Origin of the sequence: Herminiimonas aquatilis (assembly GCF_042665175.1) — a bacterium.
Lineage (GTDB): Bacteria > Pseudomonadota > Gammaproteobacteria > Burkholderiales > Burkholderiaceae_D > Oxalicibacterium > Oxalicibacterium aquatilis.
The window spans coordinates 1,441,019-1,497,192 of sequence record NZ_JBHTCC010000001.1; the positions used below are offsets into that span (position 1 = coordinate 1,441,019).

The 56,174-nt window shown below is 52.3% G+C and carries 58 protein-coding genes (2 of these 58 running past the window's edge); 35 read left to right on the forward strand and 23 right to left on the reverse strand.

Annotated features, from left to right (window positions below):
- On the forward strand, positions 1–192 hold the 3' portion of the coding sequence (locus ACFQO0_RS06620) for an L-asparaginase (RefSeq protein WP_382233226.1). Its footprint begins 582 nt before the window's first position; the window shows 192 of its 774 coding nt (coding positions 583–774); its start codon lies beyond the left edge, outside the window; its stop codon occupies positions 190–192.
- Positions 193–231: 39 nt separating this feature from the next.
- Here ACFQO0_RS06620 and ACFQO0_RS06625 read toward each other — a convergent pair whose 3' ends face one another.
- Complete coding sequence (locus ACFQO0_RS06625) at positions 232–825, reverse strand: MOSC domain-containing protein (protein WP_382233227.1); 594 nt, start codon at positions 823–825, stop codon at positions 232–234.
- Positions 826–829: 4 nt separating this feature from the next.
- Positions 830–1,810 (reverse strand): D-2-hydroxyacid dehydrogenase family protein, encoded by a 981-nt coding sequence (locus ACFQO0_RS06630; protein ID WP_382233228.1) that lies wholly within the window; start codon positions 1,808–1,810, stop codon positions 830–832.
- On the opposite strand from ACFQO0_RS06630, the gene ACFQO0_RS06635 reads away from it, so the two are divergent.
- Complete coding sequence (locus tag ACFQO0_RS06635) at positions 1,809–1,988, forward strand: hypothetical protein (RefSeq protein ID WP_382233229.1); 180 nt, start codon at positions 1,809–1,811, stop codon at positions 1,986–1,988. The two genes, ACFQO0_RS06630 and ACFQO0_RS06635, sit on opposite strands and share 2 nt — an antisense overlap.
- Positions 1,989–2,038: 50 nt before the next feature.
- Here ACFQO0_RS06635 and ACFQO0_RS06640 read toward each other — a convergent pair whose 3' ends face one another.
- Positions 2,039–2,296 carry a DUF2061 domain-containing protein gene (locus ACFQO0_RS06640; RefSeq protein WP_382233230.1) on the reverse strand — a complete coding sequence of 86 codons (258 nt, stop codon included), beginning with the start codon at positions 2,294–2,296 and terminating at the stop codon, positions 2,039–2,041.
- Positions 2,297–2,495: 199 nt separating this feature from the next.
- Between ACFQO0_RS06640 and ACFQO0_RS06645 the strand changes: the two genes are divergently transcribed.
- Positions 2,496–2,855, forward strand: coding sequence for a DUF1428 domain-containing protein (locus ACFQO0_RS06645; protein WP_382233231.1), 360 nt, complete (start codon positions 2,496–2,498; stop codon positions 2,853–2,855).
- Positions 2,856–2,962: 107 nt separating this feature from the next.
- Positions 2,963–3,328: a hypothetical protein gene (locus tag ACFQO0_RS06650; RefSeq protein ID WP_382233232.1), complete on the forward strand. Its 366-nt coding sequence runs from the start codon at positions 2,963–2,965 to the stop codon at positions 3,326–3,328.
- Between the two features lie 58 nt (positions 3,329–3,386).
- Here ACFQO0_RS06650 and ACFQO0_RS06655 read toward each other — a convergent pair whose 3' ends face one another.
- From ACFQO0_RS06655 to ACFQO0_RS06665, 3 genes are all read right to left on the reverse strand, one after another.
- On the reverse strand, positions 3,387–4,091 hold the full coding sequence (locus ACFQO0_RS06655) for a phosphatase PAP2 family protein (RefSeq protein WP_382233233.1): 705 nt from the start codon (positions 4,089–4,091) through the stop codon (positions 3,387–3,389).
- Complete coding sequence (locus ACFQO0_RS06660; RefSeq protein ID WP_382233234.1) at positions 4,088–4,951, reverse strand: acyl-CoA thioesterase; 864 nt, start codon at positions 4,949–4,951, stop codon at positions 4,088–4,090. Before ACFQO0_RS06660 ends, ACFQO0_RS06655 begins: the two co-directional genes overlap by 4 nt.
- 75 nt (positions 4,952–5,026) lie before the next feature.
- Positions 5,027–6,028 (reverse strand): LLM class flavin-dependent oxidoreductase, encoded by a 1,002-nt coding sequence (locus ACFQO0_RS06665; protein ID WP_382233235.1) that lies wholly within the window; start codon positions 6,026–6,028, stop codon positions 5,027–5,029.
- 344 nt (positions 6,029–6,372) lie between these two features.
- On the opposite strand from ACFQO0_RS06665, the gene ACFQO0_RS06670 reads away from it, so the two are divergent.
- Both ACFQO0_RS06670 and ACFQO0_RS06675 read left to right on the forward strand, forming a co-directional pair.
- Positions 6,373–6,678 carry a hypothetical protein gene (locus ACFQO0_RS06670; RefSeq protein ID WP_382233236.1) on the forward strand — a complete coding sequence of 102 codons (306 nt, stop codon included), beginning with the start codon at positions 6,373–6,375 and terminating at the stop codon, positions 6,676–6,678.
- Between the two features lie 163 nt (positions 6,679–6,841).
- Positions 6,842–7,354: an MgtC/SapB family protein gene (locus ACFQO0_RS06675; protein WP_382233237.1), complete on the forward strand. Its 513-nt coding sequence runs from the start codon at positions 6,842–6,844 to the stop codon at positions 7,352–7,354.
- 180 nt (positions 7,355–7,534) lie between these two features.
- On the opposite strand, the gene ACFQO0_RS06680 is transcribed toward ACFQO0_RS06675, so the two are convergent.
- The 6 genes from ACFQO0_RS06680 to ACFQO0_RS06705 all read right to left on the reverse strand — a co-directional run bounded on the left by ACFQO0_RS06680 (position 7,535) and on the right by ACFQO0_RS06705 (position 14,510).
- The gene (locus ACFQO0_RS06680) at positions 7,535–8,347 is read right to left on the reverse strand and encodes an ABC transporter substrate-binding protein (RefSeq protein ID WP_382233238.1); all 813 of its coding nucleotides are present in this window, start codon (positions 8,345–8,347) and stop codon (positions 7,535–7,537) included.
- 111 nt (positions 8,348–8,458) lie between these two features.
- Positions 8,459–8,683: a formate dehydrogenase subunit delta gene (locus ACFQO0_RS06685; protein ID WP_382233239.1), complete on the reverse strand. Its 225-nt coding sequence runs from the start codon at positions 8,681–8,683 to the stop codon at positions 8,459–8,461.
- 11 nt (positions 8,684–8,694) lie between these two features.
- Entirely contained in the window at positions 8,695–9,525 is an 831-nt protein-coding gene (gene fdhD, locus ACFQO0_RS06690; protein ID WP_382233240.1) for a formate dehydrogenase accessory sulfurtransferase FdhD, read from the reverse strand.
- 27 nt (positions 9,526–9,552) lie between these two features.
- Complete coding sequence (gene fdhF, locus ACFQO0_RS06695) at positions 9,553–12,420, reverse strand: formate dehydrogenase subunit alpha (protein WP_382233241.1); 2,868 nt, start codon at positions 12,418–12,420, stop codon at positions 9,553–9,555.
- Between the two features lie 45 nt (positions 12,421–12,465).
- A complete protein-coding gene (locus ACFQO0_RS06700; RefSeq protein WP_382233242.1) occupies positions 12,466–14,034 on the reverse strand; it encodes a formate dehydrogenase beta subunit in 1,569 nt (522 codons plus the stop codon).
- A complete protein-coding gene (locus ACFQO0_RS06705; RefSeq protein ID WP_382233243.1) occupies positions 14,031–14,510 on the reverse strand; it encodes a formate dehydrogenase subunit gamma in 480 nt (159 codons plus the stop codon). Before ACFQO0_RS06705 ends, ACFQO0_RS06700 begins: the two co-directional genes overlap by 4 nt.
- A gap of 241 nt (positions 14,511–14,751) precedes the next feature.
- On the opposite strand from ACFQO0_RS06705, the gene ACFQO0_RS06710 reads away from it, so the two are divergent.
- Positions 14,752–15,840, forward strand: coding sequence for a substrate-binding domain-containing protein (locus ACFQO0_RS06710; protein WP_382233244.1), 1,089 nt, complete (start codon positions 14,752–14,754; stop codon positions 15,838–15,840).
- A gap of 85 nt (positions 15,841–15,925) precedes the next feature.
- Here ACFQO0_RS06710 and modC read toward each other — a convergent pair whose 3' ends face one another.
- Genes modC through ACFQO0_RS06730 form a run of 4 tightly spaced genes read right to left on the reverse strand, consistent with a single transcriptional unit; the run spans position 15,926 to position 19,291 of the window.
- On the reverse strand, positions 15,926–17,017 hold the full coding sequence (gene modC / locus ACFQO0_RS06715; RefSeq protein ID WP_382233245.1) for a molybdenum ABC transporter ATP-binding protein: 1,092 nt from the start codon (positions 17,015–17,017) through the stop codon (positions 15,926–15,928).
- Positions 17,014–17,688, reverse strand: coding sequence for a molybdate ABC transporter permease subunit (gene modB / locus ACFQO0_RS06720; protein ID WP_382233246.1), 675 nt, complete (start codon positions 17,686–17,688; stop codon positions 17,014–17,016). Before modB ends, modC begins: the two co-directional genes overlap by 4 nt.
- A gap of 12 nt (positions 17,689–17,700) precedes the next feature.
- Complete coding sequence (gene modA, locus ACFQO0_RS06725) at positions 17,701–18,456, reverse strand: molybdate ABC transporter substrate-binding protein (protein WP_382233247.1); 756 nt, start codon at positions 18,454–18,456, stop codon at positions 17,701–17,703.
- Between the two features lie 40 nt (positions 18,457–18,496).
- Positions 18,497–19,291: a TOBE domain-containing protein gene (locus ACFQO0_RS06730; RefSeq protein WP_382233248.1), complete on the reverse strand. Its 795-nt coding sequence runs from the start codon at positions 19,289–19,291 to the stop codon at positions 18,497–18,499.
- A 260-nt stretch (positions 19,292–19,551) separates the two neighbouring features.
- Here ACFQO0_RS06730 and ACFQO0_RS06735 point away from each other — a divergent pair, with 260 nt between their 5' ends.
- Both ACFQO0_RS06735 and ACFQO0_RS06740 read left to right on the forward strand, forming a co-directional pair.
- On the forward strand, positions 19,552–20,490 hold the full coding sequence (locus ACFQO0_RS06735) for a LysR family transcriptional regulator (protein ID WP_382233249.1): 939 nt from the start codon (positions 19,552–19,554) through the stop codon (positions 20,488–20,490).
- A 139-nt stretch (positions 20,491–20,629) separates the two neighbouring features.
- Positions 20,630–21,832 carry an NAD-dependent formate dehydrogenase gene (locus ACFQO0_RS06740; protein WP_382233250.1) on the forward strand — a complete coding sequence of 401 codons (1,203 nt, stop codon included), beginning with the start codon at positions 20,630–20,632 and terminating at the stop codon, positions 21,830–21,832.
- Between the two features lie 140 nt (positions 21,833–21,972).
- Here the strand turns inward: ACFQO0_RS06740 and ACFQO0_RS06745 are convergent, their stop codons facing one another.
- The 4 genes from ACFQO0_RS06745 to ACFQO0_RS06760 form a co-directional block, all read right to left on the reverse strand.
- The gene (locus ACFQO0_RS06745; RefSeq protein ID WP_382233251.1) at positions 21,973–22,173 is read right to left on the reverse strand and encodes a hypothetical protein; all 201 of its coding nucleotides are present in this window, start codon (positions 22,171–22,173) and stop codon (positions 21,973–21,975) included.
- 220 nt (positions 22,174–22,393) lie between these two features.
- Positions 22,394–22,576, reverse strand: a complete 183-nt coding sequence (locus ACFQO0_RS06750; protein ID WP_382234105.1) for a hypothetical protein — start codon at positions 22,574–22,576, stop codon at positions 22,394–22,396.
- A gap of 255 nt (positions 22,577–22,831) precedes the next feature.
- On the reverse strand, positions 22,832–23,044 hold the full coding sequence (locus ACFQO0_RS06755; protein WP_382233252.1) for a hypothetical protein: 213 nt from the start codon (positions 23,042–23,044) through the stop codon (positions 22,832–22,834).
- 54 nt (positions 23,045–23,098) lie between these two features.
- Entirely contained in the window at positions 23,099–23,422 is a 324-nt protein-coding gene (locus ACFQO0_RS06760) for a hypothetical protein (RefSeq protein WP_382233253.1), read from the reverse strand.
- A 68-nt stretch (positions 23,423–23,490) separates the two neighbouring features.
- Here ACFQO0_RS06760 and ACFQO0_RS06765 point away from each other — a divergent pair, with 68 nt between their 5' ends.
- Positions 23,491–24,453 carry a LysR family transcriptional regulator gene (locus ACFQO0_RS06765; RefSeq protein WP_382233254.1) on the forward strand — a complete coding sequence of 321 codons (963 nt, stop codon included), beginning with the start codon at positions 23,491–23,493 and terminating at the stop codon, positions 24,451–24,453.
- A gap of 217 nt (positions 24,454–24,670) precedes the next feature.
- Positions 24,671–26,692, forward strand: coding sequence for an AsmA family protein (locus tag ACFQO0_RS06770; RefSeq protein ID WP_382233255.1), 2,022 nt, complete (start codon positions 24,671–24,673; stop codon positions 26,690–26,692).
- A 77-nt stretch (positions 26,693–26,769) separates the two neighbouring features.
- On the opposite strand, the gene ACFQO0_RS06775 is transcribed toward ACFQO0_RS06770, so the two are convergent.
- The gene (locus tag ACFQO0_RS06775; protein ID WP_382233257.1) at positions 26,770–27,561 is read right to left on the reverse strand and encodes a 5'-methylthioadenosine/adenosylhomocysteine nucleosidase; all 792 of its coding nucleotides are present in this window, start codon (positions 27,559–27,561) and stop codon (positions 26,770–26,772) included.
- A gap of 416 nt (positions 27,562–27,977) precedes the next feature.
- Between ACFQO0_RS06775 and ACFQO0_RS06780 the strand changes: the two genes are divergently transcribed.
- From ACFQO0_RS06780 to ACFQO0_RS06875, 20 genes are all read left to right on the forward strand, one after another.
- Complete coding sequence (locus tag ACFQO0_RS06780) at positions 27,978–29,498, forward strand: CoA-acylating methylmalonate-semialdehyde dehydrogenase (protein WP_382233258.1); 1,521 nt, start codon at positions 27,978–27,980, stop codon at positions 29,496–29,498.
- Between the two features lie 106 nt (positions 29,499–29,604).
- On the forward strand, positions 29,605–31,215 hold the full coding sequence (locus tag ACFQO0_RS06785) for a GMC family oxidoreductase (protein WP_382233259.1): 1,611 nt from the start codon (positions 29,605–29,607) through the stop codon (positions 31,213–31,215).
- A gap of 143 nt (positions 31,216–31,358) precedes the next feature.
- A complete protein-coding gene (locus ACFQO0_RS06790; RefSeq protein ID WP_382233260.1) occupies positions 31,359–32,120 on the forward strand; it encodes a TSUP family transporter in 762 nt (253 codons plus the stop codon).
- A 129-nt stretch (positions 32,121–32,249) separates the two neighbouring features.
- On the forward strand, positions 32,250–34,187 hold the full coding sequence (mnmG, locus tag ACFQO0_RS06795) for a tRNA uridine-5-carboxymethylaminomethyl(34) synthesis enzyme MnmG (protein WP_382233261.1): 1,938 nt from the start codon (positions 32,250–32,252) through the stop codon (positions 34,185–34,187).
- A complete protein-coding gene (gene rsmG / locus ACFQO0_RS06800) occupies positions 34,184–34,846 on the forward strand; it encodes a 16S rRNA (guanine(527)-N(7))-methyltransferase RsmG (RefSeq protein ID WP_382233262.1) in 663 nt (220 codons plus the stop codon). Before mnmG ends, rsmG begins: the two co-directional genes overlap by 4 nt.
- Positions 34,843–35,391: a lipocalin family protein gene (locus ACFQO0_RS06805; RefSeq protein ID WP_382233263.1), complete on the forward strand. Its 549-nt coding sequence runs from the start codon at positions 34,843–34,845 to the stop codon at positions 35,389–35,391. Before rsmG ends, ACFQO0_RS06805 begins: the two co-directional genes overlap by 4 nt.
- A gap of 111 nt (positions 35,392–35,502) precedes the next feature.
- Positions 35,503–36,273, forward strand: coding sequence for a ParA family protein (locus ACFQO0_RS06810; RefSeq protein ID WP_382233264.1), 771 nt, complete (start codon positions 35,503–35,505; stop codon positions 36,271–36,273).
- A gap of 63 nt (positions 36,274–36,336) precedes the next feature.
- Positions 36,337–37,236, forward strand: coding sequence for a ParB/RepB/Spo0J family partition protein (locus ACFQO0_RS06815; RefSeq protein WP_382233265.1), 900 nt, complete (start codon positions 36,337–36,339; stop codon positions 37,234–37,236).
- 37 nt (positions 37,237–37,273) lie between these two features.
- Positions 37,274–37,870, forward strand: a complete 597-nt coding sequence (locus ACFQO0_RS06820) for an RBBP9/YdeN family alpha/beta hydrolase (RefSeq protein ID WP_382233266.1) — start codon at positions 37,274–37,276, stop codon at positions 37,868–37,870.
- A gap of 199 nt (positions 37,871–38,069) precedes the next feature.
- Entirely contained in the window at positions 38,070–38,408 is a 339-nt protein-coding gene (locus ACFQO0_RS06825; RefSeq protein WP_382233267.1) for an ATP synthase subunit I, read from the forward strand.
- A 13-nt stretch (positions 38,409–38,421) separates the two neighbouring features.
- A complete protein-coding gene (gene atpB, locus ACFQO0_RS06830; protein WP_382233268.1) occupies positions 38,422–39,255 on the forward strand; it encodes a F0F1 ATP synthase subunit A in 834 nt (277 codons plus the stop codon).
- Between the two features lie 94 nt (positions 39,256–39,349).
- Complete coding sequence (gene atpE / locus ACFQO0_RS06835) at positions 39,350–39,595, forward strand: F0F1 ATP synthase subunit C (protein WP_011872763.1); 246 nt, start codon at positions 39,350–39,352, stop codon at positions 39,593–39,595.
- 65 nt (positions 39,596–39,660) lie between these two features.
- The gene (locus tag ACFQO0_RS06840; protein ID WP_382233269.1) at positions 39,661–40,131 is read left to right on the forward strand and encodes a F0F1 ATP synthase subunit B; all 471 of its coding nucleotides are present in this window, start codon (positions 39,661–39,663) and stop codon (positions 40,129–40,131) included.
- 2 nt (positions 40,132–40,133) lie between these two features.
- Positions 40,134–40,667, forward strand: a complete 534-nt coding sequence (locus tag ACFQO0_RS06845) for a F0F1 ATP synthase subunit delta (RefSeq protein ID WP_382233270.1) — start codon at positions 40,134–40,136, stop codon at positions 40,665–40,667.
- A gap of 50 nt (positions 40,668–40,717) precedes the next feature.
- Positions 40,718–42,253, forward strand: a complete 1,536-nt coding sequence (gene atpA, locus ACFQO0_RS06850; RefSeq protein WP_382233271.1) for a F0F1 ATP synthase subunit alpha — start codon at positions 40,718–40,720, stop codon at positions 42,251–42,253.
- 27 nt (positions 42,254–42,280) lie between these two features.
- On the forward strand, positions 42,281–43,150 hold the full coding sequence (atpG, locus tag ACFQO0_RS06855) for a F0F1 ATP synthase subunit gamma (protein WP_382233272.1): 870 nt from the start codon (positions 42,281–42,283) through the stop codon (positions 43,148–43,150).
- Positions 43,151–43,220: 70 nt separating this feature from the next.
- Positions 43,221–44,621, forward strand: coding sequence for a F0F1 ATP synthase subunit beta (gene atpD / locus ACFQO0_RS06860; RefSeq protein ID WP_382233273.1), 1,401 nt, complete (start codon positions 43,221–43,223; stop codon positions 44,619–44,621).
- A 95-nt stretch (positions 44,622–44,716) separates the two neighbouring features.
- Positions 44,717–45,139 (forward strand): F0F1 ATP synthase subunit epsilon, encoded by a 423-nt coding sequence (locus tag ACFQO0_RS06865; protein ID WP_382233274.1) that lies wholly within the window; start codon positions 44,717–44,719, stop codon positions 45,137–45,139.
- 65 nt (positions 45,140–45,204) lie between these two features.
- The gene (locus tag ACFQO0_RS06870) at positions 45,205–45,657 is read left to right on the forward strand and encodes a CoA-binding protein (RefSeq protein WP_382233275.1); all 453 of its coding nucleotides are present in this window, start codon (positions 45,205–45,207) and stop codon (positions 45,655–45,657) included.
- 2 nt (positions 45,658–45,659) lie between these two features.
- Positions 45,660–46,469, forward strand: a complete 810-nt coding sequence (locus ACFQO0_RS06875; RefSeq protein WP_382233276.1) for a PPK2 family polyphosphate kinase — start codon at positions 45,660–45,662, stop codon at positions 46,467–46,469.
- A gap of 94 nt (positions 46,470–46,563) precedes the next feature.
- Here ACFQO0_RS06875 and ACFQO0_RS06880 read toward each other — a convergent pair whose 3' ends face one another.
- Complete coding sequence (locus tag ACFQO0_RS06880; RefSeq protein ID WP_382233277.1) at positions 46,564–48,777, reverse strand: hybrid sensor histidine kinase/response regulator; 2,214 nt, start codon at positions 48,775–48,777, stop codon at positions 46,564–46,566.
- A 342-nt stretch (positions 48,778–49,119) separates the two neighbouring features.
- Here ACFQO0_RS06880 and ACFQO0_RS06885 point away from each other — a divergent pair, with 342 nt between their 5' ends.
- From ACFQO0_RS06885 to ACFQO0_RS06900, 4 genes are all read left to right on the forward strand, one after another.
- Positions 49,120–51,429, forward strand: a complete 2,310-nt coding sequence (locus ACFQO0_RS06885) for a catecholate siderophore receptor Fiu (RefSeq protein WP_382233278.1) — start codon at positions 49,120–49,122, stop codon at positions 51,427–51,429.
- 66 nt (positions 51,430–51,495) lie between these two features.
- A complete protein-coding gene (locus ACFQO0_RS06890; protein WP_382234051.1) occupies positions 51,496–52,176 on the forward strand; it encodes a Fe2+-dependent dioxygenase in 681 nt (226 codons plus the stop codon).
- Between the two features lie 367 nt (positions 52,177–52,543).
- Positions 52,544–54,784 (forward strand): catecholate siderophore receptor Fiu, encoded by a 2,241-nt coding sequence (locus tag ACFQO0_RS06895; RefSeq protein ID WP_382233279.1) that lies wholly within the window; start codon positions 52,544–52,546, stop codon positions 54,782–54,784.
- Positions 54,785–54,864: 80 nt separating this feature from the next.
- On the forward strand, positions 54,865–55,545 hold the full coding sequence (locus ACFQO0_RS06900) for a Fe2+-dependent dioxygenase (RefSeq protein WP_382233280.1): 681 nt from the start codon (positions 54,865–54,867) through the stop codon (positions 55,543–55,545).
- 30 nt (positions 55,546–55,575) lie between these two features.
- On the opposite strand, the gene ACFQO0_RS06905 is transcribed toward ACFQO0_RS06900, so the two are convergent.
- Positions 55,576–56,174 carry the final stretch of a sulfite reductase subunit alpha gene (locus ACFQO0_RS06905; protein ID WP_382233281.1) on the reverse strand. The gene runs 784 nt beyond the window's last position, so 599 of the gene's 1,383 nt are visible here — the last part of the coding sequence; the start codon falls outside the window, past its right edge; it ends in the stop codon at positions 55,576–55,578.

Here is a 56,174-nt window from a genome sequence, read left to right on the forward strand (position 1 = left end):
GGCCGCATCCCCGATGCATTGCCGGTGATACCGGTACGACGCGGTGTGCCGGAATATGCGGGACCGCCTTTGCCGTGGCCGCCGGGCTGGGCCAAGTTGTGGGGCAGCGCTCATCTGGCCAGCACGACGGCGACGCTCTTGCCAAGACCGCAAAAAAATCCTGCAGACGATCGCTCGGATACGGTGCGCTAATACGCGCACCAACACACAAACCGCCCGCAACATCCAAAGTTAAAACAGGTCGAATTGCGTACCGTTGCAACGCTGCTCGTGCAGTTGCCGTATCGTTTGTAGGCGCGGCCCGGCGCGCAGGGAAATCGCATCACCGGCGCTGATCATGCCTGTTTTCAATACGCGCAAGAAAAATCCAGTCGCGCCGCTCTGCATCATCGCCTTGCTCGCGTGACTGAAACCCATACGCACATTGAACTTGAAGCAGGGCACACGCGGTTCTGTCACCTCGAATAGTGCGTCGCCTATCTGCAGTTGATCACCGACCCACACGGCGTCTTCCAGCAAACCACTGATCGTCAGATTCTCGCCCATTGCACCGGGTGACAAAGGCATATCGCGCTTCAACGCGGCCAGACGTTGCGCCGACCAGAACGCATAGTGTTCGGATGGATATGCATACACCGCCTTGTTGATGCCGCCATTCGCGGCGAGATCCGCTTGCTCATCGCCAGTCAGGCCCAGCCGGGTTACGCGCACTGCTGCCGCGACTGGCTTCTTGTCGAATGCGGTCGGCACGCGGCGCGGCGCTTCACCTGCTTCCGTCACAAACAAATTGCCTACAGTCGCAACGTTGATACTGATAATTTTCATCGATTCACGACGCTGCTGGCACGACGTTCTTGGGCGTGCCATTGGCGTAATCGAGGATGTTCTGGAATGCGCTAGCGAAATAAATTTCGTAGCTATCCTTTTCCACATAACCAAGATGCGGCGACGCCAATACGTTTTCCATTCTCAGCAATGGCGATGCAGGTGACAGTGGCTCATTCTCGTACACATCCAGTGCGGCAAAGCCGGGATGACCTTGCTCCAGTGCCGTCTGCAATGCGTCTGCCGCTACCAGTTCGGCGCGACTGGTGTTGACGAATAATGCTGACGACTTCATCTGCGCCAGATCATCGGCGGTCACGATGCCGCGCGTGGCATCGTTCAAGCGCAGATGCAGGGATATCACATCGGCCGTACTGAAAAATTCTTCCTTGGATGCCGCTGCCTGATAGCCATCTTTCACCGCCGCTGCGCGACTGGCCTCGCGGCCCCATACCAAAACCCGCATGCCGAATGCCTTGCCATACGCTGCCACCATGCGACCGATACGACCGTAGCCGAAAATACCCAGCGTGCGGCCTTTCAATACTGTGCCCAGCGTGTTGCGCGCCGGCGCGGTAGACGCGATTTGCCACAGACCGTCTTTGAGGTTGTTGATGTATTGCGGCAGCTTGCGCGTGGCCGCCATGATCAGGGCCCAGGTCAATTCTGCCGGTGCGGTCGGATCGCCGACGCCTTCGGTGATCACGATATTGCGGGCCGCAGCCGCAGCCAGATCGATGTGGCCGCTGACCTTGCCGGTTTGCGCAATCAGTTTGAGCTTGGGTAATTTTTCCAGAAGGGGGCGCGACAACGCGGTGCGTTCGCGTATCAATACCAGCGCATCAAAGGAAGCCAGGCGTATCGCCAGTTGACCCACGCCACGTGCGCTATTGGTGAATATCTTGACCTCATGATCAACCAACATGGAGAAGCAATCGAGCTGGCGTACACAATCCTGATAGTCATCAAGAATCGCGATTTTCATGAACAAACTCCGCAAGGCATTAAGAGGGATTACGTCTGCACGACGCAAGGCAATGGTTGCGTATTATCCGATAGCTGAAGCAAAAGCGCGCGGACTTTGGCCAGCGCCCATTGCGACCTTGATCTGTGCCAAGCGCAGACATGAAAAAGCCGCGGAAGAATCAGCGGCTTTTTCATGACTGTGTCGATTCAACCAGGGGCAGATGCGATGTTCTGCGCGCAGATGTGTTTACGTCGCCTGCATCTGTTTCGACACCGCAGGATTGTCTTCTGCCACAGTTGCCGCCTGCGCTTTACGTGCATCGACTTTTGCCCGTATGCGCTCCCACAGTTTGTCATGCAAGGGCAGCAGCGTCACATTGACGATGGGTTCAAGCACGGCAGCCACGCCACCCAGCGCAAGCGAACCGGTGAAGATATACATGATGCCGAACGCAACACCCATGTGCATGCCGATTTGACTGGTGGTTTTTGCTGCGGTGACCATGATGAATTCCTTTCTTGATAGCCGATGCCTGAGGCCTTGGATCAAAGAATAATCATTCTCATTAAATCAGGCAATTTGATTAAGTTGAAAGAAGTAATAGCGCGCGACTATGATCAAATCAATCTTCTCACCTCTGTCGCCGAACTGTCCCATTCTCCCGAAGTCGAATGAAACTGCATGACCACTCAAGGAGAACTCCATGGCTTACGTAGACGGTTTCGTTGTCCCTGTACCGAACAACAATATTGATCAGTACAAAGAATTCGCTCACAAGTTTGGTTTGATCTGGAAGGAATACGGTGCGCTTGAATATCGGGAGTGTGTAGCGGACGACGTCAAGCCAGGCAAGCTCACGTCATTTCCGCAAAGCGTGGATTTGAAGGATGACGAAACGGTTATCTTTGCGTGGATCGTTTATCGCTCACGCGAACACCGCGATGAAGTCAACGACAAAGTAATGAAAGATCCGCGTGTCGCTGACATGTCGCCGGACAAGATGCCTTTTGATGCCAAGCGCATGATCTTCGGCGGTTTTGAAATGGTGATCGACTTGAAGTAAGGCATTTCGACCGGCGGGAAACAGCCATCGACAGATACGCAGGTTTTCTGATTGGCATCGGCAGCTTCGCGTAAAATCGGGGCTCGTTTCTCCTTCCCGGATCTCTTGTGCCTCACCGAATTATCACTGTCGTTATTCTGCCTTTTCGCGTAGTACAGAAATCTGCATACAGCGTCTGGGCGCTGCAGAATCGCGAACGTGTGCGTCTGTGGAACGAGATGACGCAGATGCGCGGCTTGCTGCCCTTGCTAATGAAACAGCGCAACGGTTATCGCTGGACCGAACTTGACCGCAAGCGTATCAAGGTGCATTTGCACAAGCTGGTAGAACTGAGTCCCTACATGGTGCTGTTTGTTGCACCAGGTGGATTTCTGGTATTGCCGGTCTTGGCGTGGTGGCTGGATCGTCGCCATTTGCGGCAGGATGAGGAAGAAGCGGCGGCCAAGGCGATCGCAGAAAAAATCCAGTCTTGAGAAGGCTGGATTTTTGCATATACAGTCTGCATTTCGGATTGGCACTGAACGCTGGTGCTTAACCGGCCGGATTTTTCCTGTTTTGAAACAGATGCAACACAAGATCGATCACAAAACACGTCGCCCACACCAGCCATAAACTCCACAGATTGTGCGACAAAAAATGTGCGCCACGCGCCATTTGCACCAGGCTCATGACCACGCCCAAGGTCATGCCGATCGCCAGCACCCAGCGTGCAAGTTGGTACCTACTCTCTCTCAACGCGAAGTAACCTGCAATAATTGCGAAACCGCCTGATGCATGGCCGCCTGGCCAGCAACGGCCGGGGCCGATTACCTTATCCACGGATTCAAATAACGGAAACCAGATTCCCTGACCGCCAAAGGTATTGATATCCCACGGACAGGAATGCCCACTAGCACCTTTCAGCGTCTGCACGATGAAGGCGGCACAACCGGCCATCACGACAAACACCGTCAGCGCGCGCCGCCATGGGCGCAGCAACGCAAGCCAATTGCTCGCAATCGCCAGCACGATGCACAGCGCCCATGCCCACACCGTAATGGCCTTGAGGACAGTGTGCCCCCAGAAATCCAGAGCGTGCGCAATCCGCAAAGGAAATTGCTGGGTAGCGGTATCGAAAAACAGATGTGCCGCCCAAAAATCTACCGTACCGTCACGTGACAACCATGTAAACAGCAAACCCGACAACAGCAATCCGATCAAATTGATCCATGCAAAACGGTGATACGCACTCTTCACTTTTTACTTTCCCGCAAACGTATCAAGCCTTCTTGCGTCGCACTTGCCATCAGCAAACCATCGCGATTGTAGATATGCGCAAAGCACAGTCCGCGGCCGCCGGATGCGCTCGGACTTTCCATCGCGAACAGCAACCATTGATCCATGCGCAAGGGCCTGTGAAACCAGATCGAATGATCGAGGCTGGCAATCTGCAGCCGCGGATCATCCATGCGTATGCCGTGCGGTTGCAGCGCAGTCCACAGGAAGCCGTAATCAGATACATAGGCGAATAGTGCATCGTGCATCAGCGGATCGTCATCCAGCGGCAGCGGGGCGCGCACCCATACATTGCGCGTGGCCGAGGCAACCTGGCCACCGAAAAGCGTGTCATCGCGATTGGTACGAAAATCCACAGGCACAGGCTGGAATTCCCGGCCGGTAGCAATTCCGCGCTCCTGCCATATCTTGAGGCTGGATGGCAGCGCGTCCGGATCGCTCATGGGCGGTGCCGGCTTTTGATGCGACAGCCCTTCTTCATTGACCTGGAACGAGGCAGACATCACAAAGATACGCCGCCCTTCCTGGGTACCAACCACGCGACGTGTACTGAAGGTGCCGCCATCGCGTACGCGCTCGACTTCATACTCAACTGGCAATTGATGGTTGCCGGGCAGCAGGAACATCGCATGCATAGAATGCGGCCGTCGATCCGATACCGTGAGGCCGGCGGCGTACAAAGATTGCCCCAGCGTCTGGCCACCGAAAATATTCGGACTGCCCATGAAATGGCTTTGTCCCAGGAATTGATCCGGACCGGTCTGCTCCGGCTTCAGCAAACGGACAATTTCTTCCGTGTTGTAGAGCGCTTTATCCAGCATGATCAAAATGCCCGGGCTGTATTAATAAATAACTGCACATGTACCGGCAAGGGAATGCGCTGCGTGACGCTGCGTTTATGACTGCCATACATCGGCCACGATTTCATATGAGCGTGCACGTGCAGCATGATCGAACACCATTGTGTTGATGATGATTTCATCGGCTTGCGTGGCATCCAGGAATGCCTGGAGTTTTTCTTTTACTGTCGCTGCATTACCAATGAGGGACGCGCGCAACATCGATTCGACCGAGACCCGCTCGTGCGGCAACCATGCGTCATCCATATTCTCTACAGGTGGCGGCAATTTACCCGGCTTGCCGCGCACCAAGCCCAGATGCATTTGCTGTTGCGACGTCGCCAGACGTTGCGCCTCTGCATCGCTATCCGCCGCAAAAATGTTGACGCCTACCATCGCATACGGCGCATCCAGGCTTGCCGACGGGCGAAAGGTTTGCCGATACAAGTCGAGTGCCGTCAGCATGTAGTCGGGTGAAAATTGTCCGGCAAATGCAAACGGCAAGCCCAGGTGGCCGGCGAGTTGTGCGCTGTAGCTGCTCGACCCCAATAACCAGATTGGAATATCCAGACCTTCGCCGGGAATAGCCTGCACCGGCGCGTCGCCACCGCTCGGCTGGAGGAAGGCGCGCAACTCATTCAACTGACGCGGAAACTCGCTGCCATCGTCGCTGATCTCACGCCGCAACGCACGTGCAGTCGCCTGATTCGATCCCGGTGCCCGGCCCAAGCCGAGATCGATACGACCGGGGTATAGCGAAGCAAGCGTGCCGAATTGTTCGGCGATCACCAGCGGCGCATGATTCGGCAACATAATGCCGCCGGAACCGACGCGGATGGTCGACGTGCCACCAGCCACATAGCCAATCACCACCGAGGTCGCGGCGCTCGCAATGCCGGGCATGCTGTGATGCTCAGCCAGCCAGTAGCGGTTGTAGCCAAGTTTTTCTGCGCGTTGCGCCAGATCCAGTGAACGATGAAACGCGTCGGCCGGCGTACCGCCGACCAGAATCGGCGATAAATCTAAAACGGATAGCGGTGTATTTTTCAGGGATTTCATGAACGACAATCTGTAAACGATGCACGGTTGCAATCCCGACCCGGCGGCGATGCGCGCGGGCGAGAACGAGAAACGACAGGATAGCGTGAATCGAACATTGAGGTCGGCCACCGCCTTTGTTACAACTTCCTTATCGCCTTTAATTTTTCAGATACGGTGGGCGCAGATGTCCATCCGAGAGGCGCGCTATTCCCCGGATATTTTGCAAATTGCGCGGGCATCTTCCGTGTAATTTTTGCAAAGCAGAATCTTCCTTGTCTTTCTTGTCCATTTCGCAAAATAAGCCTTACTATCCGGCGCTGCGCTCACTACAATGACTTGGCCAACCCACCACAGGAGGTCTTATGCTTTTTACCCGTTCCCTACTTGTTTCCGCTTTTCTCGCGATACTGCTGACCGGTTGTAAAAAGGCAGAAGCCCCGCCAGCGCCTACCATGGAGGGCTCGGTCGCGGCACCGCAAAGCGCGCTGCCACCATCGGATGCCACATTGCCTGCTACGCCTGGCAGCACATCCAGCAGCGGAAATGCCAGCGGCCCGGCACAAACCGATGCGAAAGAATTGACCAAGCAGCAAGAGTCGACAGACATGCCACTGTCCGGTCAGGCCAACAATCACTCGACCCCAGAGCCAGTCGAAAAAAAGAAGTGATGTTCGATCCTTCATCCAACCCGCCTAGCAATAGCGCGGGTTTATTTTTGCCTGAAAAACTTTTATCCAGGATCAAGCTCACAAGACTGTGACAGATCCGACATCAAGATCGCGTCAAGAAAAGCATCGAAAAAATATCAATAAAAATGACAGGAACAACACGATGAATCCATGGTGGATAGAAGTCGCACAAACAGTGCGCGAAGAATTCTCTGATATCAGCGATCCTTCACAAGTCACGCGCGTCTGCATACGCTTGCTGGTCGCAGTCGTACTCGGTGGCCTGCTCGGCTATGAACGCGAAAGCCACGGCAACTCGGCGGGCTTCCGCACGCACATGCTGGTCGCACTCGGTGCCGCGCTTTTTGTCTTGGTACCTTTGGAAGCCGGCATCACACCGGCAGATCTTAGCCGTGTGCTGCAAGGTGTCATCACAGGTGTGGGCTTCCTCGGTGCCGGCGCCATCATCAAGCTCAGTCAGGAACAAGAGATCAAGGGTTTGACCACCGCTGCCAGCATCTGGCTCACGGCAGCAATAGGCGTGGCAGCTGGCATGGGCCGCGAATCGACGGCAATTTTGAGTACCTTGTTTGCGCTGTTTATTTTGGCGGTGTTGCGTAAAGCAATGTCATCCAAGGACAATAAAGCGTCCAGCCGGATCGAGAAGGCAAGCTGAGTTTGCAGACGCGTAAGCTTGTTCAACTGACGTGACCAATCTCGCAGTCGGATAAATAAGAAAAGCCTGATCATGACAAATTCATGATCAGGCTTTTTAACTTTACTCACGCTGTTTGCAGCGTCTGAATCCGACCATACTTAAGCCGCTACAAAGTTCTTGTAGCCTCGCTTGGAAAACTTATTTCGCTGAAGGGAAGAACAGTTGTTCACCTTCGATTTTGTAAGACGCAATTTTCTTTTGACCTTCGGGTGATGTCAGGTAATCGATCAATTGCTTCGCACCCTTGTAGTTGATGCCTGGATACTTGGCAGGATTGGTTGCAATCACGCCGTATGGATTGAACATTTTCTTGTCGCCTTGCACTGCAACCACCAAACCGGTTTTAGCGCGGTACGCACCGTAGGTGGCGCGATCACTCAGGGTATATGCCTGCAACTCGGCGGCCATCGTCAAGACTTCGCCCATGCCCAGCCCGGCTGACACATAAGCACTACCTTCAGGTTGCGAACCTACTTCTTTCCAGTATTTTTTCTCCATGACGTCGGTGCCGGAATTGTCACCGCGTGAAATGAATTTGGCTTTGCTATCAACAATTTTCTTCATTGCTGCCAGCACGTCTGTGCTGCCCTTGATGCGGGCCGGATCGCTGGTTGGACCAACAATGATGAAATCGTTGTACATCACGTCGCGACGATCAACGCCATGACCTTCTGCAACAAATTTGTCTTCCAGCGTACGGGCGTGCACCAAGGTGACATCGACGTCGCCATTCTTTGCGAGTTCCAGCGCCTTGCCGGTACCAACCGAGATCACGTGTACCTTGGAATTGGTCTTCGCCTCGAAGTCAGGCAGGATGTATGGCAGCAAGCCCGAGCTTTCGGTGCTGGTCGTGGTCGACAACTTGATGATCTGCTGGGCAAAACCGAATGGTGTAACCAGTGCGGCGGCCAAAGCGACCGAAGCGAAACGCAAAAGTGAACGACGTGACATGATTCCTCCTGAAGAGCTACTAAAAATGGCTGCTAACCTTGACGGTGCGCAGCCATGTTAATGCGGTTGAACTATTGCTTCAACCCCACGCTTGAAACTTAATAAATTTACTTAAATGATCTTGTTAGTCTGCACGGCCTGCAACACGATGTCTTTCAAGCCTGCGCCGCCGTGCTCGATGTGTTCGAGCAATTTGCGACGCATAGGCGGCGCCCACGAACGCTTCAAGTGACCGCTGATGTCTTTCAGCGATTGATCTCTATCGGTCATGGTTTCAAAGAAATCACCTATCTGGTTTGCCATGGTGACTAAACGATCTGCGCTACTGTGGCTCATACTTCTTCCTTTTACTTTGTTTTATCCCGCATCAATCGATGCGATTGAGCGTATACGACATGACTGTTGCTGCGTACAAACCCGACTAGCGTGACGTTCGACTCTTCGGCCAATTGAATCGCGAGACTGGTAGGCGCTGAAATAGCCGCGAGAAAACCTATGCCCATCGTTGCCGACTTCTGCACCATTTCATAACTGGCGCGGCTGGTAATCAACGCAGCACCGGCCGTAAAATCACGCTTCTCATCTGACATTGCACCGATCAATTTATCCAGTGCATTGTGACGGCCGATATCTTCACGCACCAGATCAACCGAGCCATCCGCATTCATCCATGCCGCTGCATGTGTCGCACCGGTATAACGTTGCAGACGCTGCTTGCCTTGCATCGCCTTCATGCCGGCATAAATCTGCGTTGCGGAAAACGCGGTACTACCTGTAACAGCGCCCGGACGGCGAACTGCCTGTGCCAATGTTTCGGCACCGCACAATCCGCAGCCGGTACGACCGGTCAGGTTGCGACGCTTGTCTTTCAACGTAACGAATCGTTCCGTTGCGATTTGCATCTGTACCTGTATACCTTGTGCGCCGGGTACGATTTCACACTCGTACAATTCCGAACGATCTTTCAGGATTCCTTCGCTGAGCGAAAAGCCGAGCGCGAAGTCTTCCAGATCGTAAGGCGAAGCAAGCATCACCGCATGCGAGATGCCGTTGTATTCCAGCGCGATCGGTACTTCTTCCGCGACATCATCTTCGCAGAGCTCACGACTATCCGCGTCCCATTTTTCTACTGAGACCCGGACCAGCGCGGTGCGCTCTTCGTCGGCGATGGCGTTCATCTACGTGCCTGCTCTCGTTGCCTGCGCTTACTTCGCCACCGCAGATTCTTTTGGAATCATCTGCTCACTCGCAAAACTTTCTTGCTGAGTATTAAAGCGGTTGTAAGTACGCTGCCATTCGGAAGGCTGGCTAACCGGCATGATTTGCACAGCAGTTACCTTGTACTCAGGGCAGTTGGTCGCCCAGTCAGACGAGCTGGTCGTAATCACATTCGCACCCGATTCAGGGAAGTGGAAGGTGGTGTAAACCACGCCTGGCTGAACGTTTTCCGTAATGTCAGCACGCAAGACCGTTTCACCTGCACGCGAGTGGATACCGACCCAATCGTTTTGCTTGATGCCACGATCCAGCGCATCCTGTGGATGGATCTCGAGTCTATCTTCGCTGTGCCACATATTGTTGGCGGTACGGCGAGTTTGTGCACCGACGTTGTATTGCGACAGGATACGACCGGTGGTCAGGATCAACGGGAATTTCTTGTTGACCTTTTCTCCGCTACCGAAGTACTTGGTATCGATGAATTTACCTTTGCCGCGTACGAATTCGCCGATATGCATAGTCGGTGTACCTTCTGGCGCGGCATCGTTGCATGGCCACTGGATACTGCCGCCAAGCTCGTCGATACGCTTGAAGCTCACACCGGTGAAGGTAGGGGTCAAGGAAGCGATCTCATCCATGATTTCGCGTGGATGCTTGTAGCTCATTGGATAGCCCAATGCGGTCGCCAACATGCAGGTTACTTCCCAATCGCCTTTGCCGGCTTTTGGCGGCATCACTTTGCGGACGCGCGAGATGCGACGTTCTGCATTGGTGAAGGTACCGTCTTTTTCCAGGAAGGATGAACCCGGCAGGAATACATGTGCGTATTTTGCGGTTTCGTTCAGGAAGATATCTTGCACAACGATACATTCCATCGATTCCAGCGCAGAAGTAACGTGCTGTGTATCCGGATCTGATTGAACAATATCTTCACCCTGGCAATACAGGCCCATGAAGGTGCCGTCCATTGCCGCGTCGAACATGTTCGGAATACGCAGGCCTGGCTCAGGATCGAGTACGCAATTCCATGCCGCTTCGAATTCAGCACGTGTAGTCGAATCCGAAACGTGGCGATAGCCTGGCAATTCGTGCGGGAAGGACCCCATATCGCACGAACCTTGTACATTGTTTTGACCGCGCAGTGGATTAACGCCGACGCCTTCACGACCGATGTTGCCGGTTGCCATCGCCAGGTTGGCGATACCGATAACGGTAGTCGAACCTTGTGCATGTTCTGTTACGCCTAGACCGTAATAGATCGCGCCGTTTTTAGCGTTTGCGTACATGCGTGCTGCGGCGCGAATTTCTTCAGCTGGTACACCGCTGATTTTTTCCACGGCTTCAGGCGAATTTTCTTCTTGCAGAATGAAATGTTCCCATTCCGCGAACGAAGCTGTTTCGCAGCGTTCAGCGATGAACTCTGGCTTGTGCAGTTTTTCGCTCAGGATGACGTAGGCCAATGCATTGACGATGGCAACGTTGGTACCCGGCATCAATTTCAAATGGTAGTCCGCTTGTACGTGCGGCGATTTGACCATTTCTGTTGTACGTGGATCGACAACGATCAGTTTCGCGCCTTGGCGAATACGACGCTTCATTTGCGAAGCGAACACTGGATGCGCATTCGCTGGGTTAGCACCAATCACAACGATGACATCGGATTTCATCACCGATTCAAAGGTTTGTGTACCAGCTGATTCACCCAGAGTCACTTTCAGACCGTAGCCTGTAGGCGAGTGGCAGACACGTGCGCAGGTATCAACGTTGTTGTTACCGAAAGCAGCGCGCACCAGTTTTTGAACCAGGTAGCCTTCTTCGTTGGTGCAACGTGACGACACCAGGCCGCCGATCGAATCCTTGCCGTATTTAGCCTGGATGCGTTTGAATTCCGACGCGGTGTAGTTGATCGCTTCTTCCCATGAAACTTCTTTCCATGGATCTGTGATTTTGCTGCGGATCATCGGCTTCAACATGCGGTCTTTATGCGTTGCATAACCCCATGCGAAACGACCTTTGACGCAAGCGTGGCCCTGGTTGGCCTTGCCGTCTGGATTTGGCACCATGCGGACAACTTCATTGCCCTTCATTTCGGCCTTGAACGAGCAACCAACACCGCAATATGCGCAGGTAGTGATTTTGCTGTGTTCGCCCTGACCCATAATGATGACGGTTTTTTCAGTCAAGGTAGCTGTCGGGCATGCATCAACGCAGGCGCCGCAGGATACGCATTCGGATTCGATGAAGCTTTCGTTTTGACTTGCCGAGACGCGCGATGCAAAACCGCGGCCATCGATAGTCAGAGCAAAAGTACCCTGGGTTTCTTCGCAAGCGCGCACGCAACGATTACAGACGATACATTTCGATGCGTCGTACGTGAAGTAAGGATTGGATTCGTCTTTTTCCAGTTTCAGATGGTTTTCGCCATCGTAGCCGTAACGTACGTCGCGCAGACCGACCACACCGGCCATGTCTTGCAATTCGCAATTGCCATTGGTTGGGCAGGTCAGACAGTCGAGCGGGTGATCGGAGATGTACAACTCCATCACGCCACGGCGAATGTCAGCCAGTTTAGGTGTTTGTGTTTTGATCTTCATGCCAGCTTCCGCCGGCGTGGTGCACGATGCAGGGTACCCGCGGCGACCTTCGATCTCGACCAGGCACAGACGGCATGAGCCGAATGCTTCCAGGCTATCGGTGGCGCACAGTTTCGGCACGTTGATGCCATATTCTGCCGCTGCACGCATGACGGATGTGCCTTGCGGCACGGTGACTTCTATACCGTCGATTTCCAGTGTTACCAGATTCTCGGATTTGCTTTTCGGCGTGCCGTAATCGATACCATTTAATTGATTCATGTTTCGCTCCAGTTTCTTGACTTAAGTCGCAGGGGATAAGTGAGCCTAAGCAGCGTTAGCCAATGCTTTTTGATCGCCAAAATCTTCAGGGAAGTGATTCAGGGCGGACAACACCGGGAACGGTGTCATATTGCCCATCGCACATAGCGATCCCGTAACCATCACGTCGCAAAGGTCGCGCAGCAGATGAATTTGCTGAGGCCGATTCTGATCAGCGATGATCTTGTCCATTACTTCAACACCACGTGTCGAACCAATCCGGCACGGTGTGCATTTGCCGCACGATTCCACCGCACAGAAGTGCATCGCGTAACGTGCTTGTTTGGCCATGTCGACGGTGTCGTCGAAAGCTACCAGGCCGCCATGACCAACGGTCGAGGCGACAGCAGCAAAAGCTTCATAGTCAAACGGTGTATCAAACAGCGATTCCGGCATGTAGGCGCCCAGCGGGCCGCCAACTTGCACGGCACGAATCGGACGACCCGATTCCGAACCGCCGCCAAAGTCATACAACAATTCGCGCAAAGTCACGCCGAATGCTTTTTCTACCAGACCGCCGTATTTAAGATTACCGGCCAGTTGCATAGGCAGGGTGCCGCGTGAACGGCCCATACCGAAGTCTTTGTAGAAGGTGGCGCCACGCGACAGAATCAATGGCACTGCAGACAAGGAAATGACGTTATTGATGACGGTTGGCTTACCGAACAGACCTTGCAGCGCTGGCAATGGCGGTTTGGCGCGAACCAGACCACGCTTGCCTTCGATACTTTCCAGCATCGCGGTTTCTTCGCCGCAAACGTAAGCGCCGGCAGCTTTACGTACTTGCAAATTGAAAGTGCGGCCCGAACCCAGAATGTTTTCACCGAGATAACCGGCTTTGTTCGCCGCATCGATTGCTTCGTTCAGGTTGGCGATCGAGTGCGGATATTCGGAACGCACATAGATATAGCCTTCGGTTGCCTTGACAGCCAGACCAGCGATGGTCATACCTTCGATCAGCATGAATGGATCATCTTCCATCACCATGCGATCGGAGAAAGTACCGGAGTCGCCTTCATCGGCGTTGCAAGCGATGTACTTTTGATCAGCTTCAGCGCCGAGTACGGTTTTCCACTTGATGCCGGTTGGGAAAGCGGCGCCGCCGCGACCACGCAGGCCGGAATCGGTCACTTCTTGAACAATCGCTGCTGGCTCCATGGCGATGGCTTTTTTCAAACCAACATAGCCTTCATGCGCAAGATAGTCATCCAGCGAAACCGGGTCGGTGATGCCGACGCGTACGAATTGCAGGCGTTCCTGTTTTTTCAGGTAAGGAATTTCTTCGGTCAAACCCAATGCTTTTGGATGCTTGCCGCCAGCGGTGAAACCTGCGTCAAACAAGCCGGCAACTTCGTGCTCTTCGATCGGGCCAAAGGCGATACGACCAGCGTCGGTTGCAACCTCAACCAGTGGCTCGAGCCAGAACATGCCGCGCGAACCATTGCGCACCAGCTTGATGTCGATGCCCCGGGCTTTTGCTTCTTTAGCTATAGCTGCAGCCGTTTCATTGGCACCGAGTGCGAGCGCGGTTGAGTCGCGTGGAACAAAAATAGTGATTGTGTTCACTGCGGTCATTGCACACCTCGCTTCGCCTGGATCAGCTTGTTGAATTTTTCGTTCGATACGCGTGCGTACAAATCGTCATCGATCTGGATCGCCGGGCCGCTGGCGCATTGGCCTAGGCAATAAACGACTTCCAGCGAGAATTTGCCGTCGTCGGTGATTTCATGGAAATCACAACCGAGCAATTCTTTAGCGTGGTCGACCAGTGACTCACAACCACGTGCCTGGCAAGCCTCGGCGCGGCAGATTTGCACGACGTGTTTACCCGCTGGATGCTGGCGGAAGAAATGATAGTATGTGATCACGCCATGCACTTCTGCACGCGAGAGATTCAGACCATCGGCAATCGCCGGAACCATGCTTGACGGAATATAACCAACCGCATTCTGGATATCATGCAAGATCGGCAGCAATGCGCCTGGCATCGCTTTACGTTGGGCGATGATGGACTCAATCGCCGCCACATCGAATGTGTTTTCAGTGCTCATAAAGAGGTTCCTGTGAACGACAGCGATGGCGATACCGCATGCCGCGAGGTCGTGAAATCAAACGAAAACATACTGCTTCCTTGTTAAAAATTATCTTGTATATATGTTTTTAATAGCATATAGTTTGCAGGCGAACCTTTGCAACATCTGAAAGGTAGCACCCGAAATGCGTAGCTTCAATAGGCTATCTTTTGCATAACCGCCAAAAACCACATTTCCACTAATAGGTTTTTTATTACATATGTTCAAGGTTGTCATCAATCCCCATTGGGAAATCACACACAGTGCTGATGCGCCGCTGGATACTGCGGTTTTGCTCGGCCTTTTAATGTCGATACAAAAAACCGGTTCGATTTCCAAGGCGGCACGTCTGGTCGACTTGTCATATCGCTATTCCTGGGGTTTGTTGCGCGATGCGGAAAAGATGTTCGGCACGCCACTACTAAATACCGACCGCGGTCGCGGCACGACCTTGACACCGTTGGCAGAAAAACTGATCTGGGCGGACCGCCGCATCCGAGCGCGCTTGTCACCCACGCTGGAAAGCCTGGCCTCCGAGCTGGAAAGCGAAATCGGCAAGACAATTGTCGGTAAAACCAAGCCGCTGCGTCTGGATGCCAGCCACGGCTTTGCCGTCGATGCCTTGCTGCATCAGTTAACAGAAGCCAATCTTCCAGTCGATTTGCGCTATCGCAACAGCACCGATGCTGTTGCCGCCTTGTCACGCAATGAGTGTGATCTGGCCGGTTTCCATGTGCCACTGGGCGAGTTCGAGAAAAAAGCTGTTGAGCGTTATACGCAATGGCTGAATCCGCGCGAGCATTGCCTGCTGCATCTGGCGGTGCGCACGCAGGGTATGTTTGTGGCGCCTGGCAATCCGAAAAAAATCCAGACGCTGCAAGACTTGACGCGTCCCGGCGTGCGTTTCGTCAATCGGCAGGTAGGTTCGGGCACGCGTATGTTGCTGGAGTTGATGCTGGCAGGTGCCAATATTTCGCCTTTTGATATTGAAGGCTATCAAAGCAACGAGTTCACGCATTCTGCGGTCGCAGCGTACATCGCCAGCGGCATGGCAGATGTAGGGGTCGGCGTGCAAACGGCAGCGCATCGTTTCAGTCTGGACTTCATTCCATTGATACGTGAACGCTATTTCCTGGCGATGCCGCTGGCGATCATGGACGATCCGTTGATACAACTGGTGATCGACGTTGTGCAGTCTGGCTATTTTCGCAAGGTGATCAATGGCTTGGCAGGTTACGATTCGAGCGATACCGGGAAAATTCTGCTGCTGTCGGAAGCGTTCGGCCACGCCAAGATAAGCGCAGCGTAAATACAGAATCTGCCGAGTCAAACGACAGAAAACAAAAGCCAGGCAAAGGAAGAATTCCTCGCCTGGCTTTTGTTTTCTTGACGCGCTATTTAAGAATAGCAATACCCTTGATCTGCGCATACAGGGATTTGCCAGCCACCAGATCCATCGCGACACATGACTTGCAGGTAATCCGCGCCAGCAAGCGTGTACCGTTGGCGTCCAGCCCCACCATTACCTGTCCAGCCGCATCGGCTGACAACTCCGTCACGGTTGCAGCAACGATATTGAGAATACTGGTATCGCACTGCGGGGCCAGACTAAGACTGACATCGCGCGCCTGGATGCGTACGCGTACCGATTGACCTATCGTTGCTTGCTGCTGCGGCAGCAACAGGCGCCCGCCAGAAAATTCAACCGAGGTTAAATGGTATTCAGCGTCGTGGGCCACCACGGTGGCAGACACCAGGGCACTGGCGGCATCGCCGTGTGCGACATCCAGATCCAGTCTGGTCATGAGTTCTGCCGTTGCACCGCTACCGACTACCTTGCCGCCATCCAGCAAGACCAGATGATCTGCAAGACGCGCCACTTCATCTGGCGAGTGGCTGACATAGACAACCGGAATATCCAGTTCATCATGCAGCCGCTGCAGATAGGGCATGATTTCTTCCTTACGTTTGGGGTCCAGTGCCGCCAAGGGCTCGTCCATCAGGAGGATGCGCGGACTGGTCGCCAGGGCGCGCGCGATCGCCACACGCTGACGCTCACCGCCTGATAATTTCTCAGGTTGACGCGCCATCAAGTGGCCGATATCCAGCAGCGCAACGACATGATCCAGCGACACCCTGCGCGCAGCCTCCGGGATGCGGCGCATGCCGTATTCCAGATTACGCCGCACATTCAAATGCGCAAATAAGCTCGCTTCCTGAAAGACGTAGCCCAACGGCCGTTTATAAGTGTGCAAGAAAATGCCGGCCGCATCGTCCTGCCACACCTCATCGTTGATCGCGAGGTAAGTGCCGGCAAAGCGTTCGATGCCCGTCATTGCTCGCAAGATGGTGGTTTTGCCCGAACCTGACGGGCCGAACAATGCGGTCACGCCATGCCCTGGAATCGTCAAGTCAACGTCGAGCTTGAAATTGCCATAGCTGATATTGAATCGTGCGCGAATGTCTGTCATCTGCATGTCGCTCATTTACGCCTTCCGGTCGGGTTCAATGTATATAGCGCAATCAATACCAGCAGCGAGAAAATCACCATGCCGGCGGCGAGCCCGTGTGCCTGCGTATATTCGAGCGCCTCGACGTGGTCATAAATCTGGACGGAAATCATGCGGGTTTCATTAGGAATATTCCCGCCTATCATCAGCACCACGCCAAACTCGCCCACAGTGTGGGCGAAGCCCATCACGACGGCAGTCAGATAGCCGGGCTTTGCCAACGGCAGGGTAACGCTGAAAAAAGTATCGAGTGGCGATGCGCGCAAGGTTGCGGCAACTTCCAGCGGTCTATCGCCCATTGCCTCAAAGGCATTCTGGATAGGTTGCACGACAAACGGCATTGAATAGAAAACCGAACCGACCACCAGACCGCCAAAGCTGAAGGGCAGGGTGCCAAGACCAAGCGCCTGTGTCAGTTGCCCGATCGGACCGTTGGGTCCCATCGTGACCAGCAGATAAAAACCTATGACAGTCGGTGGAAGCACGATAGGGAGTGCTATCAGCGCGCCAACTGGCCCTTTGAGCCAGGAGCGCGTACGCGCCAGCCACCACGCGATCGGCGTACCGATCAACAACAGTATGAGTGTGGTGAGACTGGCTAGCTTGAGAGTAAGGACAATCGCGCCGATGTTTTCATCGGTGAACAAGGCAGACCTCTCTTACAGATCGTAGCCGAAGCTACGGATCACGGTTTTAACAGATTCCGATTGTAAGTACTTTGCAAACTCTGCGGCAGCCTTGTTATCTTTGCCCTTGTTCAGGATCACGGCATCCTGACGAATAGGATTGTGCAGACTGGCAGGAACGATCCAGCCGGACCCGGATTTGATGTTGCCGCCTTCATAGACTTGCGACAAAGCGACAAAGCCGAGTTCTGCATTGCCGGTCGAAACGAACGTGTAGGTCTGGCCTATGCTTTCTCCTTGTACGAACTTGGCTTGCAAGCTGTCGTACACCCCCAGTTTTTTCATGGCTTCTTCTGCTGCCAAACCATACGGCGCGAGTTTAGGCGTTGCCAATGCGATGTGTGCGAAGGTGTTTTTTTTCAGAATCTCGCCTTTGCCGTCGATGTAGTCAGGCTTGGCCGACCACAACAGCAGTTTGCCGGTTGCATAGGTAAAGCGCGAGCCTGGAACAGTACCGTTGTCTCTTTCCAGTTTGGCTGGTGTTTCATCATCCGCGGCCAGGAACACGTCGAACGGTGCGCCATTCTGAATCTGTGCATAGAACTTGCCGGTTGCACCGAAGGTCGCCACAACTTTATGGCCCGTCGCTTTTTCAAAATCCGCTGCAATGACTTTCATCGGCGCGGTGAAATTGGCGGCGACGGCGACATGCACTTCTTCTGCTTGTGCAGCGAATGAAACACCGAATGACAGCAAACCGGCAATCAAAATGCGAGATATTTTCTTCATGATGGCTAGAAATAAAATTGAAAAAGAGGTTAAAAGTTCTTCAGGATGCAACGGCCAGAATGATGTGTGATGCCTTGATCAAGGCGGAAGCGCGCACGCCTTCTTTCAGGCCGAGTACTTTGACACTCTCATTGGTGATGATGGACGCTACCGTTTTACCGCCTGGCAGTTCGATCACGACTTCTGCATTCACTGCGCCTTCCTGACAACGCACAACAGTGCCGGTGAGACGATTGCGCGCACTGGTTTTCATGTTTTCATCGACGGTGAGAATGATCCACTGTGCCTTCACTAATGCGTAGGCTTCGCTGCCAACTTCCAGCGCCAGATGTTCGGCGCTATCGTTTGTGATGATTGCGGCAAGCTCTTCACCGCGACCTATGTCGAGTATGACTTCCGCGTTGACCGCACCCATTTTTACTGCAGTAACAGTGCCGAGAAACTGGTTGCGTGCGCTGGTTTGCATATCGAATCTCCGGCTCATTGTGTAGTACTGATCAAAGTCGCCCATCGTGCGGCCGAGTGCTGCCGGCACTGCTGCCCATTCGTGCTCAAGGCGACGATAAGTGGCGACCATACGTCTGCCATATTCAGTCAGGCAGGTGCCGCCTCCTGTACTGCCGCCAGGCTGACGAATAACGACAGGCTCGTGCGACAGATTATTGATTGCCTCTACCGCTTGCCACGCCGCCTTGTAACTCATGCCCATGGCGGTGGCTGCGGAAGAAATGGAGCCGGATGCATCTATGCGCTCCAGCAATTCCAGATGGTCCCAGCGCTTGCCGCGGGCCTTGGACAAGCCTTCCAGCTTGATGGGAGAATCGGACTTGCTCATTGGTACTTCAACTCGGAAAAGAAATTGGTGGTCGTATAAAAGTCGCGATCGTGCAGCTGCTATAATACACGTTATTACTTTTAACGACATAACGAATTCGGCGTGGAATAACCCTTCTGTCGAATACCCTTATTGCATTCAGGTCATAACCGGAATTGCGGACGGAATCGGATAAAGTGAATCCGCCGCCGCAGATGTCCTGTTATCCGCCGGACGACGCATCACGTCGTCCCCGCCCCGTTTTGAAAATACTCTAGCCCATGTTCGTACGCCAACTCGACTATCTCGTCACGCTCGCACGTGAAAAGCATTTCGCGCGCGCCGCTGAAGTCTGCTGTGTCTCGCAGCCCGCGCTTTCAGCCGCCGTGCGCAATCTCGAAACTGAATTGGGCGTCGCCATCGTGCAGCGTGGCCAGCGCTTTCAGGGATTCACACCCGAAGGCGAACGCATACTCGACTGGGCACGGCAAACACTGGCCGCGCTGGAGGGATTGAAGCAGGAAGCCTCGATGTCGCTCGCCAAGCTGAGTGGCACTATGCGTCTCGGTGCGATCCCGACGACGATGCCTATCGTGTCGTTGTTAACCGGTGCATGTCGCGCACAACACGCCGATCTGCGGCAGCTGGTTTTGTCGCTAAGTACGGAAGAAATCATGCGCAAGCTGGATGATTTTGAACTCGATGTGGGCCTGACCTATCTGGAAGATCAACGCCTGGAGGGCTTTCACGTGCAGCCGCTCTATCGCGAGGGCTATATGTTGCTGGCGCGCGATCAATCCGCGATTGGTGACAAAACCGAGATCAGCTGGAAAGAGGCCGCGGAATTGCCTATGTGCCTGCTGACCTCACACATGCAAAATCGGCGCATCGTCGATGCCGCATTTCGTCGCGCAGATGTATCTGCAAATGTTGCAGTCGAGACCGATTCAACCTTTGCACTGTATTCCCATGTGCGTCATGCGGGTTTGTTCAGCGTCGTTCCGCATAGTTTGTTGTGCCTGTTTGAATTGCGTGACGACATGGTGGCGATACCGTTAGTCCCTGAGCTGAGCCGCACAATAGGGATGATTTCACTCGCGCATAATCCGTGTTCACCTATCGTCACTGCTGCCCGTACTATTGCCACACAGATTGATTTGCAGGCACGATTCGACGCCTACATAACTGGCAGCTATCAGCCCATCACATCAAACGATTAGACCGCATTTCGCTTACTCCCTAAGATCGTTTCGCTGGCATTCATTTCAATGTCCGCTTGCAGAGATAAAGAAAATTTAGCGCCCCGCGCGGTTTTCAATTCTCTACGCTAATCACGCAATCTTACGGAGAAGAAGCATCATGGCAAAAGTTCTATGCGTTTTATATGACGACCCAGTCAACGGTTATCCAACGACTTATGCGCGCGACGACGTAGCGCAACCATCGATTTATCCTGATGGCCAAACATTGCCGACACCAAAAGGCATCGACTTCAAACCAGGTACATTGCTGGGTAGCGTATCGGGTGAACTCGGCTTGCGTAAATATTTGGAAGCGAACGGCCACACCCTAGTGGTAACTTCCAGTAAAGACGGCGCAGACAGCGTCCTCGACAAGGAATTGCACGATGCAGAAATCATCATCTCGCAGCCATTCTGGCCTGCGTACATGACGGCAGAACGTATCGCCAAAGCGAAGAAATTGAAGATGATCGTGACAGCTGGTATCGGTTCCGATCATACCGATTTGCAAGCAGCCAACAAGCACAACATCACCGTAGCCGAAGTGACCTATTGCAACAGCCACAGCGTTGCCGAACACGTCGTCATGATGATCCTGGCACAAGTGCGCAACTACATCCCTTCGTACAAACAAGTCATCGACGGCGGCTGGAACATCGCTGATTGCGTTGAACGTTCATACGATCTGGAAGCGATGAGTATCGGTACCGTCGCAGCTGGCCGCATCGGTCTGCGCGTCCTGCGTTTGTTGCATCCATTCGACGTCAAGCTGCACTACATGGATAGACATCGTCTGCCAACCCCAGTGGAAAAAGAGTTGAACCTGACTTACCACAGCACATTGGAAAGCCTGACCAAGGTCTGCGACGTAGTGACATTGAACTGCCCGCTGCATCCAGAAACAGAACACATGATCAATGAGAAATCGTTGAAGAACTTCAAGCGTGGCGCCTACATCATCAACACCGCACGCGGCAAACTGTGCGATCGCGATGCCATCGTTGCAGCATTGAAGAGTGGTCAATTGGCGGGCTACGCTGGCGACGTCTGGTTCCCGCAACCAGCCCCGGCGGATCATCCATGGCGCACTATGCCGCACCACGGCATGACGCCGCACATATCCGGTACCAGCCTGACAGCGCAAACACGCTACGCAGCAGGTACTCGCGAAATTCTGGAGTGCTACTTCGAAGGTCGTCCTATCCGTGACGAATACCTGATCGTGCAAGGCGGCAAACTGGCTGGCGTCGGCGCACATTCATACAGTGACGGCAACGCAACCAAAGGTTCGGAAGAAGCTGCCAAGTTCAACGCCGCTTAATTAAATCGTTCAAAAAAACAGCCCATCGAATCAGGAGATTCGATGGGCTGTTTAGTGATTTTGTGGCGAAGCTAATGCAAGGTCGATGGTTTTTCAGACGCAGACCTTGCCATCAATTCAGCAACTTCACTGCTCTCTCTTCAGGCAAGCGCTTCTTTCGCGGCTTCTTCCGGGCTCAGACCATCATAGAACTGGTCGGTAAACCATTCGATTTGTTCTTCAATATGATCTTGTGCTTCTTCAATAGTCGCTCCTGCAGCTACTAAAAATCCTTCCACTTCTATGCACCAATTAATTAGTGCCAGTGTTTCTGGATCGAGTTCCTCTTCTTTCTTGGCCATGATCTTGCTCTCTCATTTGTGCATTGATAGCGACAGTGTCACATGACAGAAGCGGGAAAGAAAGTACTACAAGACGTTTTTGTATGAAGGCAAGCGCAAACTTTTTCGTTAACCCCAATCAACAAGATGGGTTATCCATGCGCTTCAACATAGAAGATTCTTGGGAGCTATCAGATTGATGCATTAGAAATGAAAAAAGCGCAGAAATCTGCGCTTTTAATTACTGGCCTTCGAATACATCTTCGCTGGCTATTTTCAGTTCTTTCGCTTCTTCCACCATCCTGCGATGTGCAATGCGTTTGCGCATGATCTCCGCATGTTGTTTCGCCGTCATTGGCGGCGTTGTCATCAAGTCTTTCAACAATGCGATATTGGTGTAGTTGTTTTTAATGAGACGGCCCAAGTTGCTTGACTCCGTAGTTAAGTATCAACATCACTGCCTACCGGACAACCGGCAGACATTTAAAACGATCACGTTGATGTATTTTGCACCAAATTAAAGTCTTTATCACTACCGATGAAAAAATAGCCGGTTCGCGCAACACAAAGCTAAAGCATGAAACGAAAAAAAGCCCCGCTAGACTTAGGCCGCGGGGCTTAAAACCTTCCTTGAGAGGGAAAGAGGAGACTCGGTAAAAACTTTGTTCGGTAGTGCAGGTCAACCTTGTTGACCAATTACTGGCAGACAACGTTTTGTTATATGCGCCTTGATACGTACCACGCTCGGGCGTAATACTTTTGCCACAACCATACTGGTCAAACCGCCGCTGCCGTTCATCAGCACCACGGCGAATAGCTCTTGCAAACGCGGCGACCACTGCAACATATATGCGATGTAACTGGCATGGAGGTTGCGTACTAAAGGTCGCATTAAATTAATCCAGAAAATGTTAATTTGCGTTCAACGGATTGCGTTGCAGTTGCGTTAAGCGTATGCGGCTTGGAAACGCAGTTGCGAAGCGACTTTCGGTTTTGCTTGTGCAATGCTGTTTGCTTTGCTGAACATGGCCGTGCGCGAGATAACAACTGGTTCAGCCACTTTAGCGATAGCGCGGGTCACTGTCGGTGCTTGTTCAAATGCGCGCATACGCAATTGGGCAGCCATTTCTGGGTTCGATTGAGCGATTTGATTTGCTTTGCGATACAGGGCGAATGATGTAGACATGATGTTTTTCCTTCTCTCTAAATTTAATAAACCTTGTTGATGAGTTGAAGTATAGGGATGGAAGAGATATAAATCTAATTTCAATTTCGGATATGAGTTATACTTTTTGTGAATAATGTAAAATTAATTAATTTCCTTTTGGAAATAAAAATATGAGCTTTTTAACCCTTGATTTAAATCTGCTGCGTGTCTTTGACGCAGTCATGACAGAACAAAATTTGACGCGCGCCGCTAACCTGTTGGCGATGACCCAACCCGCTGTGTCAAACGCGCTCCGACGTCTGCGCGACACGCTGGGCGACGAACTGGTGATACGCACCGCCCACGGCGTGAAGCCAACTTCGCGCGCTACCGAGTTGTGGCCTATCGTGCGGCGAGCCTTGTCGGATCTGGAAGCAGCCGTTACGCCGGATACCTTTGATGTGTCACGCGCTACCACCACCTTCCGGATGGCGATGGCAGATGCGACCGCAGCCTTGTGGTTGCCTTTTCTGGTACGCGCCATCGAGAAGGAAGCGCCTGGCTTGAATGTGCGCATGGTTCCGCTGACCACGCGTGAGCCGCGACCTATGCTGTTGCGCGGCGATATCGACCTGGCAATCGGATTTTTTCCTGGCGTCGCTGCTCAATTGGCGAGCGGCCAAAACACCGCTGTTTCGCAAATCCGCCATGAGCGCTTGTACACCGGCGAATACGTATGCGTGATGCGGAAAAATCATCCGCTGGCGAAAGAAGAGTTAACGCTGGATTCCTACTGCGAAGCACATCATTTGCTGGTGAGTTTTTCAGGTCGTGCAAAAGGTTTGATGGATGATGCTTTGTCAGAACTCGGCCGTGAACGCCGCATTTTGCTGACGGTTAACCAGTTTTTTACAGCGGGTAAAGTGGTTGCGAGTTCGGACTTGATTACCGTCTTGCCGCGTCATTTGATCGCCTCTACCGGCATGGCGGAAGCCCTGATCGCCAAGGACTTGCCATTCGTATTGCCGGATGTGCACGTCGACATGTTGTGGCATGAACGCGATGCGCGCAATCCGGCGCACAAATGGTTGCGCGAACAATTGAGTGCCAGTACTGATGATGGCATCGGACGAAATTTCAAAAAGCGTATTTGATTTGCTTCACTTTGAATTGGTACTTGTTCCATTTTAGGAGCCCTATTTTATAAACCCCCGCTAACTGCGGGGGTTTTTACGTGTATTGCAATTCAGCGCTATTTGTAAAAATCACTAGCAACATGCATTTCCATGTAAAAAATGCATATTAGAAAGATTATTGAACTCACAAGATGCAAACCAGTCCTATTTTCTCCATTCTTAGAACTAGGTTTGTATGCCACGCACAAAAAAAATAATGATGTGGAGCACGGCTGGATTGTTGGTGATCCCGCTGGTCTTTGTCCTTTTTCTGCTGACCTTCGACTGGAACGCGGCGCGTCCCTGGATCAACCAGCGCGTAAGCGAGGCTAGCGGGCGCACTTTTGCCATTAATGGCTATCTGGCTCTTCATTGGCAACGGGCACAACCTGCGACAGATACCTGGCGCGACTGGATTCCATTCCCGCGCCTGAGCGCTCAGGACGTTACCTTAGGTAATCCGCCAGGGTCAAAAGACGGCACCAATATGGTGGAAGTTGGCCACATTACTTTTTCAGTCAATCCATTGCCTTTGCTGACCCAGACGATTGTGATCCCGACCCTGCAACTCGATGATCCTATTGTGCACCTCGAGCGCAAACGGGATGGGCAGAACAATTGGACCTTCAAAAAAACCGAACCGTCGCCATGGACGCTGGATCTGCAACGTCTGCTTTTTTACAAGGGTGAAATTACCTTGAAAGATGAGGTCAAGCATATCGATGCAAAAGCAAATATCGATTCGCTGGAGCCAACGGCACAAAATGACTACGTGGTCGGCTGGAAATTATCCGGCTCTTTCAACGGCGCAAAAATCAGCGGTGACGGCAAAGCGGGCGCCTTGCTCGCGTTGAAGAATGTGGATAAGCCCTTTCCGCTAACGGCAAACCTGAATGTCGGCAAAACTTCTATACGCGTCAACGGAACCGTCACCAAGCCGCAGGAACTGGCAGCAATCAATATGGAATTGCATTTGTCGGGCGCCAGCATGGCAGATCTCTATCCGATCACAGGTATCACTTTGCCGAAAACGCCTGAGTTCTCTACGCAAGGTCAGCTTACCGGCGTGACAAATGCGCTGGGTGGAAAATGGACTTACGATAAATTCAAAGGCAAGGTTGGCGAGAGCGATATCGGTGGCACACTGACCTATGAATCAAGAGAAACACGTCCGTTGTTATCGGGAACGGTGGTTTCCAATCTGCTGCGCTTAAGCGATCTTGGTCCCATCATCGGTGCTGATTCCAATGAGAGCAAAAAAGAACGTGGCGTTACGCCGAATCAACCGTCGGACAAGGTATTACCGGTTGAGAAATTCACGACCGAGCGTTGGGGTAGCATGGATGCCGATGTCAAGATCACCGGTCGCAAGATTGTCCGTGACGAATCACTGCCTATCGAAAATCTGGATACACATCTGAAATTGCAGGACAAGGTTGTCACGCTGATGCCTTTGAATTTTGGTGTGGCAGGCGGCAACATGATTGCGAATATCAAGATGGATGGTCGCAACGACCTTATCAAGGCAGAGATAAAATTATCTGCACGTCATCTCAAACTTAAACAGTTGTTCCCGACTTTTGAAGCGATGCAAGCCAGCTTCGGTGAAGTCAATGGAGATACTTCCTTGTCGGCTACCGGTAATTCAATTGCCAGCATGCTGGGCTCCTCTAATGGTGAAATCAAGGCCCTGATCAATGAAGGCACCATCAGCAAATTACTGCTCGAACAAATCGGTTTAAATGTCGGTAACGTAGTTTTATCGCAGGTGTTTGGTGACAAGCAAGTTAAATTGAATTGCATGGCGAGTGACCTATCTGTCACCAATGGATTAATCCATACCAAGACCATGATGCTCGATACAGAAGATGCGATTCTCTACATCACAGGCGATATCGACCTCGCGCAAGAACATCTAGATCTGACAATTCATCCGAAAACCAAGGGCTTAAGGATTATTTCGCTACGCGCACCTCTGTATGTCAAAGGTGATTTCAAGGCGCCGAAAGTAAGTATCGATAAGGGTGTAGTCGCATTAAAAACCGGCGGTGTGATTGCTTTAGGGGCGTTGGCCCCTGTCACCGCATTACTGCCATTGATCAATATCGGATCGCAAAACGAAAAAGATAATAAATGTGCTGTCTTGTTGAAAGAAGCGCAGGAAAAACCGGTCGCACCGCCACCTGGCAAAACGTATAAAAAAGCGACTGAAAAATAGATATATGCCTCGTGGAAGCAGACCTCTGTTACCAAGAGTAAAAAAGTGTTGATACATCGACCTGTTTCCGTGCTGTGCTAAACCGGCAATCGTTTTTCTTCTTTTAGCAGCGAATAAAATTGCCTGACTATGCCGTATGCATAGCAGGCAGCGATTTTTTCCAGGAACTGGACAAAGTCCACCGGCGAGTCTTGATTTGCGTTATCTGAAATCGTGCGCACAATTGCAAACGGGACGCCAAATTCAAAGCAAACCTGCGCTACTGCCGCACCCTCCATTTCAACCGCCAGTACATCTGCCAGGTTGTTATTAATTTGATCCAACCCGATAGCGGTAGAGATGAACTGGTCGCCACTGGCGATCAAACCTTGGTGCACAACAGGTCTATCGATATAAAACTCCTGCCTGCATTGCTCGGTTATTTTTGCCGCGAAGTCTTCATTGATAAATTGACGGGCAGCTTTTGACATCAGGTTTGATAACTGCTTGTCGGAAAAGAAATGCGACAAGCCAGTCAATGGCACTTCAAAGCGGGGGAACAGTGGCGATGCATCCATATCGTGTTGCACCAATTGGTTGGCTACCACGATGTCGCCAATACGAACCTTTCTAGCAGCTGCTCCTGCGACGCCGGTGAAGATGATATGGGTTACCCCGAAGCGCTCAATCAAAGTCGCTGTGGTTGCGGCTACGGCCACTTTGCCGATTCGTGATAGTACACATACGCTTTCAATTCCCCATAAGTAGCCGCTGACGTAATCACGCATGCCGCGCTGAATCGTAATCACATCCTGCATCTGCTCTACTAATCCGGCCTGTTCTTCATGTAATGCACTAATAACACCTATCTTGATCTTTTGATTTTTCATGGGTTGTTTACTCATCATTGATCAAGAGGGCTTTGTTTTTTACAGAGGCTTTTGACTTTGTTTTTTGGCATTTTGAGGTTTCGATGGTGTTTCTGGTTTTAACTTAATTGTTTATATATATGTTTAGTAGTAATAGTTAACACAGGCTGTTTTCTGTGGATAACCGTATAAGTGAGTTTGAAATCAAGAACTTGGGAATAGGATAAACCCTGCATAAACGGTGTATCCGGCATGAATAGATTCTGCATAAAAAAAATGCAGTACCTTTCCACAAGATTATCCACAAGCTATCCACTTGTTTAACAGAGGCTTATCCACAGAGGTTTTAGCCATTTTGATGAGCTCATCATGGTAGTCTTGCTGCGTATATCTCTTGTTAATGTGGACTGAAAAGTCCTATTTTTGAAAGAATAGCGATGACCCATTCTTTGACTCCGAGGATTCAGCATTATATCAATGGCCGTTTGGCCGAAACGGCAGGTGGCAGCCAGCAAGCCGTGTTTAATCCCGCGACAGGTGAGGTCAGCGCCCAGGTCGTATTGGCCAGTGATACAGACGTACAGACGGTTGTTGCCGCCGCTAAAGCGGCTGCGCCCGCGTGGGCAGATACTGCACCGCTGAAACGCGCCCGCATTCTATTCAAGTTCAAGGATTTGCTGGAAAAGCATCATGATGACCTTGCTGCGGCGATTACGCGTGAGCACGGCAAAGTGTTTTCCGATGCGAAAGGTGAAGTTACACGCGGTATCGAAATCGTCGAATTTGCATGTGGCGTGCCTCAGCTGCTGAAAACACAGTTCACCGACAATATCGGTGGTGGTATCGATAACTGGAATTTGCGCCAGCCGCTAGGCGTCACGGTAGGAATCACACCGTTCAACTTCCCGTTCATGGTACCGATGTGGATGGCACCGGTTGCACTCGCAACGGGTAATGCTTTCATTTTGAAACCTTCTGAGCGCGATCCATCACCATCCTTGATGGTTGCCGACCTCTTAAAGCAGGCAGGGCTTCCTGATGGCGTTTTCAATGTATTGCAAGGCGATAGGCATGCAGTTGATGGTTTGCTGCAGCATCCGGATGTGAGGGCTGTTTCTTTTGTCGGTTCTACACCGATAGCCGAACATATTTATACGATCGGAGCTGCCCGCAAAGGACCGTATCCCTTGCGCGTTCAGGCGCTGGGTGGCGCAAAAAATCATTTGGTGGTCATGCCTGATGCCAACCTTGAACAGGCGGTCGATGCCTTGATAGGCGCGGCATATGGTTCGGCAGGCGAGCGTTGCATGGCAATCTCGGTCGCTGTTGCTGTTGGCGGTATTGCAGATAAATTGGTTGATGCCTTGATCCCGCGCGTGAAATCGCTGAAGGTAAGAAACGGCACGGACGCTGATGCGGAAATGGGGCCGGTGGTGAGCGCAGCGCACAAGGCAAAAATTGAAGGTTACATAGCTGCCGGCGTTCAAGCTGGTGCCAAGTTATTGGTAGATGGCCGTGGTTTGATGGTAGATGGACACAGTAATGGATTTTTTCTCGGAGGATGTCTGTTCGATCGTGTAACACCGGAGATGACCATTTATCAGGAAGAGATTTTTGGCCCGGTTTTATGCGTAGTGCGTGTACCTGATTTTGCGGCTGCAGTGGAATTGATCAATGCGCATGAGTTTGGCAACGGGGTAGCTTTGTTCACCTCTGATGGAAATACGGCGCGCGAATTTTCCCGTAGGGTTGAAGTCGGCATGATTGGTATCAACGTGCCGATTCCGGTTCCTATGGCCTGGCATTCTTTTGGCGGCTGGAAAAGATCGATGTTCGGAGACACTCATGCTTATGGCGAAGAAGGCATCAAGTTTTACACACGCTATAAATCCATCATGCAGCGCTGGCCTGAATCGATATCCAAAGGGGCGGAATTCACCATGCCAACCAGTAAGTAGTTTCGCCAGGGAGTCTGTCAGTCGACTGTAAGTACGATGGGCGATGATGGGGTTCGCTCGATGCAGCATCATCGCCTACAAAAAATAACTAATAACGATAGAGACAATGGCCGAATCCGCAGGAAAGTACGACTACATCATAGTTGGGGCAGGGACCGCCGGTTGTGTATTAGCCAACCGATTGACGCAAGATCCGAATATCTCCGTTTTACTATTGGAGGCTGGGGCCAAGGATGATTATGGCTGGGTGCATATTCCCATCGGCTTCCTTCACACTACTGACAATCCGCGCACGGATTGGCAATATCGTACCGAGCCCGAATCCGGCTTGAACGGGCGCAGTCTGCTTTACCCAAGTGGAAAAATCCTGGGTGGCTCTTCATCCATTAGCGGAATGATTTATCAGCGCGGGCAAGCTCAGGATTATGATCGCTGGGCGGAATTAACGGGCGATGACAGTTGGCGCTGGGATCAGGTTTTGCCATTGTTCAAGAAGTCTGAAGATTATTCAGAAGGCGGCAATGCATTCCACGGAACGGGCGGTGACTGGCATGTTGAGAAGCAGACCTTGCGCTGGGATATCCTTGATGCGTTCCGCGATGCGGCGGAGCAAAACGGCATTCCAAAGATAGATGATTTCAATCGTGGCGATGGAATAGAAGGTTGCGGCTATTTCGATATTAATCAAAAAGCCGGTTTGCGTATGAATACGGCGAAGGCTTTCTTGCGGACTATCACGCGACGCGGCAATCTGGATATCATGACGGGTTCACAGGTAACGCGCCTGATCATTCAGCAAACAGAGCAGGGCAATGTTTGTACTGGAGTGGAGTTTGTGGGAGGAGGTCGTGCATGGACTGCCGACGTTTCACGTGAAACAGTTTTGGCGGCAGGGACATTCGGGTCGCCCCAAATACTTCAACGATCCGGCATAGGTCCACTTGCCTTGTTGCAGAGGGTAGGCATCACACCAATACAAGATGCGCCAGGTGTGGGTGAGAATTTGCAGGATCATCTGCAACTCAAGATGGTTTTCAAGACGAGCCAGTCTCAATCCTTGAATAGTCAGACAAGAGGTTTGCTGGGCAAGGCCTCATTAGGGTTGCAATATCTGCTGAAGAAAAAAGGGCCTTTGACTACAGTGCCTTCGCCTGTCGGTGCAATGGTAAGGTCCGATCCTGTACAGTCAAGTCCCAACCTTTTCTATCAAGTGCAGCCGTGGTCACAGGATGCTGCCGGCACGCCGCTGCATGCTTTTGCCGCTTTTACGGTAAGTGTGGCCAACCTGAAGCCCACGTCCAGGGGCAGTATTCAGATCAAGTCGACTGATGCGACAGTACCGCCTACGATTAAAAGCAATTATTTAAGTACGCCGGAAGACCAGGAGATGGCGAAGGTGGCGATACAGTTGACGCAAAAAATAGTATCCGCCCCGGCATTGCGGCCTTATGCGCTGGAGACTATGCAAGTCGATGACAATCTGTCGCACTTGGCGGGAGAGCTGGCCTTTGCGGGAACAAATCCGGTCGGGACCTGCAAAATGGGTAGGGCTGATGACGCTTCGGCGGTCGTGGATAGTGAGCTTCGCGTGCGAGGAGTTGCTGGCCTACGGGTGGTAGATGCCTCCATCATGCCGACGATTCCTGCTGGCGATACGAGCGCAAGCACAATCATGATCGCGGAGAGGGCGGCGATGCTGATGCGCGCCGGAAGATAAGCGCTAGTTCGCCAATATTGCAGCGGTTAATTTAAGTAATTGATGGCGCAAGCCGCGTGTGCTTGCGCTGCAGTTTGCCGCGAACTACAGGAACGAATTGGAGTTTCGAGGTGGAGTTTCGAATTGCAGTTTAATACGCAAGCATGACCGACTACGTAATTCTTTCTGCCGCCGCTTTCTTGGCCGGGATGGTAGATGCCGTGGTCGGTGGCGGAGGTTTGATCCAGATTCCCGCCCTGTTCTCGGCCTTGCCCAATACCGCACCCGCCACCCTTTTAGGTACCAGTAAATTTGCCGGGATCTGGGGTACCGGTGCCGCAGCGCTCGGCTTTGCCAGGCGCGTAAAGCTGCAGTGGAGCACCGCTGTCCCTGCCGCAACGGCTGCATTTGCCTTGTCTTTTGTCGGTGCTTATACCGTCACGCACATTCCTCCCGATTTTATCCGCAAGCTTTTACCTTTTATCTTGTTGGCGGTTGCCGTCTATACCTACAGCAAAAAAGACTTCGGCAGTATTCATGCTCCGCTCAATGTGGGCAGCAAGGAAAAGCTGTTCGCCATTCTGGTAGGTGGCAGCATCGGTTTTTATGACGGATTCTTTGGTCCGGGCACAGGCAGTTTTCTTGTATTCCTGTTCGTGCGTTTCTTTGGCTTTGATTTTCTCGGCGCGTCTGCCGTTGCCAAGGTGGTGAATGTCGCCTGCAACCTGTCCGCTTTGCTATGGTTCGGCTACAGCGGGCATTTGCTGTGGCAGCTCGGCGCAGTGATGGCAATATGCAATGTCCTAGGTTCACTAATAGGTATTCGACTGGCGTTGAAACATGGAACAGGTTTTGTTCGCAAACTCTTCCTGCTGGTTGTATCGGGATTGATACTGAAGACCGGTTGCGATGCGTTCATCGCGTGAAGACCAAGGCCGATTGTTTCACGTGAAACAAAAAACCTGCTAATTCAAAGGTAAAACAGGGTTACGGCGAAATAATCGCAAAAAGACTTTATAATCTCGCCTCTGCTTACCGTCTCATCGAGGCGCATTATGATCTTTCCTACCAAATTTGATGTCATTGTTGTCGGCGGCGGTCACGCCGGGACTGAGGCTGCGCTCGCTTCTGCGCGCATGGGTCAATCGACGCTTCTGCTTTCGCATAATATAGAAACGCTGGGGCAAATGTCCTGCAACCCGTCCATAGGCGGTATCGGCAAAGGCCATCTGGTCAAGGAAGTTGATGCGATGGGCGGTGCGATGGCGATTGCCACTGACGAAGCCGGCATTCAATTCCGTATCCTGAATTCATCGAAAGGTCCGGCCGTACGTGCAACGCGCGCGCAAGCCGACCGTATTCTGTACAAGCAAGCAATTCGTTCGCGCCTGGAAAATCAGCCGAACTTGTGGTTGTTCCAGCAGGCTGTAGATGACTTGCTGGTAGAGGGTGATCGCGTAGTCGGTGCGGTGACGCAAGCCGGTATCCAGTTCCGCGCCCGGGCGGTAGTGCTGACGGCAGGGACTTTCCTGGACGGAAAAATCCATATCGGCATGAATAACTATTCGGCGGGTAGGGCAGGTGATCCACCGGCGATTTCGCTGTCGGCGCGTCTGAAAGAATTGAAGTTGCCGCAAGGCCGTTTGAAAACCGGTACGCCGCCACGCATAGATGGTCGTTCCATCGATTTCTCCGTGATGCAGGAACAACCTGGCGACCTGGATCCGATACCCGTGTTTTCCGTGATGGGCTCGGTGGCCATGCACCCCAAGCAGATGCCATGCTGGATCACGCACACCAATGAAAAGACTCACGATCTGATCCGTGGCGGACTCGATCGCAGCCCGATGTACACCGGCGTGATCGAAGGGGTGGGCCCGCGTTACTGCCCGTCTATCGAAGACAAGATACACCGCTTTGCCGGCAAGGAGTCGCATCAGATTTTCCTCGAGCCGGAAGGCTTGACTACCAACGAATACTATCCAAACGGCATTTCGACCAGTTTGCCCTTCGACGTGCAGCTGGCGCTGGTGCAATCGATGCGCGGCCTAGAGCATGCGCACATCTTGCGTCCTGGTTATGCAATCGAATATGACTACTTTGACCCGCGCGGCTTGAAGGCTTCGCTGGAAACCAAGGTGATCCAGGGTCTGTTTTTCGCCGGCCAGATTAACGGCACCACAGGTTACGAAGAAGCAGCAGCGCAAGGTATGTTGGCCGGTATCAATGCCGCTTTGCAAACGCAAGAGCGTGATGCATGGACGCCGCGTCGTGACGAAGCCTACCTTGGCGTGCTGGTCGATGACCTCATTACCAAAGGCGTGCTGGAACCGTACCGGATGTTTACCAGCCGTGCCGAATACCGTTTGAGCCTGCGCGAAGACAATGCGGATATGCGCCTGACCGAGATCGGGCGTCAGCTCGGTTGCGTCGGCGACGCTCAATGGGCGATGTTTGAAACCAAGCGCGAAGCAGTTGCGCGCGAGCTGGAACGCCTGCGCTCGACCTGGGTCAGCCCACGAATTTTGGCAGAGGCAGAAGCTGAGCGTGTTTTGGGCAAAGGCATAGAGCGTGAGTATGCACTTGCAGACCTATTGCGCCGCCCGAACGTCAGCTATGAAACCTTGATGAGTTTGAAGGGTGTCGAGGGCCAGGATCTGGGCGGTCCGGGCGTAGCCGAACCGGCAGTACGCGAACAGGTGGAGATCCAATTGAAGTACGCCGGTTACATCGACAGGCAGGCAAAAGAAGTCGAGCGCCACGATCATTACGAAAACCTGAAGCTGCCCCCGGAGTTCGATTACATGGCGGTCAAAGGGCTGTCTATCGAAGTGCGCCAGAAGCTGACCAAGCAAAGGCCGGAAACCCTGGGCCAGGCATCACGCATTTCAGGCGTCACGCCCGCCGCGATTTCCTTGATGCTGGTGCATTTGAAAAAAGGCGGCTTCAAGGAATTCGCGGCCGTGCCACCAATGACCGAAGCTGCCGCATGAAGAGTTTTGATCGTGTAGTGTTGACGGCCATCCTGGCTGATGGTGCAAAGGCTTTGTCGCTGCAGTTAAGCGATGCGCAAATCGCCAGGCTGATAGATTATCTGGCCTTGATGTCCAAATGGAACTCGGTCTATAACCTGACCGCCGTGCGCGATCCGGTGCAGATGGTAACGCAACATTTGCTGGACTCTCTGGCGGCTGTTTCGGCCTTCGACGGTGCCGGGCATGTCTTGGACGTCGGTGCCGGCGGTGGGTTGCCGGGCATCGTACTGGCGATCTGGGCGGCGGAAGCGCAACCGGAGATGCGCGTGTCCATGATAGATACCGTGCACAAGAAAACCGCATTCCTGACGCAGGTCAAAGCCGAATTGGGCCTGACAAATGTCAGCGTATTTACGGCACGCGTAGAGCAGTGGGACGCGCCGCAGAAATTCGATGTGATCACATCGCGTGCATTTGCAGAGTTAAGTGACTTTGTAAATTGGTCTGGTCATTTGCTGGCCGAAGGCGGTGAATTCATCGCCTTGAAGGGCGTCTCACCCGATGCGGAAGTGGCACAGTTGCCCGCTGGCTGGAAGGTAAGAGAAGTGCGCGCCTTGCACGTCCCGACACTGCAAGCCGAGCGTCATTTGATTTTCATAGAAAGGGCCGGGTCTTGAAAAAACTTTTTGTTCTTGCTGCTGTGGCCGTTGCCGGTTTCAGTAATCCCGCGTGGTCGCAACAAGTACGTACGGTTGCTCAGGTGGATCTGGCGCGTTATGTCGGGACCTGGTATGAGATTGCGCGCTTTCCGAATCGTTTTCAAAAGGATTGTGCTGCGAACGTGACAGCGCAATACAACAAGCGTGCGGATGGCGATATCGATGTCATCAATCGTTGTAAAGAAGCCGATGGCAGAATTGATCAGGCTAGCGGTATAGCGCGTGTTGAGAACCCTCAAACGAATGCAAAATTGAAAGTCAGTTTCGCACCGGACTGGTTGAACTGGGTACCGTTTATCTGGGGAGATTACTGGATCATCGATCTGGCACCGGATTATTCTCTGGCCGCAGTGGGCGATCCGTCGCGTGATTATCTGTGGGTATTGTCGCGTACGCCGAGCATTGCCGATGCCGATTATGAAGCCTTGGTGAACCGGGTGACTGCGCAAGGCTTTGATACAGCCAAGCTGGTAAAAACCGTGCAGGAAAAAGCAGCAAAGTAAGGGGAGTGTTGTGTCAGTTGTTTGTCGCTGCTGTTATGCAATGCGGTGACCGGGGCTGGTGTTTTTGCGATGGACCGTTGCATCAAATTGACCACTAACTAAAACGAGAATATGGCAAAAATATTTTGCGTCGCCAATCAAAAAGGCGGCGTCGGTAAAACCACTACCGCAGTCAATCTGGCAGCAGGTCTGGCACAACTGAATCAGCGCGTACTGCTGGTGGATCTGGATCCGCAAGGCAATGCGACGATGGGCGCAGGCATCAACAAGGCCGAGTTAAAGTCGTCGATTTATGAAGTACTGCTCGGCATGGCTGATGTGAACACGGCACGCGTGACATCGGAAGCGGGCAAGTTCGATGTACTGCCGGCGAACCGTGAGCTGGCGGGTGCAGAAGTTGAAATGGTTGAGCTAGACAATCGCGAAAAGCGTTTGAAGGATGCGTTGGCCGTGGTCGATGCCGAATACGACTTCATGCTGATCGATTGTCCGCCGGCCTTGTCCATGCTCACCTTGAACGGCTTGTGTGCCGCCCATGGCGTGATTATCCCGATGCAATGTGAATACTACGCACTGGAAGGTTTGTCCGACCTGGTCAATACGATCAAGAAGGTGCATGCAAAATTGAATACGGATTTGAAGATCATCGGCTTGCTGCGCGTGATGTTCGATCCACGCATGACTTTGTCGCAGCAAGTGTCGGCGCAGCTGGAACAGCATTTCGGCGACAAGGTATTCAAAACCATCATCCCGCGCAATGTACGGTTGGCGGAAGCGCCATCGTATGGCATGCCGGGCATTAATTTCGATCCGGCGTCGAAGGGTGCGCAAGCGTATCTGGCTTTCGGCGCGGAAATGGTTGAGCGCATCAAGGCGCTATAACACTTTGCGGAGAAGAGGGCGCTTTTCGCCACTTCGCTAATCAATCGATGTGAGTCAGGAATTATGGTCACGAAAAAACAAAAAGGTTTGGGTCGCGGTCTGGACGCATTGCTGGGCGGTGCAACGGATTTCAATGAAGCGATTGCAGCCATTCCCGGCGCACCGTCGGTATTGCAAATTACCGACATGCAGGCCGGCAAGTATCAGCCGCGCACACGCATGGACGAAGGCGCATTGAATGAACTGGCCGCATCGATCAAGGCGCAAGGCTTGTTGCAAGCGATCCTGGTGCGACCCATTGCATCCGGCAATGGCAAGCCGCGTTACGAAATCATCGCCGGCGAACGTCGTTTCCGCGCCGCGCAACTTGCCGGTCTGACCGAAGTGCCGGTGCTGGTCAAGGAAGTCGACGACGAAGCCACCGCCGCGATGGCGCTGATTGAAAATATCCAGCGCGAAGATTTGAATCCGCTGGAAGAAGCGCAAGGCATACATCGCTTGATCGCCGACTTCAATTTCACACATGAGCAGGCGGCGACGGCAGTTGGCCGTTCGCGCAGTGCGGTTTCCAATCTGCTGCGTTTGCTGAATCTGGCCAAGCCGGTGCAAACCATGCTGATGGCCGGCGATATCGACATGGGTCATGCACGTGCCCTGCTGGCGGTGGATAGCGCGACGCAAATCAATCTGGCGAATCAAGTTGTCGCCAAACGCATGTCGGTACGCGAAGCTGAAAAATTGGTTGTGCGTTCCACGCTGGAGCAATCGAGTGGTGGCAAGCCGCGGGCCAACGGCAAGGAAAAATCACGCGATATCACGCGTCTGGAAGAAGAACTGTCGGATGCATTGGCAACCCAGGTGGTGATCAAGCTGGGCGCAAAAAACAAAGGGCAGTTGATCATCGATTTTGCGGATCTGGATGCGCTCGACGGCATACTTTCCAAATTACGCGAAACCTCGTGAGCAAGCAGTAAGAGAAAAGCAAGTAAAGCAGGGTGCAATGTCAGAGATATCATCCGGCCTGTCTTCAGGTGCGTACCGCAAACAGTCCACTGAACCCGCTACGATCCTGATCTTGCCCGGCTTGGGCAATTCAGGCGCAGTCCACTGGCAAACGCGATGGGAAGCAATCCTGCCGAATGTCGTGCGGGTGCAACAGCACGACTGGGATGCGCCGCAGCGCAGGGTATGGGTTGAGGCGCTGAATACTTTGTTGTTACATATAGAAGGCCCGGTTATTCTGGTCGCACACAGTCTGGGTTGCGCGCTGGTTGCCTGGTGGGCGCTGGAATACGGGCATGCATTGCATGCAAAGAAAATCACTGGCGCCCTGCTGGTCGCACCGGCCGATGTAGAACAAGTCGATTTCCCAGTTGCCGCTAGCGGGTTTGCCCCGATGCCGAGCCTGCGTCTGCCATTCAAAGCGACGGTCGTCGCTTCCTCGGACGATCCATGGTGCGCGCTGCCAAAAGCACAATCTTTTGCCACGAACTGGCATGCGCAATTCATTTCGCTAGGGGCTTGCGGTCACATCAATGCGCAGAGCAATCTGGGCGACTGGCCGCGAGGCCGTGAATATCTGATGGCGTTGGCATAAGGCAAATATTTGCGATGCGGGATCGGCGATGGTCATTGAACTGTCATCAAGACACGGATTTTTTCCGACGCAAACGTTTGACGGTACACAAGGAAAGCCCTTATAATCCCGTGGCTTCATGGAACGCACGACTTAATTCACTCCGGCCCGTATGGCTAGATCGAAAGATCGCCACAAGGCTGCATCATTTGGACCCAGTATGCTGCCCGTCGTCCTCTTGCAACTCGCGACTACGGTAATTGCCAGCATAATTGCCGGTTTGATCGCTGGGATGCCTGCGCTGTATTCGGCGCTGTTAGGTGGGTTGTGCTGCGTGGTGCCGAATGGTCTCTTTGCGCTACGTTTATTTTCCGCTGCGCAAAAATCCGAGTCTGTTAATCCGATGACTTTTTTCATCGGTGAATTTATCAAGATTGCATTGACGATTGCTCTGTTAGGGGCGGTGGTCTGGTTGTACCGCGATTTGAATTTGCTGGCGCTGGTCGCCGCGTTCATCGTGGCGCTAAAAAGTTACATCATCTTATTATTTAGGCACTGACATGGCGACTGAAATGGCTACTGCAGGGGCGGCGCATCACGCAGCACCAACCGCTTCCGAATATATCGTCCACCATCTGGGTCATTTTTCGACCAAGCATCAGGACAAGATCGTCGATTTTTCGATTATCAATATGGACACGATTTTCTGGTCCATCTTTGCTGGCGTTGTCGGCAGCCTGTTCATGTATCTCGCAGCACGCAAGGCAACTTCCGGCGTTCCTGGTCGTTTCCAGGCAGCAGTTGAAATGATCGTCGAAATGGTCGACAACCAGGCTAAATCGATTGTTCATGGAGATCGCAGCTTCATCGCACCATTGGCACTGACCGTATTTGTCTGGGTTGCGTTGATGAACTCGCTGGATTTCTTGCCAGTTGATATGTTCTCGGCCATTTTCAGCGCGCTGGGCGTTGAGCACATTTTCCCGTATCACCGCGTGGTTCCAACCGCCGATTTGAACGGCACCATGGGCATCGCGCTTGGCGTCTTTGCACTGATGATTTTCTACAACATCAAAATCAAAGGTGCTGGCGGCTTCGTTCATGAACTGTTCGCGGCACCGTTTGGTATCTGGCTCGCACCGTTCAACTTGCTGTTGAACATCATTGAATTTGCTGCGAAAACTGTCTCCCTCGCGATGCGGTTGTTCGGCAACATGTTCGCCGGCGAATTGCTGTTCTTGTTGATTGCATTGCTGGGTTCGACCGCCACCGCGTTCGGTTTCTTCGGCCATGTACTGGCGGGTACTGTGTGGGCAATCTTCCACATCCTGATCGTCTTCTTGCAAGCGTTCATTTTCATGATGCTGACACTGGTGTATATCGGTCAGGCTCACGAATCGCATTGATGGTGTAAGTACTGGATTCTGTAATAAAGCTTTTGGATTTTGATTTAACTTTTTGTATTAATTTTTGTATTAACTTAACTTTGAAGGAATTGTCATGACTGATCTCTCATTTGTAGCGCTGGCTTGTGGTTTGATTATTGGTCTGGGCGCAATCGGCGCTTGTATCGGTATCGCTATCATGGGTGGCAAATACCTTGAGGCTTCTGCTCGTCAACCAGAATTGATGAACACATTGCAAACCAAAATGTTCCTGTTGGCTGGTCTGATCGATGCTGCGTTCCTGATCGGTGTTGGTATCGCTATGTTGTTCGCATTCGCTAACCCGTTCATCGCTAAGTAATTCGGTCGTTGACCGTTTCACGCTGAAGACATTTTCGGCATACGTTACTTAGAGAAGGAATTACCATGAACTTAAATGCAACTTTGATTGCGCAGTTCGTGGTCTTCTTCATCCTGGCAGCTTTCACGATGAAATTCGTGTGGCCACCACTGATGAATGCGCTCGATGAGCGCGCCAAGAAGATCGCGGACGGTTTGGCAGCTGCCGAACGTGGCAAGTCTGATCTGGCAGCCGCTGAAAAGCGCGCCCAGGCAGAACTGACATCTGCGCAAGAAGCAGGTCAAAAGCGTATCGGCGATGCCGAGAAGCGCGGCCAAAGCATTATTGATGAAGCCAAGAAAACAGCTGCTGAAGAAGCTGCGCGTATCATCGCGACAGCCAAAGCGGATGCTGATCAGCAAGCAACCCAGGTTCGCGAAGCATTGCGTGACCAGGTCGCCATCCTTGCAGTTAAAGGTGCTGAGCAAATTCTGAAGCGTGAAGTCAATGCTGCAGTCCACGCCGATCTGTTGTCCCAACTGAAAGCCGAGCTGTAATCATGGCTGAATTCGCAACGATTGCCCGTCCTTACGCTGAAGCTCTGTTCCGTGTGGCGAAAGCCGCTGATTTGAATGGCTGGTCTGAACTGGTTTCCGAAATGTCTCAGGTTGCTGCGAATCCCGATGTGTATGCATTGGCGCACAACCCGAAGATCTCGGATGACGTTATCAGCAGTGCATTCATCTCGGCGCTTAAATCGCCGGTTGGCGCTGAAGCGAAAAACTTCATCAACATGCTGGTGCAAAACGACCGCCTGACGCTGTTGCCGGAAATCGCGACACAGTTTCACGCATTGAAAAATGCGCAAGAAGGCGCCGCTGATGCAGAAATCGTCAGCGCGTTTGAATTGTCGGCAGCACAGTTGACCGAGCTGGTCGCTACGCTGGAAAAGAAATTCGGCCGCAAGCTTAACCCGACCGTCGCTGTTGATAGCGCACTGATCGGTGGCGTGCGTGTCGTTGTCGGTGATGAAGTGCTCGACACCTCGGTGCGCGCGAAACTGCAACAGATGCAAGTTGCGTTGACTGCGTAATCGTCGCCCGGGCCTAGCCTAAGCTACAGAGAAAAATTTTAGGAGTTTATATGCAACTCAACCCGTCTGAAATCAGCGAACTGATCAAGAGCCGTATTCAAGGTCTTGGCGACACCGCTGAGATTCGCAATCAAGGCACGGTCATTTCCGTGTCCGACGGTATCTGCCGCATTCACGGTCTGTCCGACGTTATGCAAGGCGAGATGCTGGAATTCCCAGGCAATACTTTCGGCCTCGCGCTGAACCTGGAACGTGATTCCGTCGGCGCCGTTATTCTGGGCGAATACGAGCACATCTCGGAAGGCGACACGGTTAAATGTACCGGTCGTATTCTGGAAGTGCCTATCGGTCCTGAACTGCGCGGTCGCGTCGTTAATGCTCTCGGTCAACCGATCGACGGCAAAGGTCCTATCAACACCAAGTTGACAGCACCTATCGAAAAAATCGCACCAGGCGTTATTGCACGTCAATCCGTTGATCAACCGATGCAAACCGGTATCAAGGCGATTGATGCGATGGTACCTATCGGCCGCGGTCAACGCGAACTGATCATTGGCGATCGTCAAACCGGTAAAACCGCTGTTGCGATCGATGCCATCATCAATCAAAAAGGTCAAAATGTAACGTGTATCTACGTTGCTATCGGCCAAAAAGCATCGTCTGTTAAAAACATCGTTCGTTCGCTCGAAGCGCACGGCGCGATGGAATACACGATCGTGGTCGCCGCTACGGCGTCGGAATCCGCTGCGATGCAATTCGTATCAGCTTACTCCGGTTGCACCATGGGCGAATACTTCCGCGATCGCGGTGAAGATGCGCTGATCGTGTATGACGATTTGTCGAAACAAGCTGTTGCATACCGTCAAGTGTCGCTGCTGTTGCGCCGCCCACCAGGCCGCGAAGCGTACCCTGGCGACGTGTTCTACCTGCACAGCCGTTTGCTCGAACGCGCAGCACGCGTCAATGTCGATTACGTCGAAGCTTTCACCAAAGGTGAAGTTAAGGGCAAAACCGGTTCGTTGACAGCTCTGCCTATCATCGAAACACAAGCTGGCGACGTTTCTGCATTCGTTCCAACCAACGTAATTTCGATTACCGACGGTCAGATCTTCCTGGAAACATCGTTGTTCAACTCGGGCGTCCGTCCAGCAATTAACGCTGGTATCTCGGTATCGCGCGTTGGTGGTGCAGCTCAAACCAAAGTCATCAAAGGCCTGTCCGGCGGTATCCGTACCGATCTGGCGCAGTACCGTGAATTGGCTGCGTTTGCTCAGTTCGCTTCGGATCTGGATGCTTCGACACGCAAGCAACTCGACCGCGGTGCACGTGTAACCGAATTGTTGAAACAAGCTCAGTACGCACCTTTGTCGATTTCGTTGATGGCGGTTTCGCTGTTTGCGGTCAACAAAGGTTACTTCGATGATCTCGAAGTCAAACGTGTACTCGCATTCGAAGCAGGTCTGCACGGTTTCATGAAGTCCAGCCACGCAGCATTGCTGCAAAAAATCGAAGACACCAAGAAGCTCGAGAAAGACGACGAAGCTGCATTGGCTGCCGCGATTGCTGATTTCAAAAAATCGTTCTGATTCCGGGGCTATAAGGAGTAATAACTCATGGCTTCAGGCAAAGAGATACGTGGCAAGATCAAGAGCGTAGAAAATACGAAGAAGATCACCAAGGCGATGGAAATGGTCGCCGCATCCAAAATGCGTAAAGCGCAAGACCGGATGCGTGCGGCTCGTCCATACAGCGACAAGATTCGTAATATCGCTGCCAACCTGTCGCAAGCCAATCCGGAATACACGCATCCGTTTCTGGTGAAGTCGGATGTGTCGAAAACGGTTGGTTTCATCATCGTAACGACGGACAAGGGTTTGTGTGGCGGTATGAACACGAACTCCCTGCGTATCGTGACGACCAAGTTGCGCGAACTTGAAGCGCAAGGCAAGAAAGTCGAAACCGTTGCGATTGGCAATAAAGGTTTGGGTTTCCTGAATCGTATCGGCGCGCGTGTCGTGTCGCATGCGGTGCAAATCGGCGACACCCCACACCTGGAAAAGCTGATTGGCCCGGTCAAGGTGATGCTCGATGCGTATCAAGAAGGCAAGCTGGACGCGGTGTATGTCGTGTACACCAAGTTCATCAACACGATGAAGCAAGAGCCGATGATGGAGCAGTTGCTGCCATTGGCTGCTGATGCGTTGAAGGCAGATGCAGATTCGCTGGCATGGGATTACATCTACGAGCCAGATGCGCAAACCGTGATTGATGAATTGCTGGTGCGTTACGTTGAAGCGCTGATTTTCCAAGCTGTAGCAGAAAACCTCGCGTCCGAGCAATCGGCTCGCATGGTGGCGATGAAATCGGCAAGCGACAATGCAGGTAGCGTGATTGGCGAACTGAAACTGGTCTATAACAAGACGCGTCAGGCAGCGATTACGAAAGAACTTTCCGAGATCGTCGCCGGTGCGGCTGCGGTTTAATTCGATTGCGGGGCAACGCAAGTTGTCCCCAACAACCAGATTTTAAATTTTATATATTGAAGGAACGAAAATGGCTGATGGCAAAATCGTTCAGTGTATCGGCGCGGTGGTGGACGTTGAATTTCCCCGCAATGCGATGCCTAAGATTTACGATGCCTTGAAGATGGCAGGCTCCGAACTGACGCTGGAAGTTCAGCAACAGTTGGGTGACGGTATTGTTCGTACCATTGCGCTCGGTACATCCGACGGTTTGCGTCGCGGCATGATCATTCAAAACACTGGTCATCCAATCACGGTGCCAGTCGGTACGGCTACTCTTGGCCGCATCATGGACGTGTTGGGTAACCCGATCGACGAATGCGGTCCTGTGAGCCAAGAGCGCACAGCATCGATTCACCGCAAAGCGCCTGCGTACGACGAACTGTCGCCATCGCAAGATTTGCTGGAAACAGGCATCAAGGTTATTGACTTGGTTTGCCCGTTCGCAAAAGGCGGTAAAGTCGGTTTGTTCGGTGGTGCTGGTGTCGGTAAGACAGTCAACATGATGGAACTGATTAACAACATCGCTAAAGCACACAGCGGCTTGTCCGTGTTTGCTGGTGTTGGTGAACGTACTCGTGAAGGTAATGACTTCTACCACGAGATGGCTGATGCGAAAGTTGTTGATCTGGAAAACCCAGCCAACTCCAAAGTAGCGATGGTCTACGGTCAAATGAATGAACCACCAGGTAACCGTCTGCGCGTTGCGTTGACCGGTTTGACGATGGCCGAAGCATTCCGTGACGAAGGTAAAGACGTGTTGTTCTTCGTCGATAACATCTATCGTTTCACACTGGCTGGTACCGAAGTCTCCGCTCTGTTGGGTCGTATGCCTTCCGCTGTGGGTTATCAACCTACGCTGGCTGAAGAAATGGGCCGTCTGCAAGAACGTATTACATCTACAAAAACCGGTTCGATCACATCGATCCAGGCCGTCTATGTTCCAGCGGATGATTTGACCGATCCATCACCAGCAACCACCTTTGCTCACTTGGATTCCACCGTTGTTCTGTCGCGTGACATCGCATCGCTGGGTATCTACCCTGCGGTTGATCCACTCGATTCGACATCGCGTCAATTGGATCCGCTCGTCGTTGGTCAAGATCACTACGACACAGCGCGCGCTGTTCAAGGTACCTTGCAACGCTACAAAGAATTGCGCGACATTATCGCGATTCTGGGTATGGACGAGTTGGCACCAGAAGACAAATTGCTGGTCGCACGTGCACGTAAGATGCAACGTTTCCTGTCGCAACCGTTCCACGTTGCTGAAGTATTTACCGGCGCGCCAGGTAAATACGTTTCGCTGAAAGATACGATCAATGGTTTCAAAATGATCGCATCCGGCGAACTCGATCACCTGCCAGAACAAGCGTTCTACATGGTAGGCACCATCGAAGAAGCAATCGAAAAAGCGAAGAAACTCAACTAATCATTGAGCAGCTTGCGCAGCGCCGGACTCACCCCCGGCACTACGCAAGCAAACGTTTTTGTATCGGTCTTTGGACGAAGAAATAAGGTTCTAACATGGCACACACAATGCGCGTAGAGGTAGTCTCCGCCGAAGAAGAAATCTTCTCCGGTGAAGCAGAGTTTGTCGCGCTGCCGGGCGAATCGGGCGAACTCGGTATTTTGCCGGGCCACACGCCATTGATCACACGCATCCGACCAGGTGCGGTACGCATCAAGATTGCTGGCCAGGCTGAAGACGAATTCGTCTTTGTAGCAGGCGGCATTCTGGAAGTGCAACCACACGGCGTGACGGTTCTGGCCGACACCGCAATTCGCGGTGCCGATCTGGATGAAGCCAAGGCAGCAGAAGCGAAACGATTGGCCGAAGAAGCACTGGTCAATAAAGAATCGAAAATCGACTACGCACAAGCTCAAGCCGAGTTGGCTTCCGCAATTGCACAGTTGGCGGCGATTCAACGGTTGCGTCACAAGCGCTAATCGCGAATTCCCGCATACAATGAAGGGCAGCTTAGGCTGCCCTTCTTGTTTTTGGAAAAGAAATCATGAATCAAGATCCGCAAACCATCGTCAAAATGCTGTCGGAATCGCGCGTTATCGCCGTCGTTGGCTTGTCGCCGAAATCCGATCGGCCCAGCCATGAAGTCGCCGCCTATTTGCAGCGTCATGGTTATCGTATTATTCCGGTCAATCCCGCCTGTGCGGGCACACACATACTGGGCGAACACTGCTATGCCACGCTGACGCTGGCTGCTGCGGCCTTGGCAGAACAGCAGACGCGAATTGACCTGGTCGATATTTTTCGCAAATCCGAACTGGTAGCACCAATCGTTGATGAAGCGATCGCCATCAGGGCCAGAGGGATATGGCTGCAAATTGGCGTGATCAATGAAGCCGCAACCGATAAGGCGCGTGCGGCCGGCTTGGATGTGGTGGCAGATCGCTGCACAAAAATTGATCACGCAATCTGGCGGGCTCAACAAGACCAACGAGGATAATCATGGCCAGTGTCCTGCAACTATTCCGCGCCGCAAAAAAGCTAAAGATAGCCGACGCAGCCGCGGCCGAAAAACCGCTTTCCAGCGGCGACAAGACGCAGGATAAATTGCAGATCGACGAGCTGGCAGCATGGATCGCCGAGTCGCAGGATATTTTGTATGCACAGCATAAGCACAAGATATTGATCGTACTGCAAGGAATGGATACCTCCGGCAAGGACGGTACCGTGCGTGGCGTGTTTGGCAAAATCGATCCTTTGGGCGTACACAGCGTTGCCTTCAAGGCACCGACGCCGGCCGAGAAAGATCGCGACTTCCTGTGGCGCGTGCATCAGCAGGTGCCGGGCAAGGGCGAGCTCACCATTTTCAATCGCAGTCATTATGAAGATGTATTGATTACGCGCGTGCACGACTGGATAGATGACAAGGAATGTGCGCGACGCTACGAGCATATACGCGGCTTTGAAAAGATGCTGGCGGAAACCGGTACCGTCGTACTCAAATTTTTTCTGCATATCTCCAGCGATGAACAGAAGAAGCGACTGGAACAACGCATTGCTGATCCGGACAAACACTGGAAGTTCGATCCCAATGATCTGGAAGAACGAAAATACTGGAGCGATTACCAGCGCCTGTATGCAAAAGCGATAGATGAAACTGATGCCGATCACGCGCCTTGGTATGTGATTCCGGCCGACTCAAAAACGCAGCGCAATCTGGCGATTGCCACTATCGTGGTCGAAACACTGCAAAACTTGAAGCTCGCTTATCCGCCTGCAAATCCTGATTATTCAAAGTTGAAAGTGGTGTAATGAAGGCAAGGACAAGTGTTCCCATCGTCCTTGCCTGCTCTCGCTTTCTTTATCGAGCCCACCGTTCGAGTGTTGACGTCAATCCGGCGCCGACTTAGCCGCGGCTTGTTTGGGTCAATTCGTTGTTCAATACAGCGACGACATCCGTCATCGAATACGGCTTGGCCAGCAAGCGCACGTCCGGTAAGTTAATGCGACGCTCAGAATAGCCGGTAGCCAGCACGATACGGGTAGTGGGGAAGCGCTCGCGAACAATATTCGCCAGATCGATGCCGCTGATGCCGCCCGGCATGACGATGTCCGAGAACACTACATCGAACGTCTGTCCTGATTCCAGCAACAGCAAGGCATCCTTGCCGCTTTGCGCAACCTGGATGTCCAGTCCTGCTGCGGTTAAGGCCGACGTGACAGTTTCGCGCACCAGTGGATCGTCCTCGACGAACAGCACCTTGCCGCTGGATTGTTGAAATGGAAGGCTATTGGTGGCAAGTTGCGGCAAGGTGGTTGCCCTGTTGCTGCGCGGCAGAAAAAACACGATCGTTGTGCCGGCGCCCGATTCGCTATGCAGGGTCAATGTGCCGCCGCTTTGCTTAGCAAAACCGTACGCCTGCGGCAAGCCCATGCCTGCACCTTCACCGACGTTCTTGGTGGTGAAGAAAGGGTCCAGTGCGCGCGCTGCGACCTCTTCACTCATGCCTATGCCGGTATCGGTCAGGTTGATGCGCACATATTCGCCTGCCGGCAACTCGTTGCCGGCAGTGTCGATGATCTCATTGCGCGCTTCCAATGTGATTGCACCACCATTCGGCATCGCATCACGTGCATTCATGACCAGATTGAGCAATGCAAGTTCCAGCTGCAAAGGATCCACGGTTATGCTCCACAGATCGTCATGCACAACCAGCTTGAATTCAATATTGCTAGGCAAGGCACCGGTCAGCAAAGGAACGGCCAACTGCAAATGTTTGCTGACATCCAGCGTTTCCAGGCGCGCATCTTGCACGCGTCCGAAAGCCATCAACTGCCGGCTTAATTCGACGCCGCGTTTGACGGCGCGCAGGCAGGCTTGCAACAGCGATTTTTCGCGATCTGTGGAGGCGGACATCAAGCATACTTGCAAGCCGCTGGTCAGCGTTTGCAGCACATTATTGAAATCGTGCGCAATGCCTCCGGTCAAACGTCCCAATGCTTCCAGCTTTTGCCCTTGCAACAGCGCACGTTGCGAGCGTTCAGCAATAGAAACGGCCTCGGCGACGCGACGCTCCAAATTTTCTCTGCTGGCTTTCAGCTCATGGCTGGCTTGCATCATTGCGTGACTGACCGCGTCGAACTCGGCTATGCCTGATTGCATAGGTGTGAGCAACTCCCCTTTGCCGAGCGCCTGTGCCGAGTGCAGCAATTTCTCCACAGATGTTGCCGTGTTGCGCGCCACCGCGAGCGCGGCGATCACCGCGACGCCCAATAAGAGCAGTGACAACAATCCTATGTAGGCAACCGCACGCGTAGCGGTTTGTTGCAATTCTTTATGCGGTACGCTGACCACAAAACGCAATTCCGAATTGGGTGCGCGACTAAAGAAGGCAAAGACCGGTTCGCCGCTGAGCGCTACACCGTCGTTGAACCCCTCGCTACTTTCTTCCATCTTCTTTTTAATATTTTCAGACGCTTTTTTTCCGACAAAATTTTCCGCATCCTTATTGCGCGCGACCACGACCGAATTGCGATCAACGATGGTGCCTATCCAGCTACCTGGCAATTCCTGTTCATTGAAGACGCGCTGCAGCTGGCTGACAAACAGGCTCATTTCCAGATAATAAATAAGCGTGCCGCCGCGTTTGACCGGTATCTGGATTGAAATACTGGATTGCTTGCCTACCGGTGCGAAATACATGTTGGACACCACCGTCGCGTCAGGCCCATAGTGCGCGCGCAATTCAGCAATACCCGCAGGAGATGGCTGTATGGATGTTCCTTGCGGCAAGCGCGTATTCAGCAATACCTTGCCACTGACGTCGCGCAGTGCGATCGAAGTTTCAATGGTGGGAGCCAGGCGTTTTGCCTGCAGGTAGAAATCGTCGAGATCCGCTGCATCCAGCGCGGTAGAAGTTGCCAATGTTTGCAGAATGGCCTCGCGCTTGGCGATCTCTTTGTCGACCACCAGCGCCAAAGCGTGAGCCACTTCGCGCATGCTTTGCCGATGCGTTTGTTGCGACTCTGAATAAATATAGATCATGCCGACGCCAGCGGTCATGAACGCGGGAATTAGAACGGCAAGGACCAGAATTAATAGGCGAGAGCGAATGGGCATCAGTGGCGGAATTTAGATCATTTGAACCTGCGCAGCAGAAGGATTTTTACTGATGGCAACGGAAGTAAAGATACTATGAAAGCGAGCTTTCGTAGAACAAATCCCTCTGTTTGACATTTAAGTAACGATGATGAGCCGTCGACCCTTGGCGCTACGGTAACTTTAGAAGCAACAGTTTTATGATATTGGTTTGACTTTATAAAAACGAATCATTATCATCTGCATTCCCCGGCTCGTGACGAGCCAAACGCCAGCCAAATGCCAGCCATCTAATACACCCTCCGCGAGGGTCGTGCCGACTGCAGATTAGCCAGTGCACATATTCTACTTTTAGGAATACAGATGGCTCATATTAAAAGCCGCAAGCACCCGATTGCGCGCCGTTTGAATTGTTCAGCAGCGGTTGCGCTCGCAGTGATGGCTTTGCCAGGCACCGTGTATGCACAACAGGTAACACAAACATTGCCGGAAATTGAAGTGCAAGGTACCACGAACAGTTTCAAGGCGGATGCAGTTTCATCACCCAAATTTACTCAGCCGCTACTTAATACGACGCAAACTATTACAGTTATCAAGAAAGAACTGGTTCAGCAGCAGGGCGGTACAACCTTGACGGAAGCATTACGCAATACGCCAGGTGTGGGTACCTTCTCACTGGGCGAAAATGGCAATACCAACACAGGTGATGCGATTTACATGCGAGGCTTCGATACCTCGAGTTCAATTTTTGTGGACGGTATTCGTGATTTGGGTTCCATCTCGCGGGATGTATTTAATATCGATCAAATCGAAGTAACCAAGGGCCCTGCCGGTGCCGACACAGGCCGCGGTGCGCCGACGGGCTCGATCAATTTGTCGACAAAACAGCCGACCATGAAAGAGGCTTACTCGGGAACGATCGGTCTCGGTACTGACGACTACAAACGCGTAACCGCTGATTTGAACAAGCCACTTAATCTGGAAGGCGGCGCTGCTTTCCGAGTGAATCTAATGAAAGAAGATTCAGGTGTCGCCGGTCGCGATGTAGTGAAAAGCGATCGCGAAGGTATCGCTGCTGCGTTTGCATTCGGTTTGCAAACAAACACACGCACATACCTCAACTATTTGCATATAGACCAGAGCAACATTCCCGATGGTGGCGTGCCTACGGTTGGTTTGCCTGGCTATAGCAGCCCGGCCCGATTGGCCAATCCGACCGCGACTCCAGCGGTGACAGCGATTGCTGCACGGCCCTTTTTAAACACGGCACCAAGAGTAAATTCCAGTAATTTCTACGGCACTACTGCGGATTATGATGACGTAAAGGCAGACATGTTCACTGTGCGCGTGGAGCACGATATTTCCGCTAACGCCAAACTGCAAAACACTACGCGTTACGGCAAGACATCCGAGCATTATTTGCTGACAGGATTCATGAGCGATGCCCCGGGCTTGAAAACGCCAAATCCAGCGGATCGCTCAAGCTGGGCAGTGGCTCGCAGTAGCCAAATGAAAGACCAGGAAAATGAAATCTGGTCCAATCAGACTAATTTAACTTTGAAATTCGATACCGGTTCAATCAAACACTCTATTGCAACAGGTGTTGAGTTAACGCGAGAAAAGCAAAACACCCGCGGGTATGATGGTTTGGGGACTTTGGCGGACGCGAATCTTTATAATCCGAATCCGAATGTACTCAGAACAGGTTACAACCCGTTTCGCAACGGCGCAGATACCTCCGGCCAGACGGATACGGCATCCATATATTTATTCGACACGCTTGAGTTAAATCCACAATGGCAAATCAATGGCGGCGTTCGGGTGGATCGTTACGAGACTGATTACAGCAGCGCAGTAATTGGCACTGCCAGAAACGGTTTTCCGATTGGCCTATTGCATAAGATGTCTGATGAAAATAAATCGGGGACATTGATCAATTGGAAGTTGGGTGCGCTTTACAAGCCAACAGAAAACAGTAGTCTGTATGCAGCGTATGCGACGTCTAAACAACCTCCAGGTGGTGCTAATTTTCAGCTGAATTCAACATCGACTACAGCGACCAATCCTAACTTCGATCCGCAAGAAACGAAGACGACTGAGATTGGTGGCAAGTGGGATGTCATCGATAACAAGTTGGCATTAACCGCTGCTGTGTACCGCACGATTGTTAGCAATGAGGTCGAAGGAAATGCCACCGACGGCTTCTTTCAAACCGGTAAGAAGCGGGTGCAGGGTATAGAACTGGGCGTGGTTGGCGACATCACTTCGCTCTGGTCAATCAGCGCCGGTTACACAACGATGGATACGGATGTTGTAAGTGGCGCTGTAGTGAATGCAGATGGTTCCACGGCGCTCAGCTATACGCCAAAACAGGCTTTTACAGCATGGACTACCTACAAGCTTCCAGCAGGCTTCTCCGTTAGTGGCGGCGCGCGCTTTCTGGGTAAGCTGAAAAAACCTACGGATGGCGCGATAGGTACGCCAGCTTCTGTTGATTCTTACTGGGTCTATGATGCTGCTGCCACATACACCATCAGCAAGAATATCGATCTACAATTAAATCTGTATAACTTGACCGACAAAGATTACGTTGCATCCATTAACAAAAGTGGCTATCGATATACGCCGGGAACTGCGCGGTCGGCCAGACTCTCAGCTAATATCAAGTTCTGATAAAGACTGTTGCAATGAAGCCCCTTCATGTCAGAAGGGGCTTTTTTAATTGAGGAAACCATCACCATGATGTTGCATATTCCCGAAGTCCTGACTCCCGCGCAAGTGGTTGAAATCCGTAACAAGCTGGACGCAACAGATTGGGTGGATGGCAAGGCTACGGTTGGCGCGCAAGGCGCTCAGGTCAAGAAGAATCGTCAGTTGCCTGAACTGTCACCAGTAGGAATGGCGCTTGGGCAAATTATTCTAAAAGCATTGGTAAGCAACCCTTTGTTTTTTTCGGCAGCCTTGCCTATGCGCTATATGCCACCATTGTTCAATCGTTATGAGGGCGGTGAACATTACGGTTTTCATATTGATGGTTCGGTGCGCTCGATTCCCGGCTCTAATCTGAGCCTGCGCACGGATCTGTCATGCACTTTGTTTCTGTGTGAGCCGGAGGAGTATGAGGGTGGCGAGTTAATCGTTGCAGATACTTATGGTGAGCACGAAGTAAAGTTGCCTGCGGGCGATTTGATTCTTTATCCGTCTGGCAGTCTGCACAAGGTTGAGCCGGTAATAAAAGGCGCGCGCGTATGCTCGTTTTTTTGGATACAAAGCATGATTGCCGATGATGGCAAACGTACACTTTTATTTGAGCTGGATCAGAATATTCAGGCGCTGCGCGAAAAACTGGGCGATTGTGCAGAAGTCGTTGGTTTGACAGGGCACTATCACAACCTGCTGCGGCAATGGGCATCTGTATAGGTGATATGCCAACCGCAGCACCCCGTCTCGTGATCCCGTCCATGTGCAGATTAGTGAAAAAATGAGGGCATTTCGCTATCGCGGCCGCGTCGGAAAATATTCCTGCAAGCGTTCTAATGGTTTTTCAGCAGGTATCGGCACGATTATCCTGGAGCGGACTTACTAGCCACGACGAGAGTGAGTGTTGTGTATATATAACATTTGTCTTTCTATAAGTGCATCTTGGTTTACATAGCAAAGAAGAATGATTATCATTTAGTTCCAGTCGACATCCATCGACCGCCAGCCATCTGATTTACACATTACGAGTTCGTAGTGGTCGCAGACAAGCCAGCCGACCCATACAACACAACTCGGAGAAATCAGAATGGCTCATATCAAAAGCCGCAAGCACCCTATCGCCCGTCGTTTAAATTGTTCAGCCGCCGTAGCGCTGGCAGTCATGGCGTTACCTGGTGCAGTTTACGCACAGCAAAGCAATGACCCCGCGACCAAGAAGGCAGAAACGCTGCCGCAGATCACCGTGCAGGGCGCTACGGCAGACAACTACAAGGCAGATGTGGTTGCTTCACCCAAATTTACTCAGCCATTGGTTGATACACCGCAAACCATTACCGTAATCAAGAAAGAACTGCTGCAGCAACAAGGCGCCACTTCTCTGACCGAAGCCTTGCGCAATACGCCAGGAATCAGTCTTCAATTAGGTGAGAATGGCAATACACAGACCGGCGATGCGATTTTCATGCGTGGGTTTGATACGTCGGGCAGCATTTTCGTTGATGGCATTCGCGACCTCGGTGCGATTTCCCGCGACACCTTCAATCTCGAACAGATAGAGGTAGTGAAAGGCCCGTCAGGCTCAGACAATGGGCGTGGCGCATCGTCGGGCTATATCAATCTTGTTTCAAAAAATGCGCAGCTTGATGACTTCAGCAACGCCAGTGTAACGGTCGGTACGCATGATCGCCAACGGGCTACAGTTGATTTGAACCGCAAGCTGGATCTGGGTATCCCAGGATCGGCTTTCCGTTTGAATCTGCTCGCCCAAGATTACGATGTACCAGGGCGCAACGAGGTGAACAATAAACGCATAGGCATCGCACCCTCATTGGCATTTGGGTTGGGCACGTCTACCCGCACCATTCTTAACTACCTGCATATTGATCAGCGCAATACGCCGGACGGCGGTGTCTCTACCTTCGGTATGAAAGATTATGGTTTCAGTGCCACGCAACAGCCAGGCCCTGCCGTCAATTCGAGAAATTATTATGGCGTGCAAGGTGATCACGACGATGTCACTGTCGATATGTTTACCGCCAAGGTAGAGCACGACATCGCGCCAGGCACGACGATACGCAACACCACGCGTATTGGACGCTCGAAACAGGACTTGCTGGTGACGGGCGTAAATGCAGTGACCGCTGCGTTAGGGGCGGCACCATCAACTTTTACCATCGCCAGATCAAGGCAGGGCAAGCAACAGCTTAACGAGATCATTACCAATCAAACGAATCTCACGACAGAATTCGATACGGGCTTTATCAAGCATAGTGTATCTACCGGCGTCGAGTTGATTTACGAAAGACAAAAAAACGAAACGCCGGTCACCGTTGCGGGGACAGCAAATTTATACGCGCCGAATATCAATACGGCAATGGCATTGCCGCAGTACATGGGTACATATACGGACGGAAATACCCTCAGCGCCGCGCTATATGTCTTTGACACGCTGAAGTTATCTGATCGCTGGATGGTCAATGGCGGCTTGCGCTGGGAACGATTCAAAACGGAGACTGATTCGGCAACCTATACCGCCCCGAATTTGGTCAAAAATCCGGATCAGCGTCTGCAAGATAATTTGTTGAGCTGGAAGTTGGGAGCGGTTTTCAAGCCCGCCAATAATGGCAGTATCTATGCCGGCTACTCGGTGTCTTTCCAGCCGCCGGGCGGCGCCAACAATGCCTTGTCCGCCAGTGCAACCAATCAGGCCAACGCCAATCTTGATCCGCAAAAAGGAACCAACATTGAAATCGGTACCAAGTGGGATCTGTTTGACAATCGCGTCTCTGCAACTGCTGCTGTCTACCGCAGCGAAAACAAGAACGAATTGCTGTCGGATGGTGGCAGTCCTGCCGTATATAGCCAAATCGGAAAGCGCCGCGTGGATGGCGTCGAATTAGGATTGATAGGACAAATCACACCAAAACTGAACGTTAGTAGCGGCTTTGCCTATATGGATTCAAAGATACTAAAAGGTACCGCAGCAAATCAGGGCGGCGTCATCGTATTTTCTCCAAAGGTAACGTTCACTTCTTGGGCCACGTATAAATTGCCGGGCGGCGTAACCATTGGGGGCGGTGCGCGCTATGTGGATACCGCTGCACGCAGCAGCAATCTGACTGCGCCTAGCACCAACTTGTTGAAGATTCCAGAGTACTGGGTTGCTGACGCGATGGCGTCCTATGACGTCAGCAAAAATCTATCTTTGCAATTGAATCTGTATAACCTGTTCGACAAGAAATACTTTACATCGCTTAATAGCGGCGGATCTCGTTATCGTCCTGCAGAAGAGCGCAGTGCGTTGCTAACGGCCAATCTCAAATTCTAGGCAAAGCATAGGCGTAACGTATTGTTGTAGCTTGAGCATCTCCTGATTGAGGTGCTCATTTTCCATTGAGGGACAAGATCATGATGTTGCACATACCAGAAGTACTGACGCAGCAACAGGTCGCGCAAATACGCCTCCGGTTAGACGAGACAGAGTGGGTAGACGGCCGTGAGACGGTGGGAGCGCAGGGCGCGCAGGTCAAGCGCAATCGACAGTTGCCGGAACGTTCAGCAGCGGGCAAAGAAATTGGAGAAGCCATACTCAAGGCACTGACAAACATGCCACAGTTTGTTTCCGCCGCATTGCCGTATCGTTTCGTACCACCGCTATTCAACCGCTATGAAGGCGGTGAACATTACGGCTTTCATATCGATGGCTCGATACGCTCGATTTCCGGCACCAACCTGAGTCTGCGCACGGACTTGTCGTGCACACTTTTTCTGTGCGAGCCACAAGAGTACGAAGGTGGTGAACTGATCGTAGCCGATACCTACGGTGAGCATGAAGTAAAGTTGCCTTCCGGCGATCTCATTTTGTATCCGTCGAGTAGCTTGCACAAAGTACAGCCAGTAACGAGTGGCGTAAGGGTTTGCTCATTCTTCTGGATACAAAGCATGGTGGCCGATGATGGACGCCGCACGATGCTGTACGAGCTGGACCAGAACATCCAAACGCTGCGGGAAAAAGTAGGTGATTGCGAAGAAGTGGTCGGCCTGACGGGGCACTATCACAATCTGTTGCGGCAATGGGCAGTTGTCTAGTTGGCGATAAAATTCGCCTTCGTTGATCGCTTAATACACATCGCGTCGGTAACGGCCTTGCGCGATTAACTGTTCCACGATTTCCTTGCCAAGTATGTCGGTCAGCGCGTCTTCGACGCCGCCCGCCATGCCGTCCAGGCTGCCGCACACATATACCGCCGCACCTGCCGCAATCCATGCGCGTACTTGTTTCGCCTGTTCGCGCAACTTGTCTTGTACATACACGCGTTCAATCTGATCACGCGAGAACACGATATCCGCGCGCTCCAGTGCGTCTTGCATTAGCCACGTTTCTATTTCACCCCGATAGTAAAAATCGTAAGCGACATTACGTTCGCCGAATATCAGCCAGTTGCGTGACGCACTCGTTGCGGCGCGTGCTTTCAAATGACTGCGCAAGCCTGCCAAGCCGGTGCCGTTACCTATCAATATCATAGGGCGATGCGCATTGTCACCGAGGTGGAAGTTGCTGTGCGAACGCAGGCGCAAGTTGATCGTTTCACCGACAGCCGCTTGTTCGGTTAACCAGCCTGAGGCAATGCCCAGGCTGCCGTCTTCACGCCGTTCCTGGCGAACCAGCAAGTGCACGCGACCATCGGATGGAATCGATGCGATCGAATATTCGCGCG

What these genes read in the sequence shown, in the direction of transcription:
- ACFQO0_RS06645 (WP_382233231.1), top strand. Translation starts at nt 2,496, where the DNA reads ATGGCTTACGTAGACGGTTTCGTTGTCCCTGTACCGAACAACAATATT.
- ACFQO0_RS06790 (WP_382233260.1), top strand. Translation starts at nt 31,359, where the DNA reads ATGACCGACTACGTAATTCTTTCTGCCGCCGCTTTCTTGGCCGGGATG.
- ACFQO0_RS06735 (WP_382233249.1), top strand. Translation starts at nt 19,552, where the DNA reads ATGTTCGTACGCCAACTCGACTATCTCGTCACGCTCGCACGTGAAAAG.
- ACFQO0_RS06730 (WP_382233248.1), bottom strand. Translation starts at nt 19,291, where the DNA reads ATGAGCAAGTCCGATTCTCCCATCAAGCTGGAAGGCTTGTCCAAGGCC.
- ACFQO0_RS06900 (WP_382233280.1), top strand. Translation starts at nt 54,865, where the DNA reads ATGATGTTGCACATACCAGAAGTACTGACGCAGCAACAGGTCGCGCAA.
- ACFQO0_RS06775 (WP_382233257.1), bottom strand. Translation starts at nt 27,561, where the DNA reads ATGAAAAATCAAAAGATCAAGATAGGTGTTATTAGTGCATTACATGAA.
- ACFQO0_RS06670 (WP_382233236.1), top strand. Translation starts at nt 6,373, where the DNA reads ATGCTTTTTACCCGTTCCCTACTTGTTTCCGCTTTTCTCGCGATACTG.
- ACFQO0_RS06780 (WP_382233258.1), top strand. Translation starts at nt 27,978, where the DNA reads ATGACCCATTCTTTGACTCCGAGGATTCAGCATTATATCAATGGCCGT.
- ACFQO0_RS06675 (WP_382233237.1), top strand. Translation starts at nt 6,842, where the DNA reads ATGAATCCATGGTGGATAGAAGTCGCACAAACAGTGCGCGAAGAATTC.
- ACFQO0_RS06895 (WP_382233279.1), top strand. Translation starts at nt 52,544, where the DNA reads ATGGCTCATATCAAAAGCCGCAAGCACCCTATCGCCCGTCGTTTAAAT.
- ACFQO0_RS06630 (WP_382233228.1), bottom strand. Translation starts at nt 1,810, where the DNA reads ATGAAAATCGCGATTCTTGATGACTATCAGGATTGTGTACGCCAGCTC.
- ACFQO0_RS06870 (WP_382233275.1), top strand. Translation starts at nt 45,205, where the DNA reads ATGAATCAAGATCCGCAAACCATCGTCAAAATGCTGTCGGAATCGCGC.
- ACFQO0_RS06660 (WP_382233234.1), bottom strand. Translation starts at nt 4,951, where the DNA reads ATGCTGGATAAAGCGCTCTACAACACGGAAGAAATTGTCCGTTTGCTG.
- ACFQO0_RS06700 (WP_382233242.1), bottom strand. Translation starts at nt 14,034, where the DNA reads ATGACCGCAGTGAACACAATCACTATTTTTGTTCCACGCGACTCAACC.
- ACFQO0_RS06640 (WP_382233230.1), bottom strand. Translation starts at nt 2,296, where the DNA reads ATGGTCACCGCAGCAAAAACCACCAGTCAAATCGGCATGCACATGGGT.
- ACFQO0_RS06625 (WP_382233227.1), bottom strand. Translation starts at nt 825, where the DNA reads ATGAAAATTATCAGTATCAACGTTGCGACTGTAGGCAATTTGTTTGTG.
- ACFQO0_RS06680 (WP_382233238.1), bottom strand. Translation starts at nt 8,347, where the DNA reads ATGTCACGTCGTTCACTTTTGCGTTTCGCTTCGGTCGCTTTGGCCGCC.
- ACFQO0_RS06785 (WP_382233259.1), top strand. Translation starts at nt 29,605, where the DNA reads ATGGCCGAATCCGCAGGAAAGTACGACTACATCATAGTTGGGGCAGGG.
- ACFQO0_RS06875 (WP_382233276.1), top strand. Translation starts at nt 45,660, where the DNA reads ATGGCCAGTGTCCTGCAACTATTCCGCGCCGCAAAAAAGCTAAAGATA.
- atpB (WP_382233268.1), top strand. Translation starts at nt 38,422, where the DNA reads ATGGCTACTGCAGGGGCGGCGCATCACGCAGCACCAACCGCTTCCGAA.
- ACFQO0_RS06745 (WP_382233251.1), bottom strand. Translation starts at nt 22,173, where the DNA reads ATGGCCAAGAAAGAAGAGGAACTCGATCCAGAAACACTGGCACTAATT.
- ACFQO0_RS06765 (WP_382233254.1), top strand. Translation starts at nt 23,491, where the DNA reads ATGAGCTTTTTAACCCTTGATTTAAATCTGCTGCGTGTCTTTGACGCA.
- ACFQO0_RS06865 (WP_382233274.1), top strand. Translation starts at nt 44,717, where the DNA reads ATGGCACACACAATGCGCGTAGAGGTAGTCTCCGCCGAAGAAGAAATC.
- ACFQO0_RS06815 (WP_382233265.1), top strand. Translation starts at nt 36,337, where the DNA reads ATGGTCACGAAAAAACAAAAAGGTTTGGGTCGCGGTCTGGACGCATTG.
- ACFQO0_RS06710 (WP_382233244.1), top strand. Translation starts at nt 14,752, where the DNA reads ATGTTCAAGGTTGTCATCAATCCCCATTGGGAAATCACACACAGTGCT.
- ACFQO0_RS06755 (WP_382233252.1), bottom strand. Translation starts at nt 23,044, where the DNA reads ATGCGACCTTTAGTACGCAACCTCCATGCCAGTTACATCGCATATATG.
- atpE (WP_011872763.1), top strand. Translation starts at nt 39,350, where the DNA reads ATGACTGATCTCTCATTTGTAGCGCTGGCTTGTGGTTTGATTATTGGT.
- ACFQO0_RS06635 (WP_382233229.1), top strand. Translation starts at nt 1,809, where the DNA reads ATGAACAAACTCCGCAAGGCATTAAGAGGGATTACGTCTGCACGACGC.
- atpA (WP_382233271.1), top strand. Translation starts at nt 40,718, where the DNA reads ATGCAACTCAACCCGTCTGAAATCAGCGAACTGATCAAGAGCCGTATT.
- ACFQO0_RS06740 (WP_382233250.1), top strand. Translation starts at nt 20,630, where the DNA reads ATGGCAAAAGTTCTATGCGTTTTATATGACGACCCAGTCAACGGTTAT.
- ACFQO0_RS06770 (WP_382233255.1), top strand. Translation starts at nt 24,671, where the DNA reads ATGCCACGCACAAAAAAAATAATGATGTGGAGCACGGCTGGATTGTTG.
- ACFQO0_RS06845 (WP_382233270.1), top strand. Translation starts at nt 40,134, where the DNA reads ATGGCTGAATTCGCAACGATTGCCCGTCCTTACGCTGAAGCTCTGTTC.
- ACFQO0_RS06810 (WP_382233264.1), top strand. Translation starts at nt 35,503, where the DNA reads ATGGCAAAAATATTTTGCGTCGCCAATCAAAAAGGCGGCGTCGGTAAA.
- ACFQO0_RS06820 (WP_382233266.1), top strand. Translation starts at nt 37,274, where the DNA reads ATGTCAGAGATATCATCCGGCCTGTCTTCAGGTGCGTACCGCAAACAG.
- ACFQO0_RS06705 (WP_382233243.1), bottom strand. Translation starts at nt 14,510, where the DNA reads ATGAGCACTGAAAACACATTCGATGTGGCGGCGATTGAGTCCATCATC.
- ACFQO0_RS06685 (WP_382233239.1), bottom strand. Translation starts at nt 8,683, where the DNA reads ATGAGCCACAGTAGCGCAGATCGTTTAGTCACCATGGCAAACCAGATA.
- ACFQO0_RS06890 (WP_382234051.1), top strand. Translation starts at nt 51,496, where the DNA reads ATGATGTTGCATATTCCCGAAGTCCTGACTCCCGCGCAAGTGGTTGAA.
- fdhF (WP_382233241.1), bottom strand. Translation starts at nt 12,420, where the DNA reads ATGAATCAATTAAATGGTATCGATTACGGCACGCCGAAAAGCAAATCC.
- modA (WP_382233247.1), bottom strand. Translation starts at nt 18,456, where the DNA reads ATGAAGAAAATATCTCGCATTTTGATTGCCGGTTTGCTGTCATTCGGT.
- ACFQO0_RS06825 (WP_382233267.1), top strand. Translation starts at nt 38,070, where the DNA reads ATGCTGCCCGTCGTCCTCTTGCAACTCGCGACTACGGTAATTGCCAGC.
- ACFQO0_RS06885 (WP_382233278.1), top strand. Translation starts at nt 49,120, where the DNA reads ATGGCTCATATTAAAAGCCGCAAGCACCCGATTGCGCGCCGTTTGAAT.
- ACFQO0_RS06840 (WP_382233269.1), top strand. Translation starts at nt 39,661, where the DNA reads ATGAACTTAAATGCAACTTTGATTGCGCAGTTCGTGGTCTTCTTCATC.
- fdhD (WP_382233240.1), bottom strand. Translation starts at nt 9,525, where the DNA reads ATGAACGCCATCGCCGACGAAGAGCGCACCGCGCTGGTCCGGGTCTCA.
- atpD (WP_382233273.1), top strand. Translation starts at nt 43,221, where the DNA reads ATGGCTGATGGCAAAATCGTTCAGTGTATCGGCGCGGTGGTGGACGTT.
- mnmG (WP_382233261.1), top strand. Translation starts at nt 32,250, where the DNA reads ATGATCTTTCCTACCAAATTTGATGTCATTGTTGTCGGCGGCGGTCAC.
- atpG (WP_382233272.1), top strand. Translation starts at nt 42,281, where the DNA reads ATGGCTTCAGGCAAAGAGATACGTGGCAAGATCAAGAGCGTAGAAAAT.
- rsmG (WP_382233262.1), top strand. Translation starts at nt 34,184, where the DNA reads ATGAAGAGTTTTGATCGTGTAGTGTTGACGGCCATCCTGGCTGATGGT.
- ACFQO0_RS06880 (WP_382233277.1), bottom strand. Translation starts at nt 48,777, where the DNA reads ATGCCCATTCGCTCTCGCCTATTAATTCTGGTCCTTGCCGTTCTAATT.
- ACFQO0_RS06665 (WP_382233235.1), bottom strand. Translation starts at nt 6,028, where the DNA reads ATGAAATCCCTGAAAAATACACCGCTATCCGTTTTAGATTTATCGCCG.
- modC (WP_382233245.1), bottom strand. Translation starts at nt 17,017, where the DNA reads ATGAGCGACATGCAGATGACAGACATTCGCGCACGATTCAATATCAGC.